Source organism: Ornithinibacillus gellani (genome assembly GCF_003730295.1).
Classification (GTDB): Bacteria; Bacillota; Bacilli; order Bacillales; family Amphibacillaceae; genus Ornithinibacillus_A; species Ornithinibacillus_A gellani.
Genome location: NZ_QTSZ01000041.1, coordinates 1 through 57,671 on the forward strand (window position 1 = coordinate 1; position 57,671 = coordinate 57,671).

At 41.3% G+C, this 57,671-nt stretch carries 53 protein-coding genes (1 of these 53 running past the window's edge); 9 read left to right on the forward strand and 44 right to left on the reverse strand.

Going from position 1 to position 57,671, the window contains the following annotated elements; all coding sequences use genetic code 11:
- Positions 1 to 545 precede the first annotated feature (545 nt).
- The 4 genes from DX933_RS12340 to DX933_RS12360 all read left to right on the forward strand — a co-directional run bounded on the left by DX933_RS12340 (position 546) and on the right by DX933_RS12360 (position 8,351).
- Positions 546 to 2,897, forward strand: a complete 2,352-nt coding sequence (locus DX933_RS12340; protein WP_123316749.1) for an FdhF/YdeP family oxidoreductase — start codon at positions 546 to 548, stop codon at positions 2,895 to 2,897.
- Positions 2,898 to 2,957: 60 nt separating this feature from the next.
- Entirely contained in the window at positions 2,958 to 3,752 is a 795-nt protein-coding gene (gene fdhD, locus DX933_RS12345) for a formate dehydrogenase accessory sulfurtransferase FdhD (RefSeq protein WP_123316750.1), read from the forward strand.
- Between the two features lie 430 nt (positions 3,753 to 4,182).
- Positions 4,183 to 4,914: an SDR family NAD(P)-dependent oxidoreductase gene (locus DX933_RS12350; protein WP_123316751.1), complete on the forward strand. Its 732-nt coding sequence runs from the start codon at positions 4,183 to 4,185 to the stop codon at positions 4,912 to 4,914.
- A gap of 2,171 nt (positions 4,915 to 7,085) precedes the next feature.
- A complete protein-coding gene (locus DX933_RS12360) occupies positions 7,086 to 8,351 on the forward strand; it encodes a GGDEF domain-containing protein (RefSeq protein WP_123316753.1) in 1,266 nt (421 codons plus the stop codon).
- Between the two features lie 44 nt (positions 8,352 to 8,395).
- On the opposite strand, the gene DX933_RS12365 is transcribed toward DX933_RS12360, so the two are convergent.
- The 3 genes from DX933_RS12365 to rlmN all read right to left on the reverse strand — a co-directional run bounded on the left by DX933_RS12365 (position 8,396) and on the right by rlmN (position 10,939).
- The gene (locus DX933_RS12365; RefSeq protein WP_123316754.1) at positions 8,396 to 9,199 is read right to left on the reverse strand and encodes a DUF4097 family beta strand repeat-containing protein; all 804 of its coding nucleotides are present in this window, start codon (positions 9,197 to 9,199) and stop codon (positions 8,396 to 8,398) included.
- A complete protein-coding gene (locus DX933_RS12370) occupies positions 9,196 to 9,756 on the reverse strand; it encodes a DUF1700 domain-containing protein (RefSeq protein ID WP_190279511.1) in 561 nt (186 codons plus the stop codon). The genes DX933_RS12365 and DX933_RS12370 overlap by 4 nt, the downstream gene beginning before the upstream one ends.
- 118 nt (positions 9,757 to 9,874) lie before the next feature.
- The gene (gene rlmN, locus DX933_RS12375) at positions 9,875 to 10,939 is read right to left on the reverse strand and encodes a 23S rRNA (adenine(2503)-C(2))-methyltransferase RlmN (protein WP_123316756.1); all 1,065 of its coding nucleotides are present in this window, start codon (positions 10,937 to 10,939) and stop codon (positions 9,875 to 9,877) included.
- Between the two features lie 254 nt (positions 10,940 to 11,193).
- Between rlmN and DX933_RS12380 the strand changes: the two genes are divergently transcribed.
- Positions 11,194 to 13,101 (forward strand): tetratricopeptide repeat protein, encoded by a 1,908-nt coding sequence (locus tag DX933_RS12380; RefSeq protein WP_123316975.1) that lies wholly within the window; start codon positions 11,194 to 11,196, stop codon positions 13,099 to 13,101.
- 61 nt (positions 13,102 to 13,162) lie between these two features.
- Entirely contained in the window at positions 13,163 to 14,179 is a 1,017-nt protein-coding gene (locus DX933_RS12385) for an LLM class flavin-dependent oxidoreductase (protein ID WP_123316757.1), read from the forward strand.
- Between the two features lie 119 nt (positions 14,180 to 14,298).
- On the opposite strand, the gene DX933_RS12390 is transcribed toward DX933_RS12385, so the two are convergent.
- Both DX933_RS12390 and DX933_RS12395 read right to left on the reverse strand, forming a co-directional pair.
- A complete protein-coding gene (locus DX933_RS12390; protein WP_123316758.1) occupies positions 14,299 to 15,903 on the reverse strand; it encodes an ABC transporter permease in 1,605 nt (534 codons plus the stop codon).
- Entirely contained in the window at positions 15,903 to 16,796 is an 894-nt protein-coding gene (locus DX933_RS12395; protein WP_123316976.1) for an ABC transporter ATP-binding protein, read from the reverse strand. The genes DX933_RS12390 and DX933_RS12395 overlap by 1 nt, the downstream gene beginning before the upstream one ends.
- A gap of 197 nt (positions 16,797 to 16,993) precedes the next feature.
- Between DX933_RS12395 and DX933_RS12400 the strand changes: the two genes are divergently transcribed.
- The 3 genes from DX933_RS12400 (at position 16,994) to DX933_RS12410 (ending at position 19,477) form a co-directional block, all read left to right on the forward strand.
- A complete protein-coding gene (locus tag DX933_RS12400; protein WP_123316759.1) occupies positions 16,994 to 17,587 on the forward strand; it encodes a TetR/AcrR family transcriptional regulator in 594 nt (197 codons plus the stop codon).
- Between the two features lie 71 nt (positions 17,588 to 17,658).
- The gene (locus DX933_RS12405; RefSeq protein WP_123316760.1) at positions 17,659 to 18,885 is read left to right on the forward strand and encodes an MFS transporter; all 1,227 of its coding nucleotides are present in this window, start codon (positions 17,659 to 17,661) and stop codon (positions 18,883 to 18,885) included.
- 376 nt (positions 18,886 to 19,261) lie between these two features.
- A complete protein-coding gene (locus tag DX933_RS12410) occupies positions 19,262 to 19,477 on the forward strand; it encodes a hypothetical protein (RefSeq protein ID WP_123316761.1) in 216 nt (71 codons plus the stop codon).
- 145 nt (positions 19,478 to 19,622) lie between these two features.
- Here the strand turns inward: DX933_RS12410 and DX933_RS12415 are convergent, their stop codons facing one another.
- The 39 genes from DX933_RS12415 to galU all read right to left on the reverse strand — a co-directional run.
- Positions 19,623 to 20,306 carry a phosphoribosylaminoimidazolesuccinocarboxamide synthase gene (locus DX933_RS12415; protein ID WP_123316762.1) on the reverse strand — a complete coding sequence of 228 codons (684 nt, stop codon included), beginning with the start codon at positions 20,304 to 20,306 and terminating at the stop codon, positions 19,623 to 19,625.
- 134 nt (positions 20,307 to 20,440) lie between these two features.
- The gene (locus DX933_RS12420; protein WP_123316763.1) at positions 20,441 to 20,725 is read right to left on the reverse strand and encodes a hypothetical protein; all 285 of its coding nucleotides are present in this window, start codon (positions 20,723 to 20,725) and stop codon (positions 20,441 to 20,443) included.
- Positions 20,726 to 20,819: 94 nt separating this feature from the next.
- Complete coding sequence (locus DX933_RS12425; protein ID WP_190279512.1) at positions 20,820 to 22,136, reverse strand: DUF4179 domain-containing protein; 1,317 nt, start codon at positions 22,134 to 22,136, stop codon at positions 20,820 to 20,822.
- Positions 22,129 to 22,650, reverse strand: coding sequence for a sigma-70 family RNA polymerase sigma factor (locus DX933_RS12430; RefSeq protein ID WP_123316765.1), 522 nt, complete (start codon positions 22,648 to 22,650; stop codon positions 22,129 to 22,131). The genes DX933_RS12425 and DX933_RS12430 overlap by 8 nt, the downstream gene beginning before the upstream one ends.
- 56 nt (positions 22,651 to 22,706) lie before the next feature.
- Entirely contained in the window at positions 22,707 to 23,669 is a 963-nt protein-coding gene (locus tag DX933_RS12435) for a C45 family autoproteolytic acyltransferase/hydolase (protein WP_123316766.1), read from the reverse strand.
- On the reverse strand, positions 23,653 to 24,438 hold the full coding sequence (locus DX933_RS12440; RefSeq protein ID WP_123316767.1) for a MerR family transcriptional regulator: 786 nt from the start codon (positions 24,436 to 24,438) through the stop codon (positions 23,653 to 23,655). The genes DX933_RS12435 and DX933_RS12440 overlap by 17 nt, the downstream gene beginning before the upstream one ends.
- A 234-nt stretch (positions 24,439 to 24,672) precedes the next feature.
- Entirely contained in the window at positions 24,673 to 25,659 is a 987-nt protein-coding gene (locus DX933_RS12445; protein WP_123316768.1) for a metallophosphoesterase, read from the reverse strand.
- A 16-nt stretch (positions 25,660 to 25,675) separates the two neighbouring features.
- Entirely contained in the window at positions 25,676 to 27,475 is a 1,800-nt protein-coding gene (locus tag DX933_RS12450; protein ID WP_123316769.1) for an ABC transporter ATP-binding protein, read from the reverse strand.
- A gap of 14 nt (positions 27,476 to 27,489) precedes the next feature.
- Positions 27,490 to 28,695: a nucleotidyltransferase domain-containing protein gene (locus DX933_RS12455; RefSeq protein ID WP_123316770.1), complete on the reverse strand. Its 1,206-nt coding sequence runs from the start codon at positions 28,693 to 28,695 to the stop codon at positions 27,490 to 27,492.
- On the reverse strand, positions 28,680 to 29,150 hold the full coding sequence (locus DX933_RS12460; protein WP_123316771.1) for a lasso peptide biosynthesis B2 protein: 471 nt from the start codon (positions 29,148 to 29,150) through the stop codon (positions 28,680 to 28,682). The genes DX933_RS12455 and DX933_RS12460 overlap by 16 nt, the downstream gene beginning before the upstream one ends.
- Positions 29,143 to 29,460: a lasso peptide biosynthesis PqqD family chaperone gene (locus DX933_RS12465; protein WP_223805959.1), complete on the reverse strand. Its 318-nt coding sequence runs from the start codon at positions 29,458 to 29,460 to the stop codon at positions 29,143 to 29,145. Before DX933_RS12465 ends, DX933_RS12460 begins: the two co-directional genes overlap by 8 nt.
- Positions 29,457 to 30,377, reverse strand: coding sequence for a phosphoenolpyruvate carboxykinase (ATP) (locus DX933_RS12470; protein ID WP_123316772.1), 921 nt, complete (start codon positions 30,375 to 30,377; stop codon positions 29,457 to 29,459). The genes DX933_RS12465 and DX933_RS12470 overlap by 4 nt, the downstream gene beginning before the upstream one ends.
- 77 nt (positions 30,378 to 30,454) lie before the next feature.
- Positions 30,455 to 30,628: a paeninodin family lasso peptide gene (locus DX933_RS12475; RefSeq protein WP_123316773.1), complete on the reverse strand. Its 174-nt coding sequence runs from the start codon at positions 30,626 to 30,628 to the stop codon at positions 30,455 to 30,457.
- Positions 30,629 to 30,633: 5 nt separating this feature from the next.
- Entirely contained in the window at positions 30,634 to 32,583 is a 1,950-nt protein-coding gene (locus tag DX933_RS12480) for an asparagine synthase-related protein (RefSeq protein WP_123316774.1), read from the reverse strand.
- A gap of 224 nt (positions 32,584 to 32,807) precedes the next feature.
- Positions 32,808 to 33,965, reverse strand: coding sequence for an SAF domain-containing protein (locus DX933_RS12485; protein WP_123316775.1), 1,158 nt, complete (start codon positions 33,963 to 33,965; stop codon positions 32,808 to 32,810).
- A 24-nt stretch (positions 33,966 to 33,989) separates the two neighbouring features.
- Positions 33,990 to 35,066: an NAD-dependent epimerase/dehydratase family protein gene (locus DX933_RS12490; protein WP_123316776.1), complete on the reverse strand. Its 1,077-nt coding sequence runs from the start codon at positions 35,064 to 35,066 to the stop codon at positions 33,990 to 33,992.
- 11 nt (positions 35,067 to 35,077) lie between these two features.
- A complete protein-coding gene (gene lhgO, locus DX933_RS12495; protein ID WP_123316777.1) occupies positions 35,078 to 36,310 on the reverse strand; it encodes an L-2-hydroxyglutarate oxidase in 1,233 nt (410 codons plus the stop codon).
- Positions 36,307 to 36,876, reverse strand: a complete 570-nt coding sequence (rfbC, locus tag DX933_RS12500) for a dTDP-4-dehydrorhamnose 3,5-epimerase (protein ID WP_123316778.1) — start codon at positions 36,874 to 36,876, stop codon at positions 36,307 to 36,309. The genes lhgO and rfbC overlap by 4 nt, the downstream gene beginning before the upstream one ends.
- 37 nt (positions 36,877 to 36,913) lie before the next feature.
- Positions 36,914 to 37,819 (reverse strand): glucose-1-phosphate thymidylyltransferase RfbA, encoded by a 906-nt coding sequence (rfbA, locus tag DX933_RS12505; protein WP_123316779.1) that lies wholly within the window; start codon positions 37,817 to 37,819, stop codon positions 36,914 to 36,916.
- Positions 37,820 to 37,881: 62 nt separating this feature from the next.
- Positions 37,882 to 38,874, reverse strand: a complete 993-nt coding sequence (locus DX933_RS12510) for a glycosyltransferase (RefSeq protein ID WP_123316780.1) — start codon at positions 38,872 to 38,874, stop codon at positions 37,882 to 37,884.
- Between the two features lie 22 nt (positions 38,875 to 38,896).
- A complete protein-coding gene (locus DX933_RS12515) occupies positions 38,897 to 40,666 on the reverse strand; it encodes an ABC transporter ATP-binding protein (protein WP_223805960.1) in 1,770 nt (589 codons plus the stop codon).
- A 140-nt stretch (positions 40,667 to 40,806) separates the two neighbouring features.
- A complete protein-coding gene (locus tag DX933_RS12520; RefSeq protein WP_123316781.1) occupies positions 40,807 to 42,000 on the reverse strand; it encodes a glycosyltransferase in 1,194 nt (397 codons plus the stop codon).
- A gap of 12 nt (positions 42,001 to 42,012) precedes the next feature.
- Positions 42,013 to 43,203 (reverse strand): glycosyltransferase, encoded by a 1,191-nt coding sequence (locus DX933_RS12525; RefSeq protein ID WP_123316782.1) that lies wholly within the window; start codon positions 43,201 to 43,203, stop codon positions 42,013 to 42,015.
- 36 nt (positions 43,204 to 43,239) lie between these two features.
- Positions 43,240 to 44,235: a glycosyltransferase gene (locus tag DX933_RS12530; RefSeq protein WP_190279513.1), complete on the reverse strand. Its 996-nt coding sequence runs from the start codon at positions 44,233 to 44,235 to the stop codon at positions 43,240 to 43,242.
- Between the two features lie 11 nt (positions 44,236 to 44,246).
- Positions 44,247 to 44,663, reverse strand: coding sequence for an adenylyltransferase/cytidyltransferase family protein (locus DX933_RS12535; protein WP_123316784.1), 417 nt, complete (start codon positions 44,661 to 44,663; stop codon positions 44,247 to 44,249).
- A complete protein-coding gene (locus tag DX933_RS12540) occupies positions 44,650 to 45,813 on the reverse strand; it encodes a CDP-glycerol glycerophosphotransferase family protein (RefSeq protein WP_123316785.1) in 1,164 nt (387 codons plus the stop codon). The genes DX933_RS12535 and DX933_RS12540 overlap by 14 nt, the downstream gene beginning before the upstream one ends.
- A 24-nt stretch (positions 45,814 to 45,837) precedes the next feature.
- Positions 45,838 to 46,863 (reverse strand): glycosyltransferase family 2 protein, encoded by a 1,026-nt coding sequence (locus tag DX933_RS12545; protein WP_123316786.1) that lies wholly within the window; start codon positions 46,861 to 46,863, stop codon positions 45,838 to 45,840.
- Positions 46,844 to 48,052: a glycosyltransferase gene (locus DX933_RS12550; protein ID WP_123316787.1), complete on the reverse strand. Its 1,209-nt coding sequence runs from the start codon at positions 48,050 to 48,052 to the stop codon at positions 46,844 to 46,846. Before DX933_RS12550 ends, DX933_RS12545 begins: the two co-directional genes overlap by 20 nt.
- Positions 48,024 to 49,178, reverse strand: a complete 1,155-nt coding sequence (locus DX933_RS12555; RefSeq protein ID WP_190279515.1) for a glycosyltransferase family 1 protein — start codon at positions 49,176 to 49,178, stop codon at positions 48,024 to 48,026. The genes DX933_RS12550 and DX933_RS12555 overlap by 29 nt, the downstream gene beginning before the upstream one ends.
- Before the next feature lie 13 nt (positions 49,179 to 49,191).
- On the reverse strand, positions 49,192 to 49,542 hold the full coding sequence (locus tag DX933_RS12560; RefSeq protein ID WP_123316789.1) for a helix-turn-helix domain-containing protein: 351 nt from the start codon (positions 49,540 to 49,542) through the stop codon (positions 49,192 to 49,194).
- Entirely contained in the window at positions 49,542 to 50,741 is a 1,200-nt protein-coding gene (locus DX933_RS12565) for an aminotransferase class I/II-fold pyridoxal phosphate-dependent enzyme (protein ID WP_123316790.1), read from the reverse strand. The genes DX933_RS12560 and DX933_RS12565 overlap by 1 nt, the downstream gene beginning before the upstream one ends.
- 18 nt (positions 50,742 to 50,759) lie before the next feature.
- A complete protein-coding gene (locus tag DX933_RS12570) occupies positions 50,760 to 51,407 on the reverse strand; it encodes an acetyltransferase (protein ID WP_123316791.1) in 648 nt (215 codons plus the stop codon).
- Positions 51,404 to 52,018 carry a sugar transferase gene (locus DX933_RS12575; protein WP_123316792.1) on the reverse strand — a complete coding sequence of 205 codons (615 nt, stop codon included), beginning with the start codon at positions 52,016 to 52,018 and terminating at the stop codon, positions 51,404 to 51,406. The genes DX933_RS12570 and DX933_RS12575 overlap by 4 nt, the downstream gene beginning before the upstream one ends.
- 23 nt (positions 52,019 to 52,041) lie before the next feature.
- On the reverse strand, positions 52,042 to 53,112 hold the full coding sequence (gene galE, locus DX933_RS12580) for a UDP-glucose 4-epimerase GalE (RefSeq protein WP_123316793.1): 1,071 nt from the start codon (positions 53,110 to 53,112) through the stop codon (positions 52,042 to 52,044).
- A gap of 11 nt (positions 53,113 to 53,123) precedes the next feature.
- Positions 53,124 to 54,194, reverse strand: coding sequence for an EpsG family protein (locus tag DX933_RS12585; RefSeq protein ID WP_123316794.1), 1,071 nt, complete (start codon positions 54,192 to 54,194; stop codon positions 53,124 to 53,126).
- A 29-nt stretch (positions 54,195 to 54,223) separates the two neighbouring features.
- Positions 54,224 to 55,108, reverse strand: a complete 885-nt coding sequence (locus DX933_RS12590) for a glycosyltransferase family 2 protein (RefSeq protein WP_123316795.1) — start codon at positions 55,106 to 55,108, stop codon at positions 54,224 to 54,226.
- Entirely contained in the window at positions 55,108 to 56,223 is a 1,116-nt protein-coding gene (locus DX933_RS12595; RefSeq protein ID WP_123316796.1) for a glycosyltransferase family 1 protein, read from the reverse strand. The genes DX933_RS12590 and DX933_RS12595 overlap by 1 nt, the downstream gene beginning before the upstream one ends.
- Positions 56,208 to 57,383 carry a glycosyltransferase family 4 protein gene (locus tag DX933_RS12600; RefSeq protein ID WP_123316797.1) on the reverse strand — a complete coding sequence of 392 codons (1,176 nt, stop codon included), beginning with the start codon at positions 57,381 to 57,383 and terminating at the stop codon, positions 56,208 to 56,210. The genes DX933_RS12595 and DX933_RS12600 overlap by 16 nt, the downstream gene beginning before the upstream one ends.
- A gap of 28 nt (positions 57,384 to 57,411) precedes the next feature.
- Positions 57,412 to 57,671: the 3' portion of a UTP--glucose-1-phosphate uridylyltransferase GalU gene (gene galU / locus DX933_RS12605; RefSeq protein WP_123316798.1), read on the reverse strand. Its footprint extends 619 nt past the window's final position; the window shows 260 of its 879 coding nt (coding positions 620–879); its start codon lies off the right edge, out of view; it ends in the stop codon at positions 57,412 to 57,414.

The window sequence follows — 57,671 nt, forward strand, 5'->3', positions numbered from 1 at the left end:
TTCATTGTAAGCGTAGATATGATATCTTTCATTAGAGGACCTCTTTCTATAGTTGTTGTTGTCGAAGACTTAACTATACAAAAGAAGGTCCTTTTTTTCATCTGAAATGTCTTTCAACTACTACCGCGCTCCGCTTGCTGCCCTCATTTTTGATGTTAAAGTCTTACGACTTCAACATCAAAAATGAGGTATATGTTCTCCCATAAACATTTTACTCTAACCCTATTTACCGCAATATCATTCTCATGTTATTTAACCTGTTTTCAATCCTATAGCTGTCTAGTGAACAGCTTTGGAGTCATTGTTTTTCCTTTTATACTTTCCTCTTAATGATCCCGCTATTCTAACAACCGGCCCGGCTATTCCAATACCAATTTTATATCGTTTGTTGTATGCTATAAGAGGAGCCAATGTACAGAACATTTTATGATTGAAAATGGCTAGTGGCGTTTTTTAGTGAAGGAAAATCAATCTGTTTTCTTTTTTCATACATCATAAATTGCATCCTTTTGAAAACGCTACCATAATTAACGGGGGGATTAGCTATGGGGAAAACAAAACATACCGGGCCAATCAAGCTTCCAAAAAAGCCGGATCCAAGCTTATGGGTGAGCAAAATGCCTTTTGGACTAGGAAAAATTAAACCACATCATATCCGGGACACGATGAAGGTCGTTTGGGAAAACAAGGATAATCTACCTTATGCCACGCGAATTTTAACGAAAGGTGTCTGCGATGGCTGTGCGCTTGGTGTTCAAGGGTTAAAGGATCAAACATTAACAGGACCACATTTATGCACGACTAGATTGAATGTACTTCGGTTAAATACAATGAAAGCAATGAAGCCGGAGATACTTCATGCAGATATAGATGAACTTCGAAAAATGGATAGTACGGAGCTGCGCAAGCTGGGACGTATTCCATATCCATTGATTCGCAGACCCGGGGACAATGCTTTTCAACGGATTTCCTGGGACGATGCCATGGATACCATTGCTGATAAAATAAAAGCTGTAGATCCGAAGCAATATGCTTTCTACCTCACATCACGCGGTATTACCAATGAATCTTATTATGTAGCAGGTAAGGTTGCTAGATTTCTAGGAACAAATAATATTGACAATGCTTCCCGTATTTGTCATTCTCCATCCAAAACGGCCTTATCACGTTCCGTTGGCATTGGTGCATCCAGCTGTAATTATAAAGATTGGATTGGTACGGATGTGCTCGTGTTTTGGGGGTCGGTTGCGGCAAATAACCAGCCGGTATCCACCAAATACATGTATGCCGCTAAGCGAAAAGGAACCAAAATCATCATCATCAATCCATATTATGAGCCGGCGATGGATCAATATTGGGTACCATCTATTGCCGAATCCGCATTATTTGGTACAAAAATTGCTGACGATGTCTATCAGGTAAACATCGGTGGGGATATCGCATTTATGCATGGAATCATGAAGCATTGGTTTGCGATGGAAGCAGCGGAACCTGGCACTGCAATCAATCATGAATTTGTCGAAAAACATGTAAATGGCTATGAAGAACTGAAGGAAAAGGTAGAAAGTATTCCTTGGGCACAGCTGGAAAAATCATCTGGACTCACCAGAGCCCGGATGGAGGAATTGGCCGAGCTGTTGGCCAAATCCCAATCAGCTGTATTTGTCTGGTCTATGGGGTTGACTCAGCATCGTTTTGGCACAGATAATATTTCTCAAGTTGCAAATTTAGCACTGCTTCGGGGCTTTCTCGGTCGTGAGCATTGCGGACTCATGCCGATTCGTGGCCATTCCGGTGTTCAAGGTTCCGGTGAAATGGGGGCAGACCCATTTTCATTACCAGGCGGAGCAATGGATGAAGTGGGACGTAAACGAGTTGGAAAGGTATGGGGCTTTGATATTCCTGATTGGCAGGGGGATATTGTTGGCGTTTCCTTGGAAAATGCATTACTTCCAGAAGACCATGAGCGTAAATTAAAGCTTTACTATATGTCTGGTGGAAACTTTTTAGAAACCATGCCAGAACCGGATTTTGTTCAGGAATGCCTTGAAAACGTGGATATCCGTGTACATCAAGATATTATTTTTAATACGTCGACCTTTGTAGATGCAAAGGAGGCAGTTATTGTACTTCCGGCCATGACGCGATATGAGCAGCCAGGTGGTGGGACATCTACTTCAACGGAAAGAATGGTCTATTTTTCACCGGAAATTAAAGGACCTCGAATTGAAGAGGCTCGCTCCGAATGGGAAATTTATGTTGATCTAGCCAAACGTGTGAAAGGCGAGGCAGCAAAAGTAATAGACTTCCCGGATGCATATGCTGTTCGAGATGAAATTGCTTTGGCTGCACCGAACTACGATGGCATCCAGCATTTAAAAGAGAGCGGCGATGTATTTCAATGGGGTGGGGCCTGGCTATGTGAAGGCGGTGAATGCCCGACACCGGACGGTAAAGGAAATTTAATCACAGTTGAGTTACCTGAACTACGCAAACCGGAAGGGCATTTCTATGTCACAACCCGGCGTGGTAAGCAATTTAACTCGATGATATACGGTGAAACAGATCCCTTCAATGCTGCGGATCGCTATGATGTACTGATGAATGCAGAAGATGGCAGTAAACACGATATCCACGAAGGGGACGCCATTGTGGTTTATAATAAGTACGGCAGTTTTCATGGCCGCGCCAAGTTTGAGCCTATTAAATCAGGGAATATCGAAGTACATTGGCCAGAGGGAAATACATTAATTCCCAAGGGTGTATATGAACAATTCGCTGGAATACCTGAATATAATACAGCCGTGGTCGTGGAAAAAGCGGAAACCTATCACGCCCACAAGGATACAAGATACGTAGAAAAACGTGTAGAAGAATTAGAAATGGAAATGAGTTAGTTGGCAAAATGACAGCCAGTCTAGCTCCCCACAAATGTTGGTCATTGGAGGTGGGGCAACATGAAAAACGTAACACAGAATGGCTGGAAAACTGTACATTATCAAAAGACAAATCCGATCGTTGCCGAAGAAAGGATTGCTGTTGAATTCCCATTAACGATTATGTTAAATGGCGAGGAATTCGCAACCATGGTTTGCACACCAACCCATATGGAAGAGCTATTAATTGGATTTTTGGCATCTGAAGGGATCATCCGATTTTACGATGAAATTCGTTCCTTGCACGTAGATGAACAGAAGGGGTTTGCCTATATTGAATTGGATCGTTCCATTGATGACTTAAACATTGACCACTCCAAACGGGTGATTGGATCCTGTTGCGGCAAAAGCAGACAGTTTTATTTCAAAAGTGATGTCAAAACAGCGAAAACAATCACAAGCAAACTGCATATATCTGTTTCGCAATGCTATGCATTAATGCATAAACTAGAATCACAATCGGAACATTTCCAGCAAACTGGTGGCGTACACAATGCAGCATTATGTACGGTGGATGAAGTTTTACAGGTTCGAACAGATATTGGCAGACACAATGCACTCGACAAAATTTATGGTGACATTTTAATGCATCCCCTCCCATTACGGGACAAACTAATCGTTTTTAGTGGGCGCATCTCTTCAGAAGTATTACTGAAGGTTTCCAAAATTGGTGTTGGCATTCTATTATCCAAATCCGCACCTACGAATCTTGCCTTACAGCTTGCGGAAGACCTTGGTATCACAACTGCTGGATTTGTACGTGGACAATCTATGAATGTTTATACACACCCGGAAAGAATCATAGAGGAAAGTTAGAATAGGAAATGAAAAATCTGCCGTTCACGGAATAACGGCGGATTTTTTGATTGATTGATTGATGCTGCTGTTTTTCTAATTAAAAATCTGTTAAATTGGCAATTGACGAACTGACAGCAATATGTAGTCAAATAAAGCGAAACTTCAATCAGTGGAGATTCTGCCCTTCCCCACTGATTGTTAGTTGAACCAATCAGTCCTTTACTGGCTGCTATTCCCTCACTTTCAATTCTTGTTATCAACAAAAACTCTTGATGTGGGGGGTTTACAGCCAGTTAATCTGTGAAAAATATAGTATTACTCACGCTTGTGAACGTTTCATGAACACGTAGGAAATAATTGGTGTTTCTATGGTCATTTTCTTATGAGAACGCTGTCAAGCTTAGCTATACTATAAGTGTAAGCCACAATATCTATTGGAGGAATGACCATGGGACGATTAAAAGGTAAAGTTGCAATCATTACTGGCGGTGCATCAGGAATTGGCGAAAAAATTGTACAACGGTTTCATGAGGAAAATGCGATTGTCATTGCGGCAGATATTAATGAGCAGGCTTTGAAGCAAATTAGCAAGGAGCAAGTCCATGGAAAAAAACTAGACGTCACTTCTGAGGAAGACTGGAAACGACTCGTTGATGAAGTGAAATCAGAATTTGGCAAGATTGATATACTTGTAAATAACGCTGGGATTAGCACTGAAAAAACAATCGAACAAATTGATTATCATGAATGGGAAAAGCTTTCAAAAATAAATGGATTCGGTGCCCTCCTCGGTCTCAAATACGTAGCACCTGAAATGGCAGCGGCCAACAAGGGATCCATCGTAAACCTTTCATCCGTTACAGCTTTAACAGGAATGGGACTGAACACATATACGGCATCCAAAGGGGCTGTCCGTGCATTTTCCAAGGCAGCCGCCGTTGAGTTTGGTGGAAGTGGCGTACGAGTGAATGCTGTCTTTCCTGGCGTCATTGCTACACCAATGACGGAAGGACTAGAGGAAAGCGGCGAAGCACTTGCTAGAATTAATGCCATGACACCTATGCAGCGCCTCGGACAACCGGAAGAGGTAGCAAATGCAATTCTATTCCTTGCCAGTGATGAAGCATCCTATATCACTGGCGCCGAACTTGCTATTGATGGCGGATATTCCGCACTTTAAAAGAGCTACTTTAAACGAAACACAGGTTGGATCCTCTTTACTATTGGAAACCAACCTGTTTTTTTATCTTTTATAGTAAGGGTATGTGTTTTTCCATAGAAGTCACATAGTTTAAATGGCGTTTAACTTAGCTCTTTCAAGGGGAATGAGGACAATCACTCGTAGCCTCGGCTTCCTATCGCAGTGACGAAAACTAAAAGGTATACGTACTGGTGAAACAAATTTTATAAACGTGAAGTAATGCCTGATAGCCTGATACTTGCACCTGCACATGCTCTTGAATGGCTACAAGAATAGAAACATCTTTAGAATGAAGTTGAAAAGGTAGATAGCAATAAAAACAGTCAATCTGCATGAGAAATCAACGTAGATCTGCCAATTTAACTCTCATAGCCAACAAAAGAATTAATTAAAGAGTATGCATAAGAACAATTTGTAGATAAAAGCATGGTTGCTAATATTGCCATACATAGGGATGAGACAAACACCCCATGCTCATCATGCTTACGATTCGCCCATTTGAAAAAAATGGTGAATGGTGAAGCCAAGAAAGTGTATTTGATAGATAAGTAAAAAAACTTCATCTACAACAAAAAACCAATAAAAAAAAGGTTTTCAATTACTAATATAGAATATATTAAGCACGGTAAGCTGAGGTGGGAATTACATGAGGAAATGGATTATGATAATAGTTTTGTTTTCCTACCTCTTTTAATCTTCAGTAAAGAATAAAGCGTATGCAGCATGGTGTTTATAAAAATGGCGCAGTATACATTAATGGAACACATACAGAATATCCTTGGCATGAAATATACAGAAAAAATTATAATAGTTCAACATGGTCAACTATCTATACTTATAATCCTGAATCATATGGTAAAAACCAAAATGGCTTATGGACTACTAGAAGAATTTTAAAAGATATTTAATCTCTTGTTTTTGAAAATCACACTTAGGAGAAACTACACATGACAATGGATGCTTTGGTATATTCAGGAAGAGGATATTTAGGCTTTAGTATTTTTACATTTATCGTGCTTTTTCAACAGAACGGTTTGCCCTACGCTACTTTTATATCGGTATTTTCGTTTATAGCTATTTATGGTCTTACGTATCTAGCCCTTTATGTTAATAAGAAAATTGGACTCCCATTTTCTTATAACAACTATTTAGCTACTATATGGATAATAGCAGGACTATTATCCATAATAGTAGCTAAAACAATCATATTTTTTTTAGTGTTTTTGGTATCGGCGTTTTTAATGAAATTTATTAACACGAATAATAAAACTTTTAATAATTTCATCGTGTTTTTCGCCCCCGTCACTGTATTGACACTTACTATTCTAACGTTCATATTACTTTAAGAATAATTTAAATGGGATAAGAATTATCTAGCATGTAAAACCATATAGATTACTATACTCAGAAATGAATAAAAGATTCGAGTTCGATATTGTACCGAACTTTTGGATAAGCTTGCTTGATAATAACCTACTGTTTTTTTTAAAAGCTTAACTAGGAGTTAAAGGGTTTGATGTATCACCACTTTTTTAATACTAAAAGGCTGTGCAGTTATGCATAGCTTTTTTGTTTTACTGGGATCATGGAGAAGGATGGATTTGTCACAACCTTTAGTGTTTGTAGAATCCTTATCCGTTTGGCTTGGAGAAAAAAATCAAAATGCCCTTTATGTAGTATTTTTCAAAAACAGAATCAACTTGTACTGCTTTCAAGAAGTCACTTCAAGCACGGTTTATCTTACTCCAATTCCGTAAATACACGATTTCGAGTAACTTAAAGGCTGTTTAACTTACTCCATTTTCAAAAATAAACGATTTCGCGTAACTTAAATGCCGTTTTTCCTTCCCAAATTCCAGAAGCACTTACCATCAAGCCATCTACTATGATATACGACCTGCTTATCATTGGTCGCACGGCTTGCAGTCTGTTTTTTTGACACTGACATTTATTTGTATATCCCATTTGATAGGCTTGATTATAGCAGTCGTTCGCATATGGTATTGCGATTTATTTTTTTACCCATAAATTGCCACATTATTTCCTGTTTTATGGTATTATTAAAATATATAGTGATTTCGTCCTATTTTTTTATAATAGAATTGGGTATAAATACCTAATAATTATTTGCAATGAAAGGGGGAGAGCAAATGAGTTGGCGGACCAAAGTATTAATTGCAGTCTTATTTATCACTTCTGTCTTTATCAGCGTCTTTTACGGACCACCTTATTTTACCATCGAATATACTACCTACTTCAAAGCGTTGTCATTATATTTTTTATTTACGGCGCTATATTCTCATCTCAAAATCATCGTCAAAAAAGGGAATGCAAATATAGATTACGGGATTTCCTATAGTCTATCTATGGCTTTGTTTTCCGGACCACTTGGGCTACTCCTATTTGAAGTGATCAATCGATTTACTGCTTATTTTTATCGGAAAGCGACGCATACGGCGGACCGCGATGAATTCCTACATACTTTTTATAATATTGGCTCGCACACATTAAATTACACGATTGCATTTTTTGTATTTACCCTTTGTAATCCATTTATGCAACATATTCCATTTGGTTTTTGGATTCTTATGATTACATTGGTTGTCTTGGTTTCTGTACTTTCGGATTTTTATTTAATAATGATTTTTACTTGGGAAGGCGAATTTAAAACAAAGGAAGATATTACACATTTTATCAAGAGCCGCAGTAAGCTGGACATGGGGAAGACGGTTGTTACAAATGGATTGCTTTTTTGGTTTCTTCAAAATGGTCAATGGGAGATTCTCGTGGGGATGTTTGTACTGAATTATCTCGTTAGCAGGTCTGCCTATGAAAAGTCAGAGAGCATCCAGCATAAAATCGAGCGGGACAAATTTAAACAAATGGCCTATACAGATTTTTTAACCGAAGTATATAATCGGGCTTATATGAATTTAAAAATTGATGAGTTGGATGAAGCAGGTGAAACCGTTGGGGTTATCGTTGCGGACATAGATTCCTTCAAAAATATCAATGACACCTATAACCATACCGTTGGTGATCGTGTTATTCAGCACTGTGCAGCTATGATGCAGAGCCAGCTTGGACCTGATGACTTCTTATTCCGTAGTGGCGGGGAGGAATTTACAATGTTCCTCAGAAATAAAACCTATCCGGAATGCCTGACAGTGGCAAAACGCATGAATCAAATTATTTCGGAAACACCTGCACAAGCCGATTTTAAAGGAGCTACGATACATATTGCCTACACCTCTTCCTTTGGTCTGTACTTCTTCAGACCAACAGCTGAAGTCGGGATCAAAAAAGCATATGTGCATGCAGACACCTTACTGTTTACTTCAAAAAGTCAGGGAAAAAATTGTGTATCTGCACAAAATGGACTCGAGAAACACGAGCTTGCACTCACACATGCTTAAACAACAAGAAGCGGCCTACCATTTCCGGCGTAGACCGCTTCTATTCAATATCTATCATTAACCTCAATTGAACCAACTTCCGTTTGGATCTGCACTTCATATTTTTCGTTACTGCTGATATAGTTGCCCTTTTCACCAAAAATATTGATTCGCCCCACTTCGGAATTGGCATAAATGGATGCATGATCTGGTGGCTGGCTTAATATTAGCTTGATACTGCCAACATTCGATTTTAGATCAAGGTGATTTGTGATGGATGCCGATTGCACATCAATCGACCCCACATCAGTTTGCACCTTTTGTGTCCCCGTAACGTCACGTAGATTGACACTGCCTACATCTGTTTTAACGGTTAAGGATTCGGTTTCTGTATCATTGATGTGTAAACTTGCTACATCTGTTATAGCATGCAGCTGTTGTACCTGAATCGATGATACCGTTACCCTGCCCACATTATTTTCAATCTGAAGCTGTTCATATTGTTTTTTCGGAAGATACACATCCACATACAGACGATGGAAACCCCAATCATTCCAAGAAAAGCGGAACCAGTTATTTTTCTTCTTACCGATATCCACTTGCAGCGTTCCAAGCTTATTGGTCACGTCTATCATGTCATCCTGATTCGTGGATTCGCGAATTTTTCCATTCCACTCTACCTTGATATCATCATTTTCAGATAGTTTTATATGAATATTTGCGACCTCACTATCAATAGCTACCCGGTTAATATCCGAACTGGAAATGGTTTGTTCCCCTTCCATCGTTGCAAAACTAAAATAATCCTTTGCTGTCATAATGGAACCAATAATGCCGATAATCAAGAGGAGCATTCCTATCTTTTTCATTTAAATAGCTCCCCCCTTGCTAGTTGACGATTAATAGCAACATATTTTTTTATCAGACGAAGAAAACCTTTTAACATACCTAGACAGGCTGAAATAGCTATAAGACCAATTCCAGCAAGCGTAACAGAAATAAATAGTTCAAATAAAGCCCCGCTCCCAAACAGATAAGCACTAATTGTTACAACAGGAGAAAAAATAAAAGCAAAAAACATGACTGTTAAGCCCAGCAATAATCCTATAATACCAACGGCTGGACCGAGTATAAATACGAAATTAAATACAAATAAGGCAATCACAATTAATGTTTGACTCGTTTCAGAGGAAAATGGTGAATCTTTCGCACGTTCAAAGCGCGGCTTTAAATCATGTCCCTTTAAAATATTCTGTGCCTGCTTAAAGGGGCTACCAAGCTCCTTCACCGTCTCAGCCACTGTATAGCCGTTCAGTAGCTCTGCAGCGAAATAATCCTCATAATCTTGAATGATGGCATCCACTTCCTCTTCCGGAAGTGCTCCCAAATAGTTGCGTAAATGCTTTAAATAGGAATCTTTGTCCAAGCGCTTCACCCCAAACCTTTTATCTATTTTTTAACGTATATGATTTTTCCGACAATTACAAGCGCAATGTTATATTTCGAGAAAAAAAGGACTGCCTAGTTGTAGACAGTCCCACTGTTTAACCTGCATTCTTTTTAATTTGTTTACTTCTTAGCTGGCCACATGCAGCATCGATATCTGCGCCATTCTCCCAGCGAACACCTGACTGAATGCCGTTTGCCTTTAATGTTTCATGAAATGCTTGGATCGTGGAAGTTTCACTGCGTGCATATTGATTATGCTCATCCACCGAATTATATGGAATTAAATTAACATAGGCAAGATGACGAATTCCGCTCAATAGCTTTGCGAGTTCCTTTGCTTCCTGTTGATGGTCATTGACTTCTCGCAGCATAATATATTCAAAGGTAATACGTCGATTCCGCTTACTCAAATAATAATCAATAGATGCCATCAGCTTTTCAATTGGAAAGGCCCGGTTTATTTTCATGATTTTTGTCCGTAGCTCATTATTTGGTGCATGTAGAGATACTGCCAAATTAACCTGCAGTCCTGTATCCGCGAACTCTATAATTTTATGTGCTAAACCACTTGTGGATACAGTAATATGGCGCGCACCTATGGACAAGCCTTCCTGATGATTGACGACATGGATAAAGTCAATTAAGTTATTAAAATTGTCAAATGGTTCACCAATCCCCATGACCACAATATGGCTCACGCGTTCGTCAGCACCTTGTTCATCTAAATGTGTTTGCACCTTCATAATTTGTTCGACAATCTCACCTGCAGAAAGATCCCTGCTTTTCTTTAACAATCCGCTGGCACAGAAGGTACAACCAATATTGCAGCCTACCTGAGTCGTTACACATACTGAAAGCCCATAATTAAAACGCATAAGCACTGTTTCAATGAGGTTTCCATCAGCAAGCTTGAATAAGAATTTAATGGTTCCGTCCTTGGACTCTTGTTTCACTTCCTCTTCAAGTGTCTGCAAACTAAATGCCTCTTCTAGTAGTGCAATACAATCTTTATTCACATTGTTCATTTCCGCAAATTGCTGGACTCGTTTTTTATAGAGCCAATTCCACACTTGTTGGGCACGAAATTTTTTCTGACCACGCTCTACCAGCCAATTCTCCAGTTGTTCATATGTCATCCCATAAATAGATGGTTTCATCATGGATTGAATTCCTCTTTTCCGTACATGCTTTACCTTACTATGTTAAACAACTTCTATATAGATGGCAACCTTTTTTGCTGGAAATATAGCATTAAAAGTATATTTATTTAACAAGGAGATAATATACGTTAAACTTACAAGAGACAGCCTTTTATTGAGAAAGACTGTTTGGAAATCCATATTAACCTGTTGATTTCATTTAAATAAACCAAACCTAACTATTTATATATTTTTAATAAAGGAGTGTTTATGTAATGAGTAAACCAAAACGAAATGAACCATGCCCTTGTGGGAGCGGAAAAAAATACAAGAAATGTTGTGGTGCATCCAATGTGACGGAACTGAGTCCGGCCATTTATGACCAAGAGCTCATTGATTTTTATAATGGATTCATGCGCTATAGTTTAGAAATAAATGAAGCGAGCATGTCAGAAAGATTAGCCAGCTACATCCATTCTTTTAATATGGATGATGATGAAGGTACGGAAGCACTGATTGTATATTTGACATCTTGGGTCATTCTCCATGATCCATATTTAGAAGATGGTAAAACGTTATTGGAACAATATTATCATTTAAAGCAATCAAGTCTTCGAAAGCGTTCCAAGGATATTATCGCCACCTGGATGCAAGCAAAGCCGAGCATATACGAGGTTCTCTCTGCAGATGATACAAACGGTGTAACCCATGTAGAAGACGTGCTTTCCAAGGAAACATTTAACATTAAATTAGACGTGGACGAGGAACCTCATGAAGTTGGTAACATAATTATTGGAATACGATTACCATTTACGTCGTATCATACATTCTGTTTTGGGGAAATTGAATTACCATCAGATACACGCGAGGATTTGATAGACATAGCTGAACCATATATAGACGGCGAACAGGGTTTAATAAATACCTTCCCAAACTTTTTGGCACAATTAATGGTACCAGAAAATGCATTGGAGTGGGATAGACTCGACCATGAGATGGTGGCAGATTTATTTAGGGCACATATGGTAAATAAGGACTATGAAATGAACATTATTAATACAGGAATAAGCATATGGAATCGCTATTGTAATGAAAAAGATCCGACATTCAAAAAGCTTGGTCCCCATGCAGCAGCACTGGAATACCTTATAACAGAAGCACTGCTACCCGACGTACAAATTACGCAGAAACAGCTTGCAAAAGAATATGACACAACTACCGGAAGTATATCCACCAATTATCGAAAGTTAATAGAGCATGTTGATGAAATGACCTTACATTCAGAGATGGATGAGGATGATTCGGACATACAAATTGTTAACCCCACCATGCCTACATTTAACATGGAAAAGGAAATGCGTACCATTGAAAAAATGCTCTCTGAACAAGAATTCGATACCATGGAGGAAGCCAATGACTTTTTAAATCAATTGTTAAAGGATGGAATACCAGAGGTTACTTCCGATAATCCCCGTGAAATGGCAATGGACAAGATATATGATGCGGAAATAGCCACCGGCAGCAAACGAAAAAAGCATATTCAAGAAGCATTAGATTTATATCCAAATACCCCGGATGCTTATCGTTTGCTGGCGCAAGATGCCAATACATTGGAAGAAAGAATGGCCTTATTAATGAAAGCCATAGAGGCAGGGGAAAAGGACTTGGGGAATGATTTTTTCAAAGAAAACAAAGGCCACTTCTGGGGATTGATTGAAACCCGACCATATATGCGGGCTAAATATGAATATGCGCTGGAATTGCATATGATGGATGATATAGATACAGCAATTCCGCATTACGAGCAATTGCTTGAACTAAACCCAAACGATAATCTAGGTGTTCGCTATGAACTCTTAACCGCCTATTTGGACATCGGGCAACTGAATAAAGCACAGCAGCTCATCGAATCCTATCAAGAAGATAGCACTGCGGGCTTGCTATATCAGGCTGTACTTGTAAATTATCAAATTGAAGGCATTACAAATAAAACAAAATCATTGTTGGGACGTGCGAAAAAAAGCAACCCGCATGTTATCGATTATTTAACAACGAAAAAGATACCTCATACAAAATATGACTCTATCCAATGGGGTGGAAAATCAGAAGCAATTGATTATGCACAAAAAAACGCACACCTTTGGCAGGATGATGAAATGCAAGATTTGTTAAAAAAAATATAACAGCTGCATCAGCCTGTGAAGTGTGTTTGTGTCTTACATGATTGTATTTAGGAGGAAAGAAATGATATCCAAGCATGCAAAAAAATTTCAAGATACACCATTGTCTATATTAGATCTTGCCCCGATTAATGAAGGAGAAACACCCGTACAATCTTTCCAAAAAAGCGTAGCGCTTATTCAGCATGCGGAGCAATGGGGATTTAACCGCTACTGGGTTGCGGAGCATCATAATATGCCTGGGATTGCGAGCTCGGCAACAGCTGTCGTCATTGGACATTTGGCAGCAGCAACTTCCCATATTCGAGTTGGTGCAGGCGGGGTCATGCTGCCAAACCATTCACCGCTAATTGTGGCTGAGCAATTTGGTACACTCGCTTCATTATTTCCAAATCGAATTGACCTTGGACTTGGACGAGCACCAGGAACAGATCCTGCGACTGCCTTTGCATTACGACGTGATTTAAAAACTAGCGCTGAAGCATTTCCTATGCTTGTCAATGAATTGGAAGATTATTTTTCCGATGAACCTATATCACGTGTGCGCGCCGTCCCAGGCCAAGGTACGCATGTGCCAATCTGGTTGCTCGGATCCAGCGGTTTTAGTGCACAGCTCGCTGCCAAAAAAGGATTACCCTTTTCCTTTGCCAGCCATTTTGCACCAGCATACCTGGAGACGGCGCTGGAATTGTATCGAGATGGTTTTCAGCCTTCTGATGTACTGGTCAAACCATATGTCATGCTTGGCGTTAATGTTGTTGTGGCGGATACTTCCGACCATGCTGCATGGCTGGCAACCTCTCAGCAGCAGCAATTCCTTCATTTACGTCGTAATCAACCAACAAAGCTACAGCCACCAATTGACGATATCGATACACATTGGTCACCAATCGAACGGGCTGCCGTTATGCAAACGTTGGATTCCAATTATAGCCTTGTCGGGAACCCTGCAGAAGTAAAGCAGGGACTGGAACAAATTCTAGAAAATACAAATGCGGATGAGCTCATTATTCAATCCCAAATTTTTGACCAACAAGCACGGCTGCACAGCTATGAAATTATTGCAGAATGGCTGGAATAATCCCGGTAAGCTATATAGAAAACATGGTTGTTCGGGCCAAGAAAGCTATTCCCTTGGACTGTGCGACCTGCACAAATATTAACCCGCCCATCCTTAAAAGATGAGGCGGGTTTATTCGGTTAATGTGATTGAAGATCCCGTCGTCTATACCCTTGAAAGCCTGCCACCATCAGGAACAACGCAATGCCAAGCAAGGCAATCATGGGTAACCATTCCATCTGATCCATTGGTAACTGTGGAATATAACCAAATGGTGTCAGCTTGCCAAGCCATTCAGGAAACTGGAATAAGCCTCCCAAATAGAGAACAAAAAAGCTATAAAATAAATACAGCCAGACGATGATATTTCCACCAGGAATAAAGCCGATTAAGAAAACCGCCAACCCAATCATCGCAATGATTGCAGGATAATATACCATCGCTGCACCATACATGCTCCAAAATTCCAATCCACCCGCTGTTACAGTTATTCCAGCAGACCATAATCCAATAATCGAAAGGGAAAGCATGACCCAGCCATTCATTATAGCAAGCAATACATAGCTTCCTAATAGATATTTACGAGATATAGGACGATTCATGAGTTGTGCAACACGATCTTTTTTCTCTTCACCATACAAACGTAGGACAGCCATCAATGGCGGAATGGCAGCAATCAAGCTCATGACCATCATGAGCATCGAGATAAATTGTTCTGTCAAACTATAGCCAGCATGCTCAGGAAGAATTTGCTCAAGCATTTCATTACCAGAAAAGAATGATTCCAAATCTCCTAACACAGAGCCATAAGATAATCCGATGAGGAGCATCCCAACTGCCCACGCGATCCAACCAGTTCGCTGCAGTCGCAATGCAAGCCCAATTGGGTTCTCTAAAAAAGTTGTCGCGTGTTTTCGTCCTGGTCGAGATGGAAAGAAGCCCGCTTCCAAATCACGAATGGCATGTAAATACGCCGCAATGGCACCTAGAATACCTGCCAGTATGAGTAACCATGCGATTGGCTGCCAGTCATTTCCAGCATAGGCCTTTACATCTGTTAACCATCGTAATGGAGAAATATAAGAAAGTGTCTCCATACTTACATCTCCAATTGCCCGCATTAGATAAAACGTAAGCAATATCGCAATGGATAAGCCGGTAGCAGCTCGGGCAGATTCAGTCAGCTGTGCAAACAACGTGGCTAGTGTGGCAAACACCATGCCAACAGCACCAAGTGCAACACCATACAAGAACGAGCCTTGTAAACCCATGCTTTCTATTTGCAGCGCATATAGTCCAGCTCCTGTTAGACCGGCCAACACGACGTTAACGAATAACATGTATATAAGTATTGCACCGATTGCAGCCAATCTCCCAACCGGCAGTGATCGGATAAGCTCCATACGGCCTTCCTCTTCATCTGTACGCGTATGACGAATGACTAGAAAAATATTCATAAACCCGACCACAACGGCGGTTAATAATAGCATTTGATGAGCGGTCATGGCACCAATTGTGTAATGAGCAAGGTCTCCAGGGCCCACCATTGCTGTCATCGCGGGGTTTTTCATTGTTTCTGCCATCAGGTCTCTCTCCGCCTGTTCTGGATATAAATCCGCAAAAGCAATCGGAACAAGCAATGTAAACAAAACCAAGCCGATTAACCATATTGGTGTCCGAATACGATCCTGTTTCACGATAAAACGAAGCAGTAAGGGCATTTGTTTAAAGCTGGAATGGCGCATTAGTCCTCCCCTCCAGCCTGTTCATAATGACGCATAAACAGATCTTCCAAGGTAGGTGGGGCACTTTCCAGTCGTAAAATCCCATGCTTACTAATATGACTCATTACCTTTTCAAGCTCTTCTGTGTCCACTTGGAATTGCAGACCGTTTCCTTCTGTGTGAACGTCATGCACACCGGATAAAGCAGAAAGGTCATCTAATGGCTGTTTTGTTTCTACAAGCAGATTGGTTCTGGTCAAATGTCGTAATTCCTGTAATGTACCTGTTTCGATTATCTCGCCTTCGCGAATAATTCCGACACGATCACAGAGCCTCTCCACCTCCGACAAAATATGGCTTGAGAGCAATACACTTTTTCCTGCTTGTTTGGCATCCTGTACACAGCTTTGAAACACTTGCTCCATCAATGGATCAAGGCCCGAGGTTGGCTCATCTAAAATAAAGAAATCTGCATTCGAAGCAAAGGCAGCTACAAGCGCGACCTTTTGACGGTTCCCCTTCGAATACGTGCGACATTTCTTGGATGGATCCAATGCAAAACGATCAAGCAATTCCTGTCTCCGCTGCCTGGAGTCGTTACCACGAAGCTTGGAGAATAAATCTATGACTTCACCACCAGTTAAATTCGGCCAAAGGCTTACATCTCCCGGAACATATGCCACCCGTTCGTGTATTGCAACAGACTGCGACCAGGCATCCTTTCCAAACACCTTTATTGTACCGCTGGTAGCTTTGATAAGGCCGAGCATCATACGGATTGCAGTTGATTTACCTGCTCCATTTGGACCGATAAACCCGTATACCTCGCCTTCTCCCATCTGTATATCCAAACCCTTTAAAGCTTGAAAGTTACCAAATCGCTTTGTCACTTGCTTCATTTCCAAAACAGACATCATCCTGGACCTCCCCCTATCATGTGTTGAATTCATTCGTTTTCCACTCGCCAATCTACTCTCACCCAAAAGTTTTGAACTATTTCATTGTATATAGTTCATAATATACCGATTCAAGTAATTTATCAATCATTTATGAAGTATTTTTGTTGTTTTATTACAAAACTTTCATTAAAATTGGATTGGAGGTGAGGGTCATGAATGGATTTGAACGTAGAAAACAGCAAAAGAAAGCGATTATTTTACAAACAGCATTGAAGCTTTTCATGGAAAAGGGCCCACAAAAAGTGGCTGTCACCGATATCGCTAAACAAGCTGGTGTTTCACAAGTAACCATTTATAATTATTTTGGCAGCAAAGATGACTTAATTGATGCTGCGCTTATTTTATATACGGATCAAATTTGGGAAGAATTCAATTCATTTCTAGATAGTGATAAAACATTTCCCGAGAAAGTAAGCCGAATTATCTTTGATAAAAAAACGGCCGCTGCCCATGTACATCTTGATTTCTTTGATGCATTAATGAATGAATATACCAATGAAAAGAGCTATATCGACACCTTATATACAGAGAAAGCATTACCTAGATTAATGGAATTGTTCAATGAAGGAAAAGAACAGGGCTATGTGGATCCTGGGCTTTCCAACGATGTGCTCATCTTGTATATTCAATTGTTCAAGGAAGGCCTCAAGAATAAACAAATAACGGAAATCGCACTCCCTTTGACAGAAGAGCTGACCACAATCTTCTTTTATGGCGTGGCAGGGAAACAGGGTAAAACGGATTAGGATGGATTTGCATCTATTAATTGAAGGGCGTATGGTGAAATGGATGGAATACATAGAGGAGAAATAAAGTGATGAAACATAAACAACGTGTCAAACCCATTACCCCTACGGAAACCGTATATCCCATTTTATTTATTATTGGCATATGTCATTTATTGAATGATTCCCTGCAAGCCGTTATCCCGGCGATGTTTCCCATTTTGGAAGAGGATTTAGGCCTCAATTTTACCCAGCTTGGACTAATTGCATTTACATTAAACATGGTCGCCTCGGTGATGCAGCCGGTCATCGGCATGTATACAGATAAACGCCCTATGCCCTACGCATTACCCCTTGGTTTAACAAGTAGCATGCTTGGAATGCTGGGATTAGCACTGGCCCCCAATTTTCTTATGATTATCGCCAGTGTGTTTTTTATTGGGCTAGGCTCTGCCATTTTTCATCCCGAAGGCTCACGGGTCGCATTTTTTGCTGCTGGCAATCGCCGTGGTCTTGCACAATCCATTTATCAGGTCGGTGGAAATACAGGCCAGGCACTTGCTCCACTCATTACCGCATTAATTCTTGTACCATTAAGACAATTCGGGGCCATTTGGTTTACTTTAATTGCCGGACTCGCTGTCTTTTTTCTGATGTACATCTCTAAGTGGTATGCCGCTCAGATTCGGGAATATTCAAAACGCACTGCCTCGGTGTTAAACCGTAAACCGAGCAAGCAAGTTTCCCGTGCCATTCGGAACGCCATTATCATTCTCATTTTCCTTGTATTTGCCAGATCATGGTACATGAGTGCCATCTCCAACTTCTATGCATTTTATGTAATAGATGAATATGGTTTTAGCATTAGACAATCTCAGATTTATATTTTTATCTTTTTAGGTATGGGTGCAGCAGGAACGTTCTTTGGCGGTCCACTGGCTGATCGCTTTGGTAAGCGGAACATTATTCTTTTTTCCTTATTAGGATCTGCCCCCTTGGCAATCCTACTACCTTATGTTGGTCCAATCGTAGCGATTGTATTATTGGCATCAGTCGGCTTTATTCTTATGTCCAGTTTTTCCGTTACAGTCGTTTATGCACAGGAGCTCGTCCCAGGTAAAATAGGAACGATGTCTGGTCTCATCGTTGGACTCGCGTTCGGTATGGGCGCGATTGGGTCAGTAGCACTAGGATCCATGATTGATAGCTTCGGTCTGATTCCAACCATGATTACCATCTCGCTATTACCTTTACTTGGACTGCTGACCTTTTTATTACCGACAGATGAAAAGGTAGACACATGGTATGCAAATGAATGATTTACTACACCTTTTGATCGGACATTAGAAATGGCTTTCGAAAGTATTTGATAGAAAAATATAAGTGAAACTTTAATCAGTGGGGGGTTACAGCCAGTTAATCTGTGGTGAAGTGAAACTTCAATCAGTGGGGTTTTCACGCACTTACCCCACTGATTGTTAGTTGAACCAATCAGGCCTTTACTGGCTGTTGATCCCCCACCTACAATTCTTGTTATCAACAAAGTTTCTTGATGTGGGGGTTTACAGCCAGTTAATCTGTGGTAAAATGGATATACCATTATATGTTCCATTTTTTTACAAATTGCTTTGTATTTGCTAATTCATTTATTGTTGTTGATTTGAAAAATTCTATCCAACTGAAAGGTTGATTTATGTGAAAAAAATAGTTGCAACTGCCATTATACTTTGTACATTTCTAGGAATAGGTATATATACTTTTATGCAGCCAAAGGTTAACACAGAACCAAATCCAGTTGAGGATAAAAATAGGGTTCCTTTTGAAAAAGCAAAATTAGTAGACACAAAAATCGATAAAAATACCGGCGTACAAATAGATGTTTATACAATAGAAGATTGGGAGAATGAATAAGCACATTCTATTTACACATATCAAACAAGACCTATGCAATCGGCGTTCCTGCCAATTCGCATAGGTCTTGTTTGATTAATTTATCCCAGTGTAACGAATCATCAGTGGAGGGTGAAGTCCCAGCCCCCATGATTGAAGCTTCACTTTAAATGTCGAGCATTATTTTTTCTAATTCTAACGGAGAAATGACGTTACCATCTTGATAGGCACGCATATTGCCTCCAGAAATTTCATCGATGAGAATCAGCTCACCATCTTTATTGCGGCCAAATTCCAATTTAATATCATATAGCTCTAGGCCCTTTTTCGCCAATTCTTCTTTTACAATACCTGATATTTCCTGGGTACGTTGCTTGAGTATCTCATATTCTTCACTTGTCAGAATGCCGAGCATATCGAGCGCATCTTTGGAAATTGGTGGATCCTGGCGTTCATCGTCCTTCAGTGTAACCTCTACAAATGCATCAAGGGGTTGTCCTTCTAAAGCATACAGGCCATAGCGACGTAAAAAGCTGCCCACTGCACGGTATCGGCAAATGACCTCCAGTCCTTTACCAAATACATTTGCTGGAATTACGGTCATCGTCGCATCATCTATGTTTGCTGCTACATAATGAGTTGGAATACCTGCTGCTTGTAACCGTTCAAAGAAAAATTTGGTTAGCTTTAAGCCTGCTTGCCCGACTCCTTCTATTGTCAAACCAACCGTATTTGCACCAGGATCAAATTTGCCATCTGTTCCTGTTACATCATCCTTGAACTTTAACAGAATATGTCCATCCCCCAGCTCGTAAACATCCTTGGTTTTACCAGAAAAAATTAGATTCATGGAAGGTTTCCTCTCTCGCCATAATTTATCGTCTGGCTGACAAACGACAGCCTACTTTCAAATCGTACCATATCCTTTCAACCTAGTAAATGAGGGAATATGTACCGATTTGAAACTATTTCATACGGGTAGGCTTAATTGTCCCCAACTTTGCTAACGAGCTTTTGTATCCCTGCAATAGTAAAAAATAAAACCACAATGATAATGCCATAGGTCAGTATTTCACGAAATATCCCTTTTTCAAAATGCCCAACAAACCAATTCCCACCATAATAGATACAAAGTGTAGCAAACATAACACCAGCTACATAAATTAGTGCAATTTTTATTCGAGCACCCCAGGATATTTTTTTAATTCGATTCCAATTTGTGTATATTGCTAAAGCAATGGCAATCACAGCCAATATAACAGTAGACATGTCGGCCCCCTAAGATGTGTCATCCCCTCTATTACGAAACAGCATATCTTATGGTTTCACCAACATGGTACCTTCCAATTAAACATTCTGCAAACTATCTAACCTTCAATTTTACTGCTTGCTTTATTCTCGTAGGATAATCTTTAATACGAATGGTGATAGGACCCTTATCCCCAACATTTTCAACAGAAAAGTAAGTAATCATGTCTTCTGCTTCTGCTCCGTTATGTGAGCCTGTAGCTCCATCTGTTTCATAGGTGTTTCCATCATGATCCTGATATTGCCAATCAAATACACTATAAAAGTGATTCCTATCAAACTTGTCAGTTCGTTTGACCAAAAACTCCAGCTGAGCGACCTGATTAATCTTATCTATTTTATATAATTCGAGCTTGTCATCTGGACGCTTTATTAAACGCTCATTCTCTAAATCTAGTACGACTTCCCGTTTATCTTTGTCTAATGCCCGAATACTTGAAAAGGTTAAATACAGGGGACCATCCTTTATAAAATAATTACTCTGCAAATAAAGAAGCTCCTCTGTATCGTTCACTTCCATACCAGAAACACCATTTTTAATTACAGCCCAAGCCTCACCAGCTTCATTTTCAATAGCTAAATCGTCAAATGCAAATAATTCCTTCGTATTCTCTTCATCATAATGGACACGAAGCGCCATTTTTGTTGGATAGATAATCAGTTCTTTAAATGTCAGCTTTTGCCCTTCCACAATGACTGTTTCATTTAAGGCGATCGTTTCTTTTTGATTGGCAAATTTAGCTTGGTTAACTGGAAAGTTTACTTCAAATGTTGTGTTCGACTGTCCGGTTAATCTTGTCTTTATGCTTAACTGTTCAGGTAATTTCCCCTCATGACCGAAGTCAATATCTATTCTTCCCTTCCCATCCCGGTGTGCCATACCACTATACATGGCATGGATTTCTTTGCCCCTTTCATCCAATATTTGCGTCTCTTCTAATATGCCATCTGGATTTACGTGATCACCGGATATGGAATAAAAGATAACAATCTTGGCGTCATCTGCAATCATTTCATCCACTTTAAACGTAATACCCTTGTCCGTGTCAGATTTTCCAACAATCTGGATATAGTCATGATCAATAGCTGACTCCAACCCTTTATCCCCTTGAATGACCGCTACAATCCTTTCCATTCCAGGTAGTTGACTCATATAATTGGCAAAAGCGGGCGACACACGAATTGATACGAGTAATAATAAAATAATAGCCGCAGCTGTACTACCCATTGCGACGGTTTGGAAGCATCGTCTTCGATGTTTCTTTGCCTGTTGTACACCTGCATGTATATAGGAATCTAACTGTTCGGGTATAGCCGTTTGATCATAATATTGCTTCATCTTCATCAGTTGTTCTTCTTCACGCTTATACATGGTCATTCCCCTCCTTTGCCAGCGCTTGTCGAAGCTGTTTTAATGCTTGATGCAGCCAGGTTTTAATGGTTCCTGTTGGTCGATTTACTGCAGCTGCTATTTGCTCAATCGTTAGATCTTGAAAATACTTTAAGATAATAATTTCCTGCAGTTTTGGCTCCAGCTGTTGAACGGCTTCCTCCATTTGCAAGCGCAAGTCCTTCTCTTCCTTCTCCCCTATTTCCTGAAGGCTGCTATCATCTGCGGATATACGCTGCTGTCGTCTACATTCATCCATACAATAATTCATCATAATTCTGGTAATCCAAGTGGAAAAATAGGTTGGATTTCTTAACTTTTTTATATGCTTCAGAGCACGGAAGGCTGTTTCCTGGATAGCCTCCAGTGCATCCTGTTCATTTTTCAAATACGAAAGCGCAATGCGATATAGCTTGGCTTTCTCCTGATGTAATAACATTTCAAACGCTGCTGTATCTCCTTTTTTCGCAGCTTTCACCAGTTTCAGGGTGTCCATCTCCCCACCTCAACTTTCTCTCTATCTATTAGACGTACTGGGGCAGCAAACGGTTTTCATATATTACGACTTTTTTCCATTCGCCAAATATGTGGTTGATCCTGTCCGCATAAGCCAGTAATTGCTTTTCCCTCACTTGGCACATATACGACGGTGTGAAGTGTACCAAAAAAACCTTTATAATCAGTAAAAAATAACGGAGATGCTTGGGAATGAAACATGTCATAAGCAGCCATTGGGGACAGGTTGTTACTGGATTGGCTCCATATAAATGCTCCACGTTTCCTCCCATGTTCGACCATTCCGTCCCGATTAAATCGCTTTAAATGTTCTGTCTCAAAATGATTGGTGCATGTCAATAATTCAGGACAGTCCCTCACAACAACGTTATCAGGTGTCGCTTCGACAATGACCATATTTCCTTGATAATCGAGCAGGGAATAATTATAACAATGACGATGAGGCACATGATGCAGCAGTTCCATTGCTTCGGCTATCGTGCCACATTGATTAAGCAGCATACGGATAATAGTTGTCGCCATAAACCCATGTATATTGCTTCCTGTATTTACAAAGTGCAAGCCGGCAACAAGACCTGCTTCATTCATGCCATCCAATCTCCCTACCACATGCTGACTAAAACCCATACTTGCATAGCCTTGATTCGGCTTAACGAAAACGAATCGCGCATCATACATATCCGGACTAAAATCATAATTCCGTGCATATACGTTTTTATGTGCGTGTGCTGTACAGCCCATCGCCGGCATAGCTGCTCCATATCCGCTATATGCTGTTAATACAGCAGGAATATCCATTCCCAAGCCATCCGCAAGTCCAGTCAATTCTTCTAGTAGAATGGGGTCTATTTGGGCACACCATGCTTCTATCTCATTGCCTGCAACCGCTGAGGTCAGTGCCGACACAGGTTTGTCACGCAGCTTGCGGCCTTGCTGGTAGCCGATTTCGTATGGACTTCCTTCTAACTTGATTACTTCCAGATCAACGTCTAACTTCATCGCTTATTCCCTCCCCAAGCTGCATCACCGGCACGATAATCATCATATCGGTTAAATCTGTGTGCGGATACCACTCCATCATAGCGCCTGTTGGAATCCAGTTGTGCTCCTGCACATGCTGTAACAGCATCGTATAACCGTCTGCAATCTTTTGAAAGCGAGCATCAAAGGGCATTCCCAGAACAACGGTCGCTGGCATTTGTGTACAATAAAACTGCTGTTGCTGTAGTTTGCTAGCTTGTGTTTCAGAGACTGTAAAACCGATTCGCGCCTGGATAAGATCTTTTCCAGATATATATTGAAGATAGCTGGAATCAATAGAAATCCCCATGTTCCGTAAAAGCTTCATATTCCTTTGAAAATGCGTATAAAATTGCCCAGGCTTTGCTGCAGCTTCAAACCATACCATCCATTCCGCAGATTTTTCCATCAGGTACACCTGTTTCTGCTGGGTGCCCGCCAAATATTGTAGACTAATATCTAGTTGTTGTTTTCTTTTCTTTAATTCTTTCCGCCATTCGGCTACCATACTTTGCTGCTTATCTTCGTTTGCTTCAACATATTGGCGTATATGTTCAATGGAAATACCTGCGAAGCGAAGACTAGCACACATTCTTGCAGTCTGAATTTGCGCTTCATGGTACAGACGGTAATGATTATTGCGATGTCTTTTAGGCAGAAGCAGACCTTGTTCCTCATAATAGCGCAGACTACTTTTCGGAATAGCCGTACGATTGGAAAACTCCTGTATCTTCATCAGTCCATTCAACTTCTTCCCTCCCTGGAATCCTTTTCTATTATCATCATAAACCCTCAAGTAACTTGAAGGTCAAGGTAAAGTGAAACTTCAATCAGGGGATTCGCAATTCCCCCACTGATTGTTAGTTGAACCAATCAGGCCTTTACTGGCTGTTTGATCCCCCACTAACAATACTTATGATAAAACAAAACTCATGACGTGGGGGACTTACAGCCAGTTTATTCTATGGTAAAAAAAAAGAAATTACTTCCGTTTGAGCTGCAGCACATTGATTTCCGGTGGATTGAATAAACGTAGCTTAACAGCAGCGATGGCGTCACTACTGCCAAGTCCTGCACTAACATATTGCTTGTTGCCCTCATATTCCCAGAGCCCCTGCACCCGATTTTGCGGTGGAAACATGCTGTTAGGTTCATACCAGGGTTCCGGTATATACATCGCACCGTAAAAAGGGATCCGAATTTGTCCACCATGATAATGACCGGCGATAATTAAATCATAATGATGCCATTCCGTAAGTGGGTCTTCTTTGATATAATCCACACGGGCATCCACAATCGGAAAATGATTCAATGCTACAACAACCTGATTCTCCTTATCAAAAATAGCAGCCGCTTGCATGGCATCCCATAATTGCTTTTGATATTCCCGATAGTCCGGTTGCTCCGCATGCTGAGAATGGAATGTACCATTCACACGTCCAATCACCTCAGGGTCCGCTGCAACAGCAAAATCAAAATAGACAAATTGAACTGCTGATTGTTCACGTTCCATCGTGTAATAGCTTTCCAATAGTGTCGCACCGCGTTTTTCTATTTCTTTGATAAAATCACTTTTTCCAAATGCAGGTTCAATTGCATAGCTGAATGGGTCCGCATTTCCCTTCACAAATAAAATCGGCGTTTCCCTTGATAAGCCCTCCAACAGTTCGTAAAACGGTGCTGTATGCGTGCTATCCGGCCGATGTAGCATATCTCCCGTTATCACAACAACATCATAGGCTACTGCATTTATTTTCTTTAATAAGCGTTGTTGTTGTTTACCAAATCGTTTTTCATGTAAATCGGTAATTTGAAGAATGGTAAAACCCTCCAGGTCCTCCGGCAAATCAGCTATATAAATGATTTCTTTTTCGATGTGGATACGATTATTCTCCCACAGAATCAATCCGCAGACGAGAGCTGTAGCAATCAGCACCCCTAAGCGTATTTGTTTTAAATTTTTTAGCATGCTGCCCCTTTCCCACCTAATTATTTCCTACCTCCAGTTGGCTTTGCAGAAGTGTTTGAAAAATCCCCTTCTTTTCATGCTTTAACTGATTAAAGCCACCTGCTTGCATCAGTTTCCCTTCATCCAAAACAATGACTTGATCTGCATTACGAATGGTGGATAATCGATGTGCAATGACTAACACAGTCATTTTTCCATGCAGTTTTTCCAGGGCTTCCTGAATATGTGCCTCGTTTTCCGTATCCAATGCACTTGTCGCTTCATCTAGTACAAGCATTGCTGGCTTTCTCAAAATAGCCCTTGCCAATACAAGCCGCTGCCGCTCCCCACCGGAGAGCTTGATGCCGCGATCACCAATACGCGTATCCAATCCTTGTGGTAATTGTTTGACAAAATCTGCCGCAGATGAAAATGCCAATGCCTCCCACAGTTCTTCCTCTGTAGCCTGCGGTGCAACGAGCAGCATGTTTTCACGAACACTTGCATGAAACAAAAATGGCTCCTGCGGCACATAGCTGATGGAACGTCGCCAGGCAGGCAACGCGTCATTCGTCAATCTATTCCCATCAACAAGAATTGCTCCAGATTCTGGATGATTCAATCCCATCACCAAATCAATTAATGTACTTTTTCCTGCTCCTGATCTACCAACAATTGCAGTCATCTGATTTGCAGGTATAGAGAAATGAATATCTTTTAACGCATATCTTTCCTCCTGCTTGTTGTAACGGAAGGAAACCCCATGACAGATCAGCTCTTGTTGCATGGTTAACCTCTTGTCCACATCAGAATCAGTGCGCTGAAACTCCCGTGCCAGCCTGCTTTCCTGTTGCAGATTACGGACCGCCTGGAACGAAGGCAGCGTAGAAGCAATTTGTTCCAGATGATGCTGTATGCCAGTCACACTGGGCCAAAGTCTGGAAAAAATAATGATAATTAGAATAAGCTGCATACCTTGTGCCTGAAATACAGTAACAGCAATAAAGATAAACGATGCAATTAATAAAGAGGAAGCAATTTTATAATACATCTGTGACATCGTCTTAAGCCTTGTATAATGAACTTGCTGATCACGCATTTTCGCAGTAATATCTTCATACCATGCAGCACGCGATGCTTCCAGTGTGTTACTTTTGATATCCTTCATGCCATTGATTTGGTCTGTTAAACCACCCAAATAATCCTTACCAAGTTCAAAATTATAGGCACCTAAGGCAAGCGAACGCTTTAGAAAGATACGATTAAAAAACAATAACACCAATCCAAAGCAAAGCACCATCAGCGTGATACCTGGCGCCAACCATAGAGCCAGACCGATTTGTATCAAAGTGAAGATAAAAGAAGACATAAATTGCAAAATCGCATAGGCACCAGTGCCGACTCTTGAAATTTCTCCAGTCATTAAGTGAATCAAATCAGAGCTTCTCCGTTTTATAAAGAAATCCCAATTGGCATGAAGTAAGGAATGATACGTTTCCATACGTAAATGACGAAAATAACAATGTTGAATAGCTGCGTTTTTAACCATAATGCTGCGTTGTAATACGTTCTGACCAACAGCAATCACTACATATATAGATAATATAATCGGCAATCCATAGGCAGCAGGAATAAGTTGAAATGTTTCAAATAACCCCGTCAATGGTGTGCCACCTGTATCCATTTCTACAAGGCCGGTCATGCCAATCATCGGGATCAATAGGACAATTCCAACCCCTTCCAATAAACTAATGATGAGCATGGCGACTAGATTGATATAAAGCTTTTTACCAGAAAAAACATGAAGCTGTCTTATAAAATACCATATGGTACGCATGCAGCCCCCTCCCTTCAGCTTCCTTCCTGTTCCATTGAACCCATTACTTCATGCATTTCTCCCCTGCCTTTCGTGCGTCGTTTACGTTTTCGCCAAATGATTAAGAAAGGACGAAGTGGAAAATACAGCAAATGGAGCTGCTGTGGCAGCGGAAAGGTCACAACATCTGCAGGATAAGGAAATAATTGACTACTCGCAAATAATATTTTCATTGGAAATGTCCGTAGTGAAGCTATATTTCTTTGATGATGCAGGGCAATTGATTTTTCCAATGGTAAACGATGTAAATGAACCATCTGCTCTAAGTAAAAGACTGTTTGTTGCGCAAGCGCAATCGTTTTCGAATGAACTGGATACAGCTTGAAATACGGCTCAGCGTATGTAAAGCCAAAAATATCCCCATGTAAGATGAGTGCTTGAGCCACCGCTGGACGATAATGGTTGTACTTCATACGTTGCTCCAGCTGCCTCCAATCCAAATCCTTTTGGAGCAGCTGATGAATATCCATTAACCAACGCAGACGTGACCAGCCATGGCGAGCACCATGCATGATTAAAAATAAAAACAAATCTTCCTTGCCAAGCATCCATGCCCTGCTATTCTTATCACAGGCCTGTTTACGCTCCCATAAATCAGAAAATCTTGGTTCCTTTCCAGGTCCGGGATGCAAGCGCCAATGCAGCTCTAATTTAATATGACGTTCAGGATGAAAATAAGAAAAATGATGATGACGCCACTTCCAATCTCCTAGTACAGAATCTATATATTCATGCTTCACATAACCTTGTTCCAACAATAGCTGCTCCGTTGTTTCCAGTTGTTGGAGCGGGATGAGCACATCAATGTCAGCTGAAGTACGCAAGGATAAATCACCATATAAGTATTCACCAAGATGAGGACCTTTTAAAAATAAAGCCTTGGTGGAATGGGCATCAAAACAGGCTGCAAGTTGTTCCATCTCTGCACGATACCGCAGCATACGGAATGTATTTCTTTCATACTCCCGGCTAAACGATAGTGCTATTGCTTTTGGTAATAAGATTCCGGCCCATCGTTGCTGAAGAATTGGATACAACCGGTGGTGGATAGCGAGCGTTTGTATATCCTTCCAATCGAATGATTTTAATTCTTGTGTGTCAGGCACCGCATCTTTCTGAATTACAGTCATCATCCATTGCAATTCTTTTGGCACCCGGCTCCAATCTAACAGCTTTTGCATGATGTGCCCCACCTATCTTCCTGAATAGCAAACTGGCCGACCACCGTGTAGCGCTCCATCCCAGCCTGCCCCGTTATATAGAACGGACCACTACGTACCCAAGCATGGGCGACAAGCTCACCAGTACAATCTCGCGCTGTCCCTAGATAAAGTGTGCACGGAATCTTTCTTCGCTTCAGCATGTTGATGACCGCTAAAGCCTGAACAAGACATTTACTCTCCCACCATGTATAACGACTAGCCATTTCTATTGCAGCCGATATGGAGGCAAGCAATTGCTTTGTTTCCGGATGGTATGCCAAACTGGATTCAGTCATTGGTTCTCCCAATTTTCCTGCAACCTGATGGAAGGGCTGCTGCTTTTTCAAGCGCGCCCAGCCTAAGAATACATAAGCTTCCAAAAGGAGAACCTTCATTTGCCATGATAACGCAGCAAATGCTCTTATCTTATTCATGGTCAACTACCTTAGGATGTTTATGAATTTCAATTAATTGCTCATTCAATAGTAATTCTAAAAATGCCACAACCTCTGTTTCACATTCCTTTTGATTGACTTGATATGTTTCCATTAAAAGATAGACCAGCTTACCGATTGAGATGGGTTGCTTCAGATGTCCCCAAATTTCTCCACCCATTTTACCAAGGTTATAATATTTTCCATTTTGGATACTGAGCATCACCTTTTCGCCACCCATATCACTGACAACCTGGTTATTCGCCTGACAGACAATCACCTGTGATAAAATACCTGACTCCTTAATCAAATCGTCATCTCCTTTTGCTTCATGGTATCCAAGAGCATTTCCGCCAATTCATTCGCTGTAAATGGTTCCGCCGGACGGTTCATCTGATACATCTTTATTTTGCCCGCAATGGTTGCAGCCATTTGAAAATGCCAAGCTGTCCGATCCAGCTGCCCCACTAGAAAATGTCGATAGGTATGCTCAGTCAATATCCGCAGCTTTTCTAGTCCGACAGCTGGCGCACACTCCAGTCCTTGATGGTCATGACAGGTCAATTCGAACACACCACCAAGCACAATTGGTTGATCATAAAATGCCGCCTTTACAGGGAGGATAAATTTATCTTCTCGTTTCACAATGGGATGCAAATCATTCGTTGCTACATCAAACGCCTCTAGACTCTTTTTCCAGAGCTTCTGCTGTGGATAAGCAGGTGCCACAAGTGGATGCTGCGCTTCCGTTAACTTGACGGGAATAACATCATCACTTAGCATCGGATAACCACGACGCATCAAAGCCGTTGCTAAGGTTGACTTCCCCGCACCTGAATGGCCGACAATCGCATATGCCTTCCCATCCATTACAATTGCGCTTCCATGAAGTGGTAAAATCCTTCGTTGCTGCAGTAGGATACCCATACATGTACCAAGTAAAAATAATCGTACTTGATCTTGTTTTGCCCCTGAATATGGCGAGACACGAATCTCATTCCCGTTACAAATCTGGTAAATAGCAATCCCTTGTACATGGAACCATACACCGCTATCCTCCACTTGCACAAAAGCTCCCGGACTTTCAAGCATGGACTGCGGTTTGGTTAAATCGCAGACAACAATTTGTACATCGGCGGGCTTGTTGCTTTCTTGTACAATAAGCTCCGGCAATATGATTTCGCTTTTCAATATTAATCCAAAGGCTTGGTACATCGAACTTTGCATAGGTATCCCACTCCATTTCTTTTCCAAATTTGCCCTTATCTGATCCACCACAGACAAGGGCACCTCATGTTTTACAGCTAGCTATCAAACGGGCTTGCACCATTATCGAGGCAGCTTGCATTGGAACGTCCTTCATGTGTTTCCTCTCTGCCATCGGAAACATCGAAACAATCTGCATTGGCATTTCCTGGTCCATTCATGGTCATTCGAATATCCAAAATCTCCAATACTGGTTTTTCCCATGTTTTCATCTGAATCACCCCCTTCCTGTTTCCAGTCTGCTTAAAAACCGATAAACAACCAGACAGCGAGTGACCAGCTTAAGTGCATCTTCAAAGATCATTTCCGGTCGGGGTGTATCACCCAATTGCTTGATTGCTGCTGCCATTTGATCCATATCTACAAATTCTTGTAACCATGGATATTTCACCATTTCATGTAATTCAGATAAGAATACATTCCAAGTTGGGAGCATGCGCTGTATCGTATCAGCACCTTGTAGTCCGCGACTACTTTGATTGAAACGAACCCGATCCGGCAAATAGCCTCGCATCGCTCGACGAATAATGGATCGACTCATGCCATCACGTGCATACTGTTCCTCTGGCAGGGATAAACAAAAACGAATCACATTCAGATCATTTGTTGGATCTCTATCCCATAAACCATATTTTAAGGACAGGTTCGTACAGGCTACCCCACTTTTATTCCAGGCAAATAGCTGTTGATAATAAGCATTTCGATACGAACCAAGCTGAAGCGGCGGATGTCCAGAAATATCCATTCCATAATCAGCAAGCCTTTCATAAACATTCGTACGCCGGGCAAAATCCCGATGAATCCACCGGGGAAAAGGCGAAGATAATCCCAGACCTTTGGAACGGTGGAAGATTCTTTTGGCAACAAATGGGATCATGACAGACTTGCCCGTATGAAATCGTTGGCAATAAGCATCCAGTTCCCGATACAATTTTATCCATTGAAGTCTTTTGGCCAATTTCGCATAATAATCAAAGGTTAACGTCATCGATCCCCATGAAATGGAATGGTTTCCCCTTGCACCACTTAATAAAATACTGCAGCCTTGTTCACGTGCTTTTTCATGAATGCCCTGTAACCAAAATGTGTTATTAAAAAACTTAAATGGCATTTCCATTACATCGAGAAAATCATCGATTCCTGTCCAAGCACTCTGCCCCGGGAATTCTTCTACATGCATGGCAATATTCTCTGAAAAGCTTGCTGTATCACGAATATAGCTTGATTCATCTGCTTCATAATAAGACGGGGTCCAATCGACAAAATTCGCAGTCGGGACATAGCTATACGTATGGAGCACTTCATTCCTGCCCTGAAGTGTTTCGGCAGCTAGACTGGCTACTGAACCCGAATCCAATCCTCCGCTTAAATGTGCAGCTGTATGTCCTTTGGCACGTAATCGAACTTGGATGGACTTACGCAGTACATCTCGAAAAGCCTCCTCATATTCTCCATCTGTAGCAAGCTGTAATGTTTCCGGAATGGTCATTCGGAAATAGCGTTGTATTGTCATTTTTCCTTGTTGAACTGTAAAGCAATGTGATGGCGGTAATTGATGGATATCCTGATAAACGGTATGCTGCATATCCACGGCCTCTACAATAGTTGGGATAGCAATGAATTCGGCCAGCCAAGTTTCATTTAGCTTCCTTTCAGTACCGGGATAAGCAAACAACGATTCCATCCGTGTAGCAAACATCAACTGTCGATTGTCATGATGAAAATAAAGTGTACGTGCCCCTGAGAAATCTCTAGCTCCAAATAACTTCTGTTCCTTTTCATCCCAGATCACAAAAGCAAAATCACCCATTAAAAAATTAGGAACCTCTACTCCCCATTTGGCGTATGCCAGGAGAATCAATTGACTATCTGTATAATGCGATTGCTCCGTTATCCTAATTCCCAAACGCTCTAATAGCTCCACCCGATTATCAATGATTGCATCAGCTGTAATGGCCAGCTTTCTTTCCGAATCATAATATGGCAGGCGCTCCCCAACCGATTCTGTCGTAATCCACTGATGATGGCAACCAAGAAAAATATTTTCCTTCTTCCAGGTGGAGACTGAATCTGCTGGGAAGCGAGCTAGTGTATTCAACATATGATTTGCTGATGCTGAACAAATTGGTACATGATTCCATCGATAAATCCCAATCAACGCCCCCACCTACCTACCTCCTCACCACTTGTGCTTAATAAAGAACAAACATAGCAAAAAAATAATTATGATGATTTGTTCTTATTTGAAGTCTTTATTTGTTCTTTATTGAGAACTATTACCTATGACTAAACTACCATCTTTCTCTTCAGCCGTCAATCCTTTTCTCACAAATATTTTTTCTTCCCATCCCGACTCAACTTCCAGCCAATGACAATGTGCTTGGACTTCCATCACTTTACTAGTTTTATTGTTTGACGATTCGCAATTTCATTCCAAGCTGTTAAGGCAAGGCTATCGGGCAAATCTACATCAGCAAACGTAAGCATTTCTCCTGCTTCTATTTTTCGTTTGATTGTAGCATTCACAAGTAAACCGATTGGTACATGTTCCTGGTGATTGGCCATACGTACCGCCTCACCCCTTACTTGGAAACTACCAATCCCTTTATCAATTTCCTCACCAGGCATTAAGTTTCGTTTCGCATAAGCCGCTACACTAATGGTTGGGTTCTTCCCATTATTTAACAGGACTCCCCCACCGTGAATGACGCGGCGAATCGTTTTGACAACCTCTAAATGGCATAAATGATAGTTTTGCAAAATCGTATAATAGGGACCATCCCCCATCTTAAAGTAACGCAATACATCCTTTTGTCGACTGTCATGCGCTGCGGTTATAAATACGCCTGGTGGTGCTTTTGGTGCAACGACAAACTCACATATTGCATGCCCTAATCGACTTGCCTCTGCAGCCAATTCATTACCAACGTCGTTGAGATCATCCGCTTCTGGGGCAAGCAGTCCATCCACTGCAATTCCTGCATCCAACCCATTGGCAACAAGCGCTTGCTCTATTTGTACTTTCGTTCCATCTGTAAAAGAAGTCGTCATATCCATCCGTAGTCCATTGCGTTCAGACCAATAAGCCATATCCTCCTTGGACGGATTTACATTCAAAAAGCCTTTGATATTTCCATATACCAATGGTTTAAAACCCATCTGGACAACATTTTCATGCAGAGATGCCAGGCAACCAGGCTGGTCTCCCTCCGCCTCGGTAATGAATCCCCGTCTTGCAAAGTAAGAGCCTGTCGTTACCTGTAGCTCTGCGTCCATCGTTATAACAGGAAGACAGGCTGTAATTGCCTGATCAATGACTTCTGTTCCATAAATAACATCTCCACTGCACTCTACAATTAAATCACATGCCGCCATACACGTGGTCATATCATTCGTCAATACATCTGGAAATGGATAGTCCTTCATCGTGGCAATCGAACGTCTGGTGAGCACACTCGCCAACTCCAAATCCTCCTGCTTGGCGATTTCCAAAGCAAGACCTTTACCTATCAGCCCAGTCCCAACAATACCTACCTTTACCTTCTCCACTTACATGTCCTCCTTCATCCTTTTTTAAGATGGCTGCTTCGTTCCCATCCGGTATATGGTTAAACCTTCGTTTGGTTGCAGCTCCAACATCCCACCATTTTGTGACGTTTGCTGAATGATTCCATGCCATTTGACGAGCTGTTGATACCAATCAAGTGTGATGGTTTCCGGTGTTTTCTTTAAGGTTCCATCTGATAATCGTTGAAAAATATCCAAGGCGCCATCCGCTGCTGTAAAACACCCAGACCAGCCTAGACGTTGTTTGATTTTATCAAAGCTAACTCGATAAGAACGATGATCCGGATCCCCGTACCATTTTATTTCTACTGAAATGGGTAATACGTCGGCGATTTCTGTTGCTAGCTCCAATAATTGATAATTCCCATATGCAGTTCCAACATTAAATATCTCGCCATTGATAACTTGTGCCTCTGCTTCCAAAAGTAAACACATGACATCCGTCGTATCGGATACATGTATCATTGGTCGCCATTGTTTACCATTACGCATCAGTGGAATAACACCATTTTCCCATGCGCCATACGTCATCCCATTCACAGCTAAATCAAAGCGCATCCGTGGCGAATGGCCATAAACAGTTGCCTGCCGCAACACTGTCACTGTAAAATCCTGATCAGCTAATGGTAGCACTGCAAGCTCAGCCCGTTCATTCGCCCTTGCATAGGTTGTGAGTGGATTTGTTTTGGCGGTTTCCGTAATCGGTGTATCTTCATTTTGAAAGCCATAAATACTGCAGGAAGACGGAAGTATATAACGTTTCACACCTGCCTGTTTCGCCAGCCTTGCTGTTCGCGCACGGGCCAAATGATTGATTTCATTCGTCACCATTTGAAACAGCTCTCCACTCGGATCATTGGAAATTGCAACTAGATCAATCACTGCATCCATACCTTCCAGGTCAGAAAGCTTTATCTGCCGACAATCCTGCTTCATAATAGTTAGACTCGGATGGGCCGTTAATTTGTTTTCTCCAAAGAAAAAACGATCCAACGCTGTGACTTTATACCCCTTATCCAGTAGTTTCGGTATAAGCACACTGCCGATATAGCCACCCGCTCCTGTTACGAAAATATGTTTCATATGCTCTCCCCCTAGGATATTTGCACTTTTGATGTTTTTTCCCTCAATCCCTGCTTGATCATCACTTGATCCACCACATAACGAGTAAAAGGAAACGCACAAGTAAAACCGGGTGATACAGCATTCAGAACATGAATAGATCGCCCATCCCCTTCCACGATAAAATCCTGTTCCAAGCGCCGTGTTTTTTGATGAAGTAGTTGTGCCCGGATTCCAGGCTGAATCGTGGACTTAAAAGCCTGCCAATCCAAATCCTTTACCATATAACGAGCCAATTGAATAAAATAGGCTTTGCGATATTTCTTCATTTCCTCTAAAGCAAATGTCCGAAATTGAAAGGAATTAGATAGGAATAACCGCGCTTCCTCCCAAACAATGCGGAAGAGTTCCTTCCATTTCAGACGTTGCCAGCCGCCATAATTTTCCCGCCATAATGCTGGTGTTGCAGTCGGACCAACTTTGATAGAACCGTCTACCGTTTTCGTAAAATGAACACCTAGAAATGGCTGTTGTAAATCTGGTACAGGATAGATGTTGGTAGATATATCCGTCGCTTCTCCAGTGTATGTCATGTACATGCCTTTAAATGGAATCATTGTATAATCTAAGCCAAACCCGAAATCCTTCGCAACCTGATCTGCATATAATCCAGCAGCATTGATAAAATAGCTGAACGAATAACTTCCGCGATTCGTTTTTATCCTATTCACCGTTTGGGAGACGTACGCTGTTTGACAAGCAATCTCTACGCCCATCGACAACACTTCCTGCTTCAACTTCTGACACACCTCGATAGGATCGACAGAAGCAGTTGTTGGCGAATATAATGCCAATCGATTCGATGCGACATTTGGATCAATCGCTTGTATATCCATAGCATCAACCCATTCCAACTGTACGCCATTCCGATCAGCTCGTTTTTTTAATTCCATCAAGTCCTGCAATTCTCCCTCATTTGCAGCGACAACCAGCTTACCACAGCGATTTATTTGCAAACCATTTGCTTCACAATATCGCGTCATCGCTTGATTTCCTTCTTTTGTGAATCTTGCCTTCAAACTATCTGCTGTATAATAAAATCCCGCGTGCAACACACCACTATTCCGTCCGCTTGCATGTCGAGCAACATCTGCTTCTTTTTCCAATAAGCAAATGGATGCACTCGGAAGACGCAGTCGTAACTCCCGTGCGATGCATAACCCGATGATTCCACCGCCGACAATGATGTAATCATAATGCTTCATGGGCTGACCCGCTGTGTATAGGTGAAATGATTTTCTGATTCTGCAAGCAATGGCTGCCGGGCATCTTTTTCTGATAACATAGGTGCATTTGTTGGCCAATCAATCGCAAGGGCTGGATCATTCCAACGAATCCCTCTATCCTGGGCAGCAGCATAATATGCATCTACCTTATATTGCACATGTACGTCTTCTGTTAACGTACAAAACCCATGTGCAAAGCCTTGTGGCACGAGCAGCATACGATGATTATCCTCGCTTAACTCGATACCAACCCATTTCCCAAAAGTCGGTGATCCCATACGAATATCAACTGCCACGTCATAAATGGCACCAGATATAACGCGGACAAGCTTTGTTTGTGCATATGGCTGAAGCTGATAATGCAGTCCACGTAATACATGTTTCTCTTTTGATAAGGAATGATTATCCTGTATAAAATCCATGTTTATACCATGCACAGCCAAATTCTGCTTATGATAGCTTTCCATAAAAAAACCGCGGTGATCCCGGAAAACACGGGGTTCCACGATTTTTACCTCTGGAAGCTTTGTATCGATGATTTTCATATGAACCTCCTTTTTTGCATCCCGATAAATGCTGGTTTTAATTGACAAGTCTTAGTGGTTCTTTAGCTTGCTGACGATGCATGTCGACTAATTGTAATAAATACTGGCCATATGCACTTTTCTTCAATGGCTCTGCAAGCGCAAGCAGCTCTGATTCCGAAATATATCCTTTATGAAATGCGATTTCCTCCAAACAAGCAACCTTTAATCTTTGACGCTTTTCAATAATTTCAATAAACTGTGATGCTTCCAAAAGCGATTCATGGGTGCCTGTATCCAACCAAGCAAATCCACGACCCAATAGCTCCACTTGCAGCTGATCCAGTACCATATATTCCTGTAGTACATCTGTTATTTCCAGTTCACCTCGCTCGGAGGGGCGTACTCGCTTAGCGATGTCAATAACACGATTATCCAAAAAATAAAGCCCCGTAATTGCATAATTTGATTTTGGCTTGGCTGGCTTTTCAACAATCGATTGCACCTTGCCTGCTGCATCAAATTCCACCACCCCAAATCGCTCCGGGTCCTTGACATTGTAGCCAAAAATGGTCGCTCCCTGAAGTTCATGCCGTACCCGCTCCAAGTGGGAAGTAAATTCATGTCCATGAAATATGTTATCTCCCAAGATGAGACAAACTGCATCTGAACCGATAAATTCCTCCCCAATGATAAAGGCTTCCGCTAATCCATTCGGCTGCTCCTGGATAGCATAATGAAGGGAAATACCGAGCTCTTCTCCATTGCCAAGCAGCTGCTGGAAACGTGGGGTGTCCTCTGGTGTAGAGATGATTAATATGTCACGAATCCCCGCCAGCATTAACGTGGAGATGGGATAATAAATCATTGGCTTATCATAAATTGGCAGTAACTGCTTAGATATCGACCGCGTCAACGGATAGAGCCGTGTGCCACTGCCACCCGCTAAAATGATTCCTTTCATTGTTCATGTCCTCCTCAAAGTGTCATATATTAACATATGTGTTCTTCTGTTCTATGCATAACCTATGCACGGGATGCGTTTCTCCTCTCCCTGTAGGTCCGCAACATTTCATAAAGAGACGGATGAATGAAAAACAAGGTACACATTATTTTCTTGCGCCAGCCCATTTCCCGATGCAGCCATAAAAAAAACAGACTTCGGTTAAAAGTCCGTTTCATTTTTTTCAGTTCTGATTGCGCATCGGGTAAGGTTGATTTGGCAAAAATATAAAAACGAAAAAAACGTTCTTCAAAAGCCAATAATGCCAACTGATGTAAGTTTTTTTCCTTTAATTTTCTAAAAAAAACCTCTCTATTTTTATATGCATATACACCTTGTAGAATTTCTTTTTTTAATACTATTTGTGACTGGCTATCATTCCTTTGAACATAATAATATAGCCCTTTTTGGATATAGGATACCTTCCTACACCGATATAATAGCTGATGGATAACTGTTTCATCGTCACAAATGAAGCCATGTTCATAGGTGATATCGTTGAATAGATGTTTTTTGTACAGCTTATTCCAGGGCACAATATAAGTAATCGCATTTGGTTCATACAGCTGTTGCAAAGCTGCGGTGGAATCAAAATGTTCGACAACTGCATTTGGGTCTACCTGTGTTTCCATTGATTGTTCGTCTTCCAAAAGCTTTATATAGTCACAGATAACCATATCAGCATCATCTGTTTTGGCTTGTCGATATAAGGTTTCGAACATGGCAGGATGGATATGGTCATCATTATCCACAAACCCAATGTATGCTCCACTGGCAGCCTGCAGACCAATATTTCTGGAAGAGGCAACTCCGCCGTTTTCTTTATGAATCACCCTTATTCGTTTATCTTGCTCTGCATACCTTTCACATAGATTTCCGCTTCCATCTGTGGAACCATCATTCACCAGAATTAATTCAAAATCAGTGAAGGTTTGGGCCAGGATGGATTCTACACATCTTGGGAGCAGTGACTTCAGATTATATACCGGTACGATGATACTAATGTGAGGGTTCATCGTCCTCCTCCTTTCTATAATCTTACATTACGGATTGTTTTGCACCGCCTTCCTTCCTATTTACCAACCTTCCATTATGGATTGTAAAGACAAGATCACAATTCTCAATGGTCGTTAACCGATGGGCAATAATAATGAAGGTTTTCTCTCCCTTCAAGCTATCAATCGCCTGCATAATCTCTTTTTCTGTTTCATGATCAAGCGCTGATGTCGCTTCATCCATAAATAATATCTCCGGATTATGGTAAAGTGCCCGTGCAATACCAATTCGCTGCCGCTGTCCGCCTGAAAGCCGAACCCCTTGTTCACCAACCTCTGTATCCAGCTGATCGGGTAACTCCTTAATAAACGTTTTTAGCTGTGCCTGCTCCAGCGCTCGCCAAACTTCCTGGTCATCAATTTCATCCCTATTAATTCCAAAGGCAACATTACCACGAATCGTATCGTCTGATAGAAAAATAGATTGTGGAATGTAGCCAATCTTTTGTCGCCATTTAGGCAGCTGCTCCTGCAAATCAATCCCATCAATTGTTATAGCACCTTTTTCGGGTTGGAACAGTCCCAAAATGGTATCCACCAATGTGGTTTTTCCAGCACCGGATTCACCAATAAACGCAACGGATTGCCCAATTGGGATGGTTAAGGAAATATCGTTTACTGCATAAGCCATTTGGCCAGGATAACGAAAATGAACATGCTGTAAACGGATTGCATCTCGATACGCTTTATCCCTGGAGTTGATGATGGTCGGCTGCTTGTTGATTGGCTCCTCTCTATCATGATGAAATAAATCCGCATACACGACCGCTAAAGATGGCTGACTATATCGAATCGTAGTTATTAAAGCGACCACCCTTGTGATGGACGGCATGAGTCGAAAAGCAGCCATTGCAAATAATGCCATGGTAGATATAAGCTCACTTGTACTCGTTCCTTGAAACACAATAATAAGCATTGTAATCAGGACAATTGACACGAGCAATGTTTCAATAAACAATCTTGGCACTAGCTCCAGCATTTTCATATACCTGCTATTATTAGCCCTTACCTGGTTTTGACTTGTGTATGCTTGAATAAAAAACCGTTCCTTACCAGATACTTTTACCTCTTTACTAGCTCCAAGACCTTGGTTTACCCATTGAATCATCGCACCACTCACACGCTGCTGCTCTTTTCCAAGTGCACTGATTTTTTTACGTAGGATTGTGAAAAAAACAACCACACTGCCACCTAATAAAACAGATGCTGTTAAGGTCGCAACAGGTGATACGATAAGGAGCAATATCATAATACAGGCAATGACGAGCAGCTCTGTAAATAATTGAAAGCTGGACATGATGATCCCTTGGAAAACGTTTGGTACCTCTTGATTAACATTCCGTAGTAATTCAGCTGAGTTACGCTGTAAATGAAAGGTGTATGGTTTAATTAAGTATGCCTTGAACAATTCCCGGGATAACTTTACTTGCTGGTTTAATATGATTCTTAATTGAACATAGTTAAATAACATGAGATAAAGGTTTTTCAATAAAAACACCAATAATAAACAAACTACAGCAAATACAGTAAATGCGGTTGTCGATTGAAAATGTAAAAATTGATACACCACATGTAGTCCTCTATTTTCCAAAATCATCTCTGGATTGGTTACAATGCCAATAAACGGTACAATTAAGCCTATTCCAAGCGTCTCAAACAAAGCAGCGAAAACCATCATAAATAACAGAAGCAGCAATCGTTTCTTTTCTTTTTTATTAAAAAACCGCATTAAGGCAGTTATGGTATGTTTCACACCTCTCACCTTTCTGTCTAAAAATATTGCCTCACTCCTTAGTGAGGAGAGCTAAAGTGGGGATAAAAGATATAAATATTAATACAATATTATCTGTTAGTGAATTATATTTTATTTAATAAAAAACTGTTCGACCGTATTCATGTGAATACACCAATGATATTGCTGCTTTGTTGTTTAGCAGCTATTACTTCTTCTTCGCACAAATGACGGGTGAGCCGTTTTCTTTTTTCCGGTTCTTCAAGCAAGGAATGGATGGCGGTGGAAATACTGTTAACGTCAGGCTCCACAATGATTCCTGTCCGCCCATCTATAATTTGTTCTTTTGCCCCGGTAAAGTTGGTCGTTACAATTGGTTTATGAAAAACTTTTGCTTCCGCTAGCGTAATGCAGTACCCTTCATGTCTGGATGGCTGGACATATATATCGCATGCTTTCATAAATGGATATGGATTAGCTAGCGCACCCAACAGAAAAAATTTGCTTTTCAGTGAGTACCTCTCAATCAAAGTCTCACAATATCCACGAAATGGGCCTTCTCCAACACAATACCATCGCACGTTATGACCCATTTCTAATAGTTTGACCATTGCCTGTATAGCTAGATCTTGCCCCTTCTCTTCCGATAATCTTCCAACGGTCAAAATGGTTGTTCCTGAAAAGCCATCTGCCATACAAATTTCCTGTTCAGCCTGATTGATTATTTGTTCACTAGATAATCTATTCGTACAAACAGTTACCTTCTCATGAAGGGAAGGCATTAGCTGAAGCAGCTTTTCCTTCCCTTCGTTGGATACCGTAAAAATTCGGTCAAACGATGGATAATTCCTTTTTGCAAAGCTTTGATCGAAACCAATCTTCGTCACATCAAAATGAATCCATTGCAGTTTCTTCTTTGCTGTTATTTTATAGGCAATAAAATAGCTAATGAAATCCATTGGCCCTGCATAGGCAACTGCAGTATCATAGACTATCTGTTGACCTGGTATATCCTTTAGCAGCCAATTAAAAAAGACCCGTTTATTTCGGGTCACCCGTCCAAGCATATATGTCAGCATAAAGCCAGCAGCTTTTAATAGCTTTCGTCGCTTCACAAGGCTGATGCTCGTTTGAAGTGGTGGATGATTCCAGGCTTCCTTTACATCTGCATAACCCTCCAACACCTCTACCTGCACATGATCTGGAATAAAACCCATTAATCCTCCACGCTTTTCCAGCATCAAAATTGTAATCTCAAATTGATCCGCGGGCATTTCCGCAATCATGTTCAATAATGCTTTTTCAGTACCGCCAATATTCATGTCAATGATCATGAATAATATTTTTTGCTTCATTATCAATCACCTTCAGCCAATCAGCTGATAAAATTTATTCATTTCTTCTATATTTCCCTTTTTTTCTTGATGTAAATAATGCATAATTTGGTTTTTCAATTCTGGTTGCTGAAGCAGTTGGATAATTCCATCGCTCACGGCCTTTCCGTTCATGTCTACGACCAGACCATTTTTTCCGTTCCGCATTTGATTAAAAACGGCATCAAATCTTGTTGTTACAACAGGAATATTTAGCATTCTTGCCTCGGCAATCGCCAGCCCAAATCCCTCAAATCGTGATGTTTGCACATAAAAGGTGGCATCCCGAAAATAAGGATATGGATTGGCTTTCACCCCAAGTAATACAAAGTGATTCTCCAGGTCATACGCCTTAATCCATTGCTTAATTTCTGCTTCTAATGGTCCTTTCCCAAGCACATACCATCGAAAGTGAATCCCTTGTTCTTTCAACCGTCTACACGCATCAATTGCGATATCATAGCCCTTTTGATTAGCTAATCTCCCTACGGTTAATATTCGAATTCCATCAAATCCATCATCAAAACCAACGCCCAGCTTTGACATTTGCTCAATAAACTGCGGGTTATTAATATCGTGAATCACCTCTAATTTACCTGTCAAATCCGGAAAAGCATAAGCTAGCATAGACTTTGTTGACTCGGAGACAGCGATAATTTTAGTGAAACGTTCATAAAACGGCTGTTGAAATTGTCGATCTGATGCTTGATAAGAATAGCTCACATTCACCCACGCATACTTTTTTTGTGCTTTGACTTTTTCCGCCACATAATAGGTGGGCACCCCTTGGGCATAGCTTATGGCCACATCATAAGCCAGCTGATTTTGTTCAATAATAGCACCTGCGTGCTGCCAGAACAGTATTGCCTTTTGTGGATTATTCGGTGCTCCCTTACGAATGGACAGAGAATATTTCACCCGAGATTGCAGCATACGAAAATCCCTGTGACGTAACGATTCCACACTCGCTTGCAACAGCCCCTGCTGTGCAAAAATGGTATAGGCAATCGGCGGCAGAATAGTCACTTCCTTGGGCACAAGCTCCTCCAGTGGAAAGCCATAGGCAAACAGCTGTAAGTCGACATCATACTTAGAATAATCGAGTAGATTTAATAGCGTAACCAAACTTTTCTCCGCCCCTGCAGTATCCAAAGAATCAATGACAAATAACAGCTTCTTTTTCAATATATCAGCACCCCCAAATTCTGCTACACTTTTCTACTATCCTTCTGTATTAAGTAATCTTTGCTTGGCACGGATTTTTTCAACAAAAATAAGTAAGCTAATATTGTACTTGAACATCATAAATAACAATTTATATTGAAATTCCAGTACAGTTTTTTTATGAATCTGTTTAAAATGCTCCCTCATATATAAACGTATAGCGTGTAGATAGGTGCGTTTATGATTCTTATCCTCAACTTGATGAAGTATATAAAAAATGTGATCTACACAATTATAAAAATAACAAGTATAAACCTGGGTTGATAATTGGGGATAATTTAAAACCATAAAGTTGATAATTTCCTGCCATCCTTTAAAAGCATCTAAACGTTGAACATCATACCTTGTAGTTAAGATACTATTTGGCCTTTTAACATAGATATAACCCGTATAGTTAATGAAGGTAATTTTAGTCGCGTTAGCAAACAGCTTGTATGTGGTAGAGAGATCTTCGTGAATTCGACCATATGGAAATTGTATATTTTTAAAACATTTATAATGAAATAGCTTATTACATAATGAAAACCGATAAAGTTCCCCTTTAAATAGCTCATTTAAAGCTGTTTTTCGATTCATTTCAAGGACCGTTGTAGTCTCCTTTTCATTGTTCAATAGTCTATTATCAATTTCTCTTCCCAGATTACAAATTGCTATCTCACTCTGATAATCATTACATAGTTGATATAAAGTTTCATACATATGCCTATCGATATAATCGTCTCCGTCGACAAAACCGATGTACTCACCTTTGGCAACACCCAAACCCATATTTCTAGCAGAACTAACTCCACCGAATTCTTTATGAATTACTTTAATGCGGTCGTCCTTTGATGCATAGTAATCGGCAATCTTTCCACTTTTATCCGTCGACCCATCATTGACAATAATCACTTCTAAGTCTGAGAATGTCTGTGAAATAATGCTTTCAATGCATTTAGATAAATATTGCTCTCCGTTATAAACCGGAACAATAACACTAACTACGGGTTGCATGCCTCTCCCCCTCATACCTTCATCTTCTCCTTGACCAATGTAGAGGACACACCTTTTGTATATGGAAAATAAACGATATCTACCTGAACGACTTTGAATTGTTGCTCCATTTTCTGGAACAGCGCATCTCCTTTCCAATCATCACCTACAAACATCGCATCGAAACGGTATTGTTCCCATGCTGCAAATTTATCACGTGTTTGCTGGGCAACTACATGATCAACGTATTTAATTCCTGCAACAATTTCCAGCCGTTCTTCAAATGGTATAACTGGCTGCTTATTTTTATAGCTGCGAACAAGCTCATCTGTACTTACTCCGACAATTAAATAATCACATTGTTCCTTCGCCCGCCGCAAAATATTGAGATGGCCAACATGGAATAAATCAAATACACCTGTAGTATAACCAACTTTATATCGCTTCACGTCTACCACTCCTTTTCTGCCCATAACATACTGCTTCAATATGATGAACGAGCTGTTCACTTGCGCTCCCCGATTCAAAGGAGCCAATTCGATTCTGAAAGGCAGCAATTTTTCTTTGATAGGATGTATACTGGAACATTTGAATCTGCTGCCTCAGCATGGTATGATCCCACGCCTGTGGAAAAGGCAGTTCTGATAGCTTAAAGTAAAGCGCACGATCGTGTTGCACATATTGCTGCAAATCCGACATATATAAGAAGCAAGGCCGTTTCGTCAAGACAAAATCAAACATAAGTGATGAATAATCCGTCACCAGTACATCACTTGCAAATAATAGTTCCTGAATGTCATCATACGTTGTGGCATCTGTCGTTTCCCTTGTCTTTACAAGCTTTGAAATTTGCGGAATCAGATGGGGATGAAAACGTGTTACAACCGTCCAGGAACCACCAAATTTCTTCTCTAAAGCTTGTCGCAGCTCCTGATAATCCAACTGATACGCTGTCAAGCTGTTCCCTTTGCGAAAAGTCGGTGCATAAAGCGCAATCTGATGGTGCTTCGGTATACCAAGCTGCTGAAGAATATCATGTCGTTTTCCCGGGTCTGGCCGTAACAGTAAATCATTTCTCGGTGTCCCAAACGAAGCAATCTCACCCGCATACCAAAAAGCACGCTGAAAAATCTGCGTGCTGAAGGTACAGCCAGACAATAATAAATCACATGCTGCTGCATCTTGCTTTGCTTGTTTGATATAGGCCGGGTGCAATGATTCCAGCGCATCCATCTCCACCCTCTTCAATCGGAGCGAGCTATGCCATGTTTGAATATAATACTGCCCTTTTCGTTTTCGAAAGCCGGTTGTCATTCGATAGTTCGTGATGATCACCTTTGCAGTTGCCAGTTCATAAAAATAACGCCAGGACATCGTTTTTACTTTACGAATGCCAGCTGGCGTTTTCTTGTGCTCTGGGTCATGGAAGGCCCATACGATATCAAATGGATTACTTGCATGATGAACCATATATTCCGTAATATACTTTGGATTACAGCCGTATTGACTACCGTAATAGCTAAATAAAATGATTTTATTCTGTTTGATGGGCAACCAATGAAAAAGGGTGCTGAATAGCCGATATATCAATTGCTTCACCTGTCCGTCGTCCCTCCATTCCGATTATGTTGTGTGTGAACGTTCCTGTTGATTGCGATCTGTCCAATTCGTTACCGTACGAATACCTTTTTGGATTGCTACATAACTTAAAAAAAATAGTGGATGCCATTTAAACAGCCTTAGCTGACGATGAAGTGTTGAATCGGCAGCTACTGCTTCTTCCAACTCCTGATCATGAGAGCGGATATAAGCGATAAGCTGCTTACGACATAACCCCCTTGGATCCTTGCGATGATGGCGCAGCAGCAGCTGATAGTGAATGAAATGCGCCTTCAATAATTGAACATAGGATGCCGGCACTAATTTCGGATAATATGTTTCTAAAAATTGATGTCTTTCCTTTAATCCTTGAATCATGTCAAGGTTGCGAATAGAGTAGGAGGCAACAATGCTATCCTCTCGCTGATAATAATAAATCATAGGACGATGAACCATCACATAGCAGTGAACCTTTTGCATGACCTGGTGCTGCCAAAATATATCCTCAAACAGCACACCAACTTTAAATGGAATATCGCGAATCAGCTTTGTTCGATAAAGCTTTCCCCAAGCAAAATTTTTCACCAATTCATTGGCAACGAGAGCACCCATAACCTTATCATGACCAAGTATCGTTTCTTTTTCCTTTGTCTGATAAGCAGGAATAAGCTGATGATCATAGGCATAATAAAAATTGGCCTGCACCACATCTGCCGCTTGCTTCTGGCTCACTTGCACCAAAGCCTCAATGAGGTCGGGGGCCAGCCAATCATCACTATCCACAAATAATGTATATTCTCCTTTTACTGCTGCCATTCCGTAATTGCGCGCATCAGACAGACCGCCATTCTCCTTATGAATCACCTCAATACGTGGATCCTGTTGACGATAGTCCTCACAGATTTCCCCACATCGATCTGGGGAGCCATCATTCACTAAAATGATTTGTAGAGATGGATAGGTTTGATTCCTTATGCTGTCAACGCAACGAGATAGATAAGCCTCCACTTTATAGACAGGAACGACTACACTAACTGTCCCCTGTTGCATAGACAGCCTCCTCTCTATATAGATCATACAAAGTCTCCATTTCATGGCTATTATCATAATTGGTTTGTTGGCAGCATCTCTCCAGCTCTTCCATTAAATAGCGGTGATGATAAAGTAAACGAACGCCCGCTGCAATACCTGCTGGATTAGACTGGCAAATCATCCCGTCCTGACCATCGCGCACTTGACTGGATGCAGTCGGATAATCGGTAATAATAACCGGTCTTCCTAATTGCTGCGCCTCGACCACTGTGACCGCCTTCCCCTCATATCTCGACGGCTGTACATAAATGTCGGCTGCCTGCATATAAGGATAGGGGTTTAACTTTTTCCCAAGCAAAAAGAAGTGATTTTCCAGCTTTCGTTCTGCGATCAATTCCTTTAATTTGGCTTCTTCACCACCATAGCCGATGACATACCAGGAGATGTCATATCCCTCATCCACTAATAATCGCATCGCCTCTACGGCTACGTCTATCCCCTTCGCATAAGAAAGCCTTGCAACTGTAACCAGCTTGAAGCGTTTATCTCGCTGCATTCTTTCATCCAAGGGCTCCATGGCCTGTTGTCGCACCAAATGCGGGGAGGAGATGTTTTCCATTACCCTTACTTTGTGGTCCAAGCTGGGGTACTTTTGCAAAAATGCTTGGCGACAAGCTTTGGAAACTGCCATGATATAATCGTATTTTTTCCACATCGCCAAATCCAAGGCAATATCTGTGTCTACCGTTGAATAATCGGTATGTATCCAGGCAATTTTTAGTTTTGCCTCCACTTTTTCTGCAACCATATAATGCGGCCATAAATAACTAATCGCCAGATCATATTTTTGTTCCAGTTTCGGTAAAAATGGCAGGGCATATTTCCACATATATTGCATTTGCCGATACCCTTGTTCTGCAGTTTTCCCACGCGACGCGCGATACTTCGCTGCTAAGCGTGTCAATCCTAAATGAAATAAACCAGATTTAAATACGGAGGGTATGGACATACGAAAGGTCTTGTAGTGAAGCAATTCATCCAGTAAGGAGACTGTTTCCGGAAGCTGACTTAGAAAGTCTCCACTGTGGCTGTAGAGCATGACATCTACCTCATGTAATTGCGTATCCAAATGCTGCAGCATACTGATTAAACTACGCTCCACACCGCCTACCTCCATATCAAATGAGGCAATGAGCGTCCGTTTCATTTTCCGTCCCTCCTTGCACATGATATAGCTGCTGTAAGGTGGCTACTCCGTTGGAAATCGTTAGCTTCCGTTCCTCAAATGCTTGGGTAATATTTTCTTTGGATAGGTGGTCGCTCGGCTTAAGCGCCAGTATCCTTTCCGCCCATTTCGCCGCACCTGAATCAAGTGGCAAGCTATCTATCAACCCTAAACCAACATCTGCTTCCGGCTGAATAGCCTCTGATACCAAACATAGCTTTCCACTCGCTTGTGCCTCTAACAGCACGAGACCGAGTCCTTCATAAATAGATGGAAACACAAATATATCCATACTATGTAAAGCATTTGCAACATCGTTTTGAATGCCAGCAAAAGCAATATAATCCGTAAGACCTTGGTGAGCAGCATACGCCTCTATTTCAGCCCGTAAATCGCCATCCCCAACCAGCAAAAGCTTCACTGTAGGACATTTCTGAATGAGCTCCTGTAAAATGGCCAGCAAAAATAGATGATTCTTCGCGGCGATAAATCGACCAATATGGCCAATGACAAAATGATCGGTTAACCCCATTTCAGCCTGAAATTCCACTGTTTTCACGAGATCTGCTTCCGTAAATCGAGCACAATCAATTACATTTGGAAAATGCTTATACTTTTGCTTCACCAGCCTGCTTGTTCCAAATAAATAACTGCCAGCTTGATTACTGCAGGCTAGCAGATTGGTAGAAAATATCCGGATAAAGCTTCTCATTATCTTTCCATAGATTTTTCGTACCTTACCAGCCTGTTCATCCGCCGTTGTATGGGCATGTGAAATACGGACTGGAACCCGGCACATAAATGCAGCTAAAGAGGCGATTCCACAGTGAAAGAGTGTATGGGCATGCACTGCTTCATAAGGTCCATTTGTCTTGATTGCCCAGATGAGTTCCTTTATGGACATCGTTTTTCTCAAGCGTATGATGCGTCCACCAAGGGCTTTAATCTCAGCATCGTAATGGGCTTCTTCATGACTGTATGAGACGAAATCAAACTGAACTTTCTCTCGCCGTAAGCCACGATAGACATTCATCAACATCGTTTCCGTTCCACCACGATTCATTGCTCCTACGACATGGAGAATGCGTGCTGGTCTTTGCACATTCATGTACTCCATTCCTTTATATGCCATTTTTTTGTTTCTGCCGATGCTCGTTTTCTTGTTGCCATTTGACAAATTCTATTACCTTTTTATATGCAGGAAGCTGTTCCTTCTTAACCCCTGATTGTTTCAGCTCATTGACAAAATTTAGCCACTCTGATTCCGGTAGCTTCGAACGATCACCAAGTATTTCTTGTAAATCAACATCTAACGCTTGGGAAACTTTTTTCATAATATAGATGGATGGATTTTGGTTTAATCCGCGCTCCAAATTGCTAAGATATGATTTAGAAATATTCGCTTGCTCCGCCACTGCCGACAATGTGATACCTTTCTCACGACGAATGCGATAAATGTTTTTTCCAATCATTATTCGTATACCCCAGGCTTTCCTAAAATGAAGTAACGTTTCTGGTTAACATGATGAAATGCACTGCGAATTACAGCGATGACTCGATCCTGTTGTTCTGTTGTCAAACTGGAACCAGAAGGTAAACATATCCCTGTTTGAAATAGTTGTGCAGCAACATGCTGATCCTCATCATCATGCGGATAGTAAGCCATCTCGTTAAATAGCGGTTGCAAATGCAATGGCTTCCAAACAAGCCTTGCCTCAATTCCTTCTTGCTGTAATATCTCCAGCAGTTGCCAGGAAGATAAGCCAGCCAATTTTTCCTTGATCGTTAATGCCGTTAGCCATCGATTGGATTTTGTTTTGGCCATTTCCGGCATAAAGGATAGACCCGGCAAATCAATTAGTGTTTGGCAATATCGATCGAAAATCCGCCTTCTTGCTTGGACCCGATCATGTAATACCTTTAACTGTGCCCTGCCAAATGCTGCAAGAAGATTGCTCATGCGATAATTATAACCCGCTACTTTATGCTGATAATATGGAGCCGGTTCTTTGGCTTGCGTTGCTAGAAACCGGGCTTTTTCGATTGCTTTTTCGTCATCGGAAACGAGCATACCTCCACCAGATGTCGTAATGATTTTATTGCCATTAAATGAATAGATACCGAAGTCACCTAACGTTCCACTCGCCTTCCCTTTATACGTGGAGCCCATCGATTCCGCTGCATCTTCAATTACCGGGATATCGTAATAGTTACAGATAAGTCGAATTTCATCCATCTTGGCACTTTGCCCAAATAAGTGAACGACGATAACTGCTTTAGGCAACTTCCCTTTTAAGGAAGCTTCATTTAGCGCCCGACGAAGGGCCAATGGAGACATATTCCATGTTTCCGGCTCTGAATCGATAAATACAGGTGTTGCCCCCAGATATAAAATAGGATTGGCACTTGCAACAAATGTTAATGTCGAACAAAACACCGTATCATTTGGCTTGATATTCAGAAGGGATAAAGCCAGATGAATAGCTGCCGTTCCAGAGCTAACTGCAACCGCCCCTTTTACACCCACTAGCGCTTTTGTTTCCTCTTCAAACGCATCCACATCTGGCCCAACTGGCGCAATCCAATTGGATCGAATCGCCTCTTCCATATAGGCTGCTTCCTGTCCGCTTAAATGTGGAGGAGATAAATATATTTTCTTCTGTTCCCCCATGCTTTGGCCACCTTCCCTCTATACAATTTCTATCCTTCGTTTCATCGATTCCTCGATAATTTTTGCCGGACTGCCTACTGCCTTGCAATAGGAAGGAAGCGATCGGATAAGTGTGGATCCAGCACCAATGATGGACCACTTTCCAACCTCCACTCCTGGTATAATCGTCGCTCCAGCCCCTACCTGTACGCCTTCTCCGATCGTGACATTGCCAGTCAAAGTTGCATTAGGCGAAATATGAGAAAAATGAGCCACTGCACTATCATGCTCGACGACAGCACCTGAATTGATAATGCAATGATTACCAACTGCTGCATTGGCATTCATGACGGTATTTGGCATGATAACCGTGCCATGACCAATGAGGCAGCTTTTGCTAATCACAGCGGACGGGTCAATAATGGTAGCATATTGCTTCAAAGGTAAACCGAGTGCTTCTGCGATTTGCTTTCTCGTTTGGTTATCGCCAATCGCTAATACAAGCCGGCACTCTTCATCTATAATTGTTTTTAATGTTTCGATTGGGCCGTATAAAATATACGCATCTGTGAAAATTGATTCATATTTATCATCAAGAATAGCGATCATACGGTAGTCCGGTAATCGGGAAATCATACTTTGAATGACTTTGCTATGACCACCATCTCCTAACATGATGATTCTCATCCCATTTCACCACCCCTTGTACCTTTAAATTTTTGCATGGTTGTCATGCCTTCCCCACTAATTCCTTCCCGCTTCACAACCTTTACTAAGGTAAGCATAAGAATCCGACAATCCACCCACATACTCGCATGCTCGACATACCAAATATCATGCTCAAATTTCTCTTCCCAGCTTATGGCATTCCTCCCATTTACCTGGGCCCAACCAGTTATCCCCGGCTTTACCGTATGCCTTTTTGCTTGTGCTTCCGTGTAAAGTGGTAAATATTCCAGCAAAAGTGGGCGTGGTCCAACGAGGCTCATCTCTCCTTTCAACACATTAACAAGCTGTGGCAGCTCATCCAGACTGCATTTACGTAACAGCTTACCAAGTGCGGTTAAGCGCTGATGGTCATCCAAGACATGCCCATGCTGATTGGATAATTCAGTCATTGTACGTAGCTTATACAGCGTAAAAGGTTTTCCATTTAAACCTGGTCGTATTTGTCGATATAAAATGGGGGCGCCCATCTTCCACCGAATCAAACCGGCAGCAGCCAATAATAACGGGAAGGTTAGGATGAGCAAAAAAAGGGAACCAACCATATCTAGGAACCGTTTCACCAATATCATTCCTCCATCCTGTCACCTGTTGATTATTTTTGCAGGGACAGTTCCGATAACGGATGTGATAGATGCTTGGCAGAAATCCTACTACGTTCATATCCATGCGGATTCTTAACCTGCCAGCGCCACGTATCCATACACATCCGCTCTACACCTCTCATTGCCTGCCAGCCCAGTTCTTGCTTAGCCTTTCTAGGATCGGCATAGCAGACAGCAGCATCCCCAGGCCTTCGATTCGTAATTATATACGGAATTGATCTACCTGATGCACCTTCAAAGGCCGCGACCATTTCAAGCACACTATAGCCATTTCCAGTCCCTAAGTTATACGTATGCACGCCAGGTATGTGAACAGTCCTTTCCAACGCTTTTAAATGTCCAGTTGCAAGATCAACGACATGAATGTAATCTCGCACACCCGTGCCATCCTTTGTTTCATAATCCCCACCATAGATGGATAGCTGCTGCCGATTACCAATTGCCACCTGTGCCATATAAGGCAGTAGATTATTTGGGACACCATTTGGATCTTCGCCAATTTCCCCGCTTTCATGGGCACCAATTGGATTAAAATAACGAAGAAGCACAATGCTCCAATCTGGATTTGCCGCATATACATCTGCCAATATCTCCTCGATCATCAGCTTCGTTCGACCATAAGGATTAATGGCGTGTACAGCTGCATCTTCACGTAACGGCATCTGTCCGGTTGCGCCATATACAGTGGCAGAGGAACTGAACACGAGCCGTTTCACATTGAATTCCATCATGACATGACATAAATTAACCGTACCTGTGACATTGTTTTGAAAATATCGCAATGGGAATAACGCCGATTCACCTACTGCTTTTAACCCTGCAAAATGAACGACAGCATCAATAGGATGAGCTGCGAATACCTTTTGAATATCACGTTTTTGCAATAGATCAACAGCATAAATCGGAAAGGTTTTTCCAGTAATACGGGATACCCGGCGCAATGCCTCTTGCTTGCTATTGGAAAAATTATCAATCACAACAATGTCATGACCCTTCTGCAGCAGCTCGATACACGTATGACTACCAATATATCCTGCACCACCTGTTACAAGTATTGCCAAATGACCACCCCCTAAAATGATAGAAAATCACTGCGGTATTGAATTTGTAAGCTAATGACTGATTCAAAATAAAAATAAGCCGCATAACAAACGAGAATGCCATAATAAATGACCCGTTCATCCCGTTTATGAAACAGCTTGACAACCCAGGCTATTAAAATTAACTGATACAGCTCAAAATAAATAGAAAACCTGGCAAATATCCAATTTTGTGTAGAGATCACCATAAACACGAAACCAAGTAAAGCCATGTTTACGATATAATCACTGTCCTCAAATATTTCCTTCAATTTTTCCCTGCCAAGATAGGCAATGATGAGGGGAATGGCAGACACAACAGCACGTAAAACACTTGCACCGCCTTCCTGAAAATCCTTATAATGCCCATATTGTGTATCCTCGATTGCTGAAAAAAGCAGCGCGGAAAAATAATCAAATCCAATTACAATAAAAACGGATAATACCAATAAACCAATCGAAACACGTGACCAGGCCGGAAAACGTACGACGAAATAAAGCACAAGCAATATCAATGCCGTTTGATGAAATAACGATGCCAGCAACACAATGCATGCAAATGGAAAAAACCGGCCTTGAATCAAAAAACGGATGGCCGTAAATGCAATTGCTGCAGCCAATACTTGTCGTATCCCATTCATCGATACAAGAAACAGCCCACCAGTAATATAGACACAGAGACTAATCTCTATCATTCTGGAGTAATAATAAAACACGATAACTATTAGTAGATTTGTAACCAGCGCAGTGACAAATAGCATAAGCTGCGGATCGTCTGAAAATTGCTTCAGCACCATTTGCAAGAAACCAAATCCAATATCTTTTTCCGATAGGATATATTCCAATGTAAAATCATTAGATTCATATGCATGCTTGTAAAAATACGTATCACCAATATTGGCACGTAAGCCCGAGACCGTCACCAAGGATGCCAATGAGCCAAATACGAATAGTTTATTCGGTCGAATAGGTACGGCTGCACCTAATGGTGTAGGTCTCGCAATCCATCTCGACAGAAACGCAAAGCTAAATACGATAAGAAGATTCATCCATAATAGGCTCATATCATTATCCCTTTCCATACTTCACAGGACTATGCAGGTCTAGTTTTCATCATGACATACAGATAAAGCAGGAACCCAAAAGGAAGCGCCAGCAAGGTTAATCCCTTTTGAGGTGTTTGTTGTAGAAAATGTCTGTTTCTACCTATGATGCTGCTGGACACATAATGAATTGCCTGTCGCAGCTTAAACCATTTACTCCCGAACGGTAATTTCATTAATTCTATACGATAAAAAGAAAACCCCCGCGGATTGCGACGGTATTGATGCAGCATATTATTGGACGAGCCATCAGCCATATATTCCACATGACAGAGCACCTCATTCAGGAGTAGTAATTCATATTCCATGTCCAAACGGTAATACTTATATGCAAGTCCAACATAGGTTTCATTATTAAATTGAGGATAAGGAAACCGCCTCGTTAACTCGGTACGATAAACAAGTTTTTTATCTCCTGTTACGCCATACCTGGCATATAGATCAAAAAGGGTCGAACGTTCCAAGTTGGATGGTAGTTCGGTTCCAATAATATGCCCATCTGTATCGGCATCAAGCCCAACCAAACCACTCACCTCATTAGACCCATGCCGCTCCCAAAAATGAATGATTTTTTCTACCGCATCCACGGGTACATAATCATCCGAATCGATACACATATTTAGTTCCGTGTGAATTTGTGCATAAGCGGTATTATGCGCCCCATGCATCCCTTGATTTGATTGCTTGATATAGCGTATATCTACCTTTCCAGCATCCATCCACCCTTGCACAAGAGAAGCTGTATCATCTGTTGAACCATCATCGATAATAAGCCAAATAAATGCTTGAACCGTTTGTTTCGATAAGCTTTCATACAAGCGCGGGAGGCAGTATGCCCGATTATATGTCGGTGTAAAAATTGTTAATCGCTTCATCATGTCGCCTCCCCCAATCTTAAATAGGCTTGCTCTTCCAGCTTGGCAGTCCGTTTAATGTCATAGCCCTGTTTTTCAACCTGTTGCGGATGAATGTAACGTGAGGGTTGATTTCGGAGCAGCTGAACAGCAGCACTTACCCATCGTTCCGGATCGCTCAACGGCAACTGCTGCAGCAAACCAATCCCTAGATCCACTTCAGATGTGATACGATTCGAAATGAGACAGGGAAGACCGGCACTTTGTGCTTCAACTAATGTCACCGGAAGCCCTTCATGAAAAGATGGAAAGATAAATATATCTATTGCCTGTAATAGTTCCGCTATATCATCCCGGATGCCGAGCAATTTAACTTGTGATTCTAATCCAAGGGCATTTATTCGTTGTTCGATCTTGACGCGCTGGTCCCCGTCCCCGATTAGCAATAGTATGGCATTGGGATGCTTTTTAATTATTTCAGCAAATATAGTAAGTAAAAATAAATGGTTTTTTTGTCGATTAAAACGTCCAACATGCCCAACGACTAACTGATCAGAAGCAATATCAAGCAGCCTTCTCATCTGTATTCGATTCGCTTCCGAAAATTGAAATTGTTCCACGTCTACCCCATTTTTCAATATGCTGGCTTGTTTTGCTTTCGCACCAAACATCCATTTAGCTGCTTGATCAGAGCAAGCATAATAATGTGTTGCCGCTCCTTGAACGAGGCTGCCTGCATACCATTTATACAGCTTGGCGGCCAAACCTCCCTCGCTTTCCGTATTATGACTATGCGCAATACGAATGGGCACTTTTGCGCGTTTTGCAGCCTGTAACACAATCCCACTCATCTTATCTAAATGGGAATGAACAACCTTATACTGTGGATGCATTTGTAAAAAGTGACATACCTTTTTCAAAAAGGCGCTATGGCCAATGTCCGTAACGTAAGGAATCTGATACAGTCTTCCGCCTAATGCTTGGATTTCCTGATCATATGCACCATCCCGACAGGTAAGAAAGTCAAATTGAATCCGATTCCGGTCCATATTGCGATATAAATTCATGATTAAGGTTTCCGCACCACCGCGATTCATATTCACCACTACATGCAAAACCCTTAATGGGCCGCCCATAAGGATACCTCCTTCTGCTCGCTCGTTTGCTGCATATATGTCTGATAAATTGGTAATCGCTGTTGCATGACCCGGTTCAGGCTATAGCCCGTTTGAATTCGCTGTCGAGCATATATCCCCATTTGTTTTCTCCTGTTTGGCTCCGTCGCAAGTTTTTTCAATTTCACAACAAAATCGGCTACATCGTTTCGCTTGATTAACCATCCATTTTTTCCTTGTACAACCAATTCCCGATGTCCACGATTATCTGTAGCAACAACAGGTAATCCACATGCTTGCGCCTCCATCAAATGAACAGGGAGACCCTCTCTATAACTAGAAGCTACAGCTACATCGCATCCTGGCAGCATGTCACTAATATCATTACGAAATCCAAGAAAATCAACCATATGATGAATACCAAGTTCAACCGCTAGTCGCTGACATGCTTCTAATAAAGGTCCTTCCCCGGCCAGCAGCAGCTTTATATTTGGCAGCCCGGGAAGCTCCTGTTGTAATTGGGCAAGTGCATACAATAGAAAACGCTGATTTTTATTTTGATTGAATTCAGAGGCATTAAATAATAAAAAATCATCTGGCTTATAGCCAAATGATTGCTTCCAATCTTGTTTCACCCGTTCATCCACTGGTTGAAAACGTATGGTATCAACACCAACGCCATGTACATGGACGATTTCCCGCGCCCGAAAACGATGACCCTTTGCCAGCTGAAAATCTTCCGTATTAATCGTAATCAAATGATCGGTATGAAGTGCCAAGTATTTTTCGATTGGATAATACAGCAACCAATTCATAAATGAAGCATCCTTACAAAAATGAAAACCATGTGCAGTATAGATAACCTTCGTTCCATGTTGTCGCCACTTCCTAGCCGCCAAACGCGCCAGCGCACCACCAAGCGGTGTATGGCAGCAGATGATATCATACTTATGTGTTGCTATTAATTGCTTTAATTGACGGTATGCATGCACATTTTGCATAGAAAATGGTGAGCGTTGAATGGGAATAGGACATTGTACGTCAGTGAATTTCAAAGCCATCTCCCCACCGGCAGCAACATGGACCTCCCATCCTTGTGCTTGCAGCCATTCCATATACGGATAATGAAATGCCTTGAAATGGTAATCTACCGTTGCACAAAACAAGATCTTTTTTTTCATCCCTGTCTACCACCCTAATCTGTGGATTTTATTTAGCCATTTCTCGCTCCATCGTTTCAGATAGATAATCTAATAAATCCTTGCGCAGATCATCCCGCTTTAGCGCAAACTCAATTGTTGTTTGAATGAAACCCATTTTCTCTCCAACGTCATAACGTGTTCCCTCGAAATCATATGCATAGACAGCTTCTACCTGATTAAGACGTGCAATGGCATCTGTCAGTTGTATTTCATTACCGGCCCCAGGCTGTTGACTTTCAAGCATTTCGAAAATACCTGGTGTTAAAA

Excerpts from the sequence above, each read along its gene's own strand:
- DX933_RS12340 (WP_123316749.1), top strand. The coding sequence starts at position 546 with ATGGGGAAAACAAAACATACCGGGCCAATCAAGCTTCCAAAAAAGCCG.
- DX933_RS12460 (WP_123316771.1), bottom strand. The coding sequence starts at position 29,150 with ATGAATAAGATAAGAGCATTTGCTGCGTTATCATGGCAAATGAAGGTT.
- DX933_RS12445 (WP_123316768.1), bottom strand. The coding sequence starts at position 25,659 with ATGCTAAAAAATTTAAAACAAATACGCTTAGGGGTGCTGATTGCTACA.
- rlmN (WP_123316756.1), bottom strand. The coding sequence starts at position 10,939 with ATGATGAAACCATCTATTTATGGGATGACATATGAACAACTGGAGAAT.
- DX933_RS12415 (WP_123316762.1), bottom strand. The coding sequence starts at position 20,306 with ATGAATCTAATTTTTTCTGGTAAAACCAAGGATGTTTACGAGCTGGGG.
- DX933_RS12510 (WP_123316780.1), bottom strand. The coding sequence starts at position 38,874 with ATGAACCCTCACATTAGTATCATCGTACCGGTATATAATCTGAAGTCA.
- DX933_RS12395 (WP_123316976.1), bottom strand. The coding sequence starts at position 16,796 with ATGTCTGTTTTGGAAATGAAGCAAGTGACAAAGCGATTTGGTAACTTT.
- DX933_RS12420 (WP_123316763.1), bottom strand. The coding sequence starts at position 20,725 with ATGTCTACTGTTATATTGGCTGTGATTGCCATTGCTTTAGCAATATAC.
- DX933_RS12380 (WP_123316975.1), top strand. The coding sequence starts at position 11,194 with ATGAGTAAACCAAAACGAAATGAACCATGCCCTTGTGGGAGCGGAAAA.
- DX933_RS12405 (WP_123316760.1), top strand. The coding sequence starts at position 17,659 with ATGAAACATAAACAACGTGTCAAACCCATTACCCCTACGGAAACCGTA.
- DX933_RS12570 (WP_123316791.1), bottom strand. The coding sequence starts at position 51,407 with ATGAGAATCATCATGTTAGGAGATGGTGGTCATAGCAAAGTCATTCAA.
- DX933_RS12430 (WP_123316765.1), bottom strand. The coding sequence starts at position 22,650 with ATGGACACCCTGAAACTGGTGAAAGCTGCGAAAAAAGGAGATACAGCA.
- DX933_RS12595 (WP_123316796.1), bottom strand. The coding sequence starts at position 56,223 with ATGGGCGGCCCATTAAGGGTTTTGCATGTAGTGGTGAATATGAATCGC.
- DX933_RS12575 (WP_123316792.1), bottom strand. The coding sequence starts at position 52,018 with ATGATATTGGTGAAACGGTTCCTAGATATGGTTGGTTCCCTTTTTTTG.
- DX933_RS12550 (WP_123316787.1), bottom strand. The coding sequence starts at position 48,052 with ATGAAACGGACGCTCATTGCCTCATTTGATATGGAGGTAGGCGGTGTG.
- rfbA (WP_123316779.1), bottom strand. The coding sequence starts at position 37,819 with ATGAAAGGAATCATTTTAGCGGGTGGCAGTGGCACACGGCTCTATCCG.
- DX933_RS12455 (WP_123316770.1), bottom strand. The coding sequence starts at position 28,695 with ATGCAAAAGCTGTTAGATTGGAGCCGGGTGCCAAAAGAATTGCAATGG.
- DX933_RS12435 (WP_123316766.1), bottom strand. The coding sequence starts at position 23,669 with ATGAAGTTAGACGTTGATCTGGAAGTAATCAAGTTAGAAGGAAGTCCA.
- DX933_RS12365 (WP_123316754.1), bottom strand. The coding sequence starts at position 9,199 with ATGAAAAAGATAGGAATGCTCCTCTTGATTATCGGCATTATTGGTTCC.
- DX933_RS12475 (WP_123316773.1), bottom strand. The coding sequence starts at position 30,628 with ATGAAAACATGGGAAAAACCAGTATTGGAGATTTTGGATATTCGAATG.
- DX933_RS12425 (WP_190279512.1), bottom strand. The coding sequence starts at position 22,136 with ATGTATAAGCGTGAAGAAGAACAACTGATGAAGATGAAGCAATATTAT.
- DX933_RS12520 (WP_123316781.1), bottom strand. The coding sequence starts at position 42,000 with ATGAAGCAAAAAATATTATTCATGATCATTGACATGAATATTGGCGGT.
- DX933_RS12560 (WP_123316789.1), bottom strand. The coding sequence starts at position 49,542 with ATGATTGGAAAAAACATTTATCGCATTCGTCGTGAGAAAGGTATCACA.
- DX933_RS12530 (WP_190279513.1), bottom strand. The coding sequence starts at position 44,235 with ATGCAACCCGTAGTTAGTGTTATTGTTCCGGTTTATAACGGAGAGCAA.
- DX933_RS12450 (WP_123316769.1), bottom strand. The coding sequence starts at position 27,475 with ATGCGTACCATATGGTATTTTATAAGACAGCTTCATGTTTTTTCTGGT.
- DX933_RS12490 (WP_123316776.1), bottom strand. The coding sequence starts at position 35,066 with ATGAAACATATTTTCGTAACAGGAGCGGGTGGCTATATCGGCAGTGTG.
- lhgO (WP_123316777.1), bottom strand. The coding sequence starts at position 36,310 with ATGAAGCATTATGATTACATCATTGTCGGCGGTGGAATCATCGGGTTA.
- DX933_RS12470 (WP_123316772.1), bottom strand. The coding sequence starts at position 30,377 with ATGCAAAGTTCGATGTACCAAGCCTTTGGATTAATATTGAAAAGCGAA.
- fdhD (WP_123316750.1), top strand. The coding sequence starts at position 2,958 with ATGAAAAACGTAACACAGAATGGCTGGAAAACTGTACATTATCAAAAG.
- DX933_RS12600 (WP_123316797.1), bottom strand. The coding sequence starts at position 57,383 with ATGAAAAAAAAGATCTTGTTTTGTGCAACGGTAGATTACCATTTCAAG.
- DX933_RS12590 (WP_123316795.1), bottom strand. The coding sequence starts at position 55,108 with ATGAAGCGATTAACAATTTTTACACCGACATATAATCGGGCATACTGC.
- DX933_RS12565 (WP_123316790.1), bottom strand. The coding sequence starts at position 50,741 with ATGGGGGAACAGAAGAAAATATATTTATCTCCTCCACATTTAAGCGGA.
- DX933_RS12545 (WP_123316786.1), bottom strand. The coding sequence starts at position 46,863 with ATGCAACAGGGGACAGTTAGTGTAGTCGTTCCTGTCTATAAAGTGGAG.
- DX933_RS12350 (WP_123316751.1), top strand. The coding sequence starts at position 4,183 with ATGGGACGATTAAAAGGTAAAGTTGCAATCATTACTGGCGGTGCATCA.
- DX933_RS12385 (WP_123316757.1), top strand. The coding sequence starts at position 13,163 with ATGATATCCAAGCATGCAAAAAAATTTCAAGATACACCATTGTCTATA.
- DX933_RS12360 (WP_123316753.1), top strand. The coding sequence starts at position 7,086 with ATGAGTTGGCGGACCAAAGTATTAATTGCAGTCTTATTTATCACTTCT.
- rfbC (WP_123316778.1), bottom strand. The coding sequence starts at position 36,876 with ATGAAAATCATCGATACAAAGCTTCCAGAGGTAAAAATCGTGGAACCC.
- DX933_RS12390 (WP_123316758.1), bottom strand. The coding sequence starts at position 15,903 with ATGCGCCATTCCAGCTTTAAACAAATGCCCTTACTGCTTCGTTTTATC.
- DX933_RS12400 (WP_123316759.1), top strand. The coding sequence starts at position 16,994 with ATGAATGGATTTGAACGTAGAAAACAGCAAAAGAAAGCGATTATTTTA.
- DX933_RS12555 (WP_190279515.1), bottom strand. The coding sequence starts at position 49,178 with ATGAATGTGCAAAGACCAGCACGCATTCTCCATGTCGTAGGAGCAATG.
- DX933_RS12585 (WP_123316794.1), bottom strand. The coding sequence starts at position 54,194 with ATGAGCCTATTATGGATGAATCTTCTTATCGTATTTAGCTTTGCGTTT.